This window comes from Paenibacillus taichungensis (genome assembly GCF_047302525.1).
GTDB lineage: Bacteria > Bacillota > Bacilli > Paenibacillales > Paenibacillaceae > Paenibacillus > Paenibacillus taichungensis_B.
Window position 1 is genome coordinate 4,262,604 of record NZ_CP168020.1, and the last position, 57,671, is coordinate 4,320,274.

Annotated in this window: 58 protein-coding genes (2 of these 58 cut by a window edge); 8 read left to right on the forward strand and 50 right to left on the reverse strand. The window is 45.9% G+C overall.

Going from position 1 to position 57,671, the window contains the following annotated elements; translation table 11 throughout:
* On the reverse strand, positions 1-1,009 hold the 5' portion of the coding sequence (gene lpdA, locus ACDJ58_RS19045) for a dihydrolipoyl dehydrogenase (RefSeq protein WP_413372394.1). The gene continues 416 nt to the left of window position 1, outside the view; 1,009 of the gene's 1,425 nt are visible here — the first part of the coding sequence; the start codon lies at positions 1,007-1,009; its stop codon lies beyond the left edge, outside the window.
* 244 nt (positions 1,010-1,253) lie between these two features.
* Here lpdA and ACDJ58_RS19050 point away from each other — a divergent pair, with 244 nt between their 5' ends.
* Both ACDJ58_RS19050 and ACDJ58_RS19055 read left to right on the forward strand, forming a co-directional pair.
* Positions 1,254-1,577 carry a DUF2627 domain-containing protein gene (locus tag ACDJ58_RS19050; RefSeq protein WP_064636780.1) on the forward strand — a complete coding sequence of 108 codons (324 nt, stop codon included), beginning with the start codon at positions 1,254-1,256 and terminating at the stop codon, positions 1,575-1,577.
* Positions 1,578-1,762: 185 nt separating this feature from the next.
* Positions 1,763-2,110, forward strand: a complete 348-nt coding sequence (locus ACDJ58_RS19055; protein ID WP_024630972.1) for a potassium channel family protein — start codon at positions 1,763-1,765, stop codon at positions 2,108-2,110.
* Between the two features lie 8 nt (positions 2,111-2,118).
* On the opposite strand, the gene ACDJ58_RS19060 is transcribed toward ACDJ58_RS19055, so the two are convergent.
* Positions 2,119-2,331 carry a hypothetical protein gene (locus ACDJ58_RS19060; RefSeq protein ID WP_064636776.1) on the reverse strand — a complete coding sequence of 71 codons (213 nt, stop codon included), beginning with the start codon at positions 2,329-2,331 and terminating at the stop codon, positions 2,119-2,121.
* Positions 2,332-2,515: 184 nt separating this feature from the next.
* Here ACDJ58_RS19060 and ACDJ58_RS19065 point away from each other — a divergent pair, with 184 nt between their 5' ends.
* The gene (locus ACDJ58_RS19065) at positions 2,516-3,109 is read left to right on the forward strand and encodes a thymidine kinase (protein WP_413372395.1); all 594 of its coding nucleotides are present in this window, start codon (positions 2,516-2,518) and stop codon (positions 3,107-3,109) included.
* Between the two features lie 317 nt (positions 3,110-3,426).
* Here the strand turns inward: ACDJ58_RS19065 and tnpA are convergent, their stop codons facing one another.
* From tnpA to ACDJ58_RS19095, 6 genes are all read right to left on the reverse strand, one after another.
* Positions 3,427-3,900, reverse strand: a complete 474-nt coding sequence (gene tnpA, locus ACDJ58_RS19070) for an IS200/IS605 family transposase (RefSeq protein WP_413372396.1) — start codon at positions 3,898-3,900, stop codon at positions 3,427-3,429.
* Positions 3,901-4,090: 190 nt separating this feature from the next.
* The gene (locus ACDJ58_RS19075) at positions 4,091-4,567 is read right to left on the reverse strand and encodes a hypothetical protein (protein ID WP_024630975.1); all 477 of its coding nucleotides are present in this window, start codon (positions 4,565-4,567) and stop codon (positions 4,091-4,093) included.
* A gap of 537 nt (positions 4,568-5,104) precedes the next feature.
* Complete coding sequence (locus ACDJ58_RS19080) at positions 5,105-5,749, reverse strand: hypothetical protein (protein ID WP_413372397.1); 645 nt, start codon at positions 5,747-5,749, stop codon at positions 5,105-5,107.
* Positions 5,750-5,977: 228 nt separating this feature from the next.
* Positions 5,978-7,015 carry an NAD(P)/FAD-dependent oxidoreductase gene (locus tag ACDJ58_RS19085; RefSeq protein ID WP_413372398.1) on the reverse strand — a complete coding sequence of 346 codons (1,038 nt, stop codon included), beginning with the start codon at positions 7,013-7,015 and terminating at the stop codon, positions 5,978-5,980.
* A 155-nt stretch (positions 7,016-7,170) separates the two neighbouring features.
* Positions 7,171-9,150, reverse strand: coding sequence for a helix-turn-helix domain-containing protein (locus ACDJ58_RS19090; RefSeq protein ID WP_413372399.1), 1,980 nt, complete (start codon positions 9,148-9,150; stop codon positions 7,171-7,173).
* Between the two features lie 187 nt (positions 9,151-9,337).
* Complete coding sequence (locus tag ACDJ58_RS19095) at positions 9,338-11,296, reverse strand: ABC transporter substrate-binding protein (protein WP_413372400.1); 1,959 nt, start codon at positions 11,294-11,296, stop codon at positions 9,338-9,340.
* A 278-nt stretch (positions 11,297-11,574) separates the two neighbouring features.
* On the opposite strand from ACDJ58_RS19095, the gene ACDJ58_RS19100 reads away from it, so the two are divergent.
* Positions 11,575-12,300: a hypothetical protein gene (locus ACDJ58_RS19100; protein WP_413372401.1), complete on the forward strand. Its 726-nt coding sequence runs from the start codon at positions 11,575-11,577 to the stop codon at positions 12,298-12,300.
* Between the two features lie 700 nt (positions 12,301-13,000).
* Here ACDJ58_RS19100 and spo0A read toward each other — a convergent pair.
* From spo0A to spoIIIAA, 25 genes are all read right to left on the reverse strand, one after another.
* Positions 13,001-13,816 (reverse strand): sporulation transcription factor Spo0A, encoded by an 816-nt coding sequence (gene spo0A, locus ACDJ58_RS19105; RefSeq protein WP_063565711.1) that lies wholly within the window; start codon positions 13,814-13,816, stop codon positions 13,001-13,003.
* Positions 13,817-14,008: 192 nt separating this feature from the next.
* The gene (gene spoIVB, locus ACDJ58_RS19110; protein WP_413372403.1) at positions 14,009-15,340 is read right to left on the reverse strand and encodes a SpoIVB peptidase; all 1,332 of its coding nucleotides are present in this window, start codon (positions 15,338-15,340) and stop codon (positions 14,009-14,011) included.
* Positions 15,341-15,460: 120 nt separating this feature from the next.
* Positions 15,461-17,179 carry a DNA repair protein RecN gene (recN, locus tag ACDJ58_RS19115; protein ID WP_413372404.1) on the reverse strand — a complete coding sequence of 573 codons (1,719 nt, stop codon included), beginning with the start codon at positions 17,177-17,179 and terminating at the stop codon, positions 15,461-15,463.
* A gap of 57 nt (positions 17,180-17,236) precedes the next feature.
* Positions 17,237-17,686, reverse strand: coding sequence for a transcriptional regulator AhrC/ArgR (gene ahrC, locus ACDJ58_RS19120; RefSeq protein WP_063565708.1), 450 nt, complete (start codon positions 17,684-17,686; stop codon positions 17,237-17,239).
* 124 nt (positions 17,687-17,810) lie between these two features.
* Complete coding sequence (locus tag ACDJ58_RS19125) at positions 17,811-18,299, reverse strand: hypothetical protein (RefSeq protein WP_413372405.1); 489 nt, start codon at positions 18,297-18,299, stop codon at positions 17,811-17,813.
* Positions 18,300-18,380: 81 nt separating this feature from the next.
* Entirely contained in the window at positions 18,381-19,226 is an 846-nt protein-coding gene (locus ACDJ58_RS19130; RefSeq protein WP_413372406.1) for a TlyA family RNA methyltransferase, read from the reverse strand.
* A 72-nt stretch (positions 19,227-19,298) separates the two neighbouring features.
* Positions 19,299-21,206, reverse strand: a complete 1,908-nt coding sequence (gene dxs / locus ACDJ58_RS19135; RefSeq protein ID WP_413372407.1) for a 1-deoxy-D-xylulose-5-phosphate synthase — start codon at positions 21,204-21,206, stop codon at positions 19,299-19,301.
* Between the two features lie 281 nt (positions 21,207-21,487).
* On the reverse strand, positions 21,488-22,393 hold the full coding sequence (locus ACDJ58_RS19140) for a polyprenyl synthetase family protein (protein WP_413372408.1): 906 nt from the start codon (positions 22,391-22,393) through the stop codon (positions 21,488-21,490).
* A complete protein-coding gene (gene xseB / locus ACDJ58_RS19145) occupies positions 22,386-22,643 on the reverse strand; it encodes an exodeoxyribonuclease VII small subunit (protein WP_063565703.1) in 258 nt (85 codons plus the stop codon). Before xseB ends, ACDJ58_RS19140 begins: the two co-directional genes overlap by 8 nt.
* The gene (gene xseA, locus ACDJ58_RS19150; protein WP_413372409.1) at positions 22,633-23,997 is read right to left on the reverse strand and encodes an exodeoxyribonuclease VII large subunit; all 1,365 of its coding nucleotides are present in this window, start codon (positions 23,995-23,997) and stop codon (positions 22,633-22,635) included. The genes xseB and xseA overlap by 11 nt, the downstream gene beginning before the upstream one ends.
* Positions 23,998-24,007: 10 nt before the next feature.
* Positions 24,008-24,865: a bifunctional methylenetetrahydrofolate dehydrogenase/methenyltetrahydrofolate cyclohydrolase FolD gene (folD, locus tag ACDJ58_RS19155; protein WP_053784414.1), complete on the reverse strand. Its 858-nt coding sequence runs from the start codon at positions 24,863-24,865 to the stop codon at positions 24,008-24,010.
* Positions 24,866-24,913: 48 nt separating this feature from the next.
* Positions 24,914-25,366 (reverse strand): transcription antitermination factor NusB, encoded by a 453-nt coding sequence (gene nusB, locus ACDJ58_RS19160; RefSeq protein WP_063565701.1) that lies wholly within the window; start codon positions 25,364-25,366, stop codon positions 24,914-24,916.
* 195 nt (positions 25,367-25,561) lie between these two features.
* On the reverse strand, positions 25,562-25,795 hold the full coding sequence (locus ACDJ58_RS19165; RefSeq protein WP_053784412.1) for a DUF2273 domain-containing protein: 234 nt from the start codon (positions 25,793-25,795) through the stop codon (positions 25,562-25,564).
* 14 nt (positions 25,796-25,809) lie between these two features.
* On the reverse strand, positions 25,810-26,349 hold the full coding sequence (gene amaP, locus ACDJ58_RS19170) for an alkaline shock response membrane anchor protein AmaP (protein WP_076291879.1): 540 nt from the start codon (positions 26,347-26,349) through the stop codon (positions 25,810-25,812).
* Positions 26,350-26,495: 146 nt separating this feature from the next.
* Positions 26,496-26,906, reverse strand: a complete 411-nt coding sequence (locus tag ACDJ58_RS19175) for an Asp23/Gls24 family envelope stress response protein (RefSeq protein WP_024630996.1) — start codon at positions 26,904-26,906, stop codon at positions 26,496-26,498.
* Positions 26,907-27,132: 226 nt separating this feature from the next.
* The gene (gene accC, locus ACDJ58_RS19180; RefSeq protein ID WP_064636739.1) at positions 27,133-28,476 is read right to left on the reverse strand and encodes an acetyl-CoA carboxylase biotin carboxylase subunit; all 1,344 of its coding nucleotides are present in this window, start codon (positions 28,474-28,476) and stop codon (positions 27,133-27,135) included.
* Between the two features lie 55 nt (positions 28,477-28,531).
* A complete protein-coding gene (accB, locus tag ACDJ58_RS19185) occupies positions 28,532-28,996 on the reverse strand; it encodes an acetyl-CoA carboxylase biotin carboxyl carrier protein (RefSeq protein WP_024630998.1) in 465 nt (154 codons plus the stop codon).
* A gap of 139 nt (positions 28,997-29,135) precedes the next feature.
* Positions 29,136-29,975, reverse strand: a complete 840-nt coding sequence (locus tag ACDJ58_RS19190; RefSeq protein WP_413372412.1) for a SpoIIIAH-like family protein — start codon at positions 29,973-29,975, stop codon at positions 29,136-29,138.
* A gap of 66 nt (positions 29,976-30,041) precedes the next feature.
* A complete protein-coding gene (gene spoIIIAG, locus ACDJ58_RS19195; RefSeq protein ID WP_109998546.1) occupies positions 30,042-30,680 on the reverse strand; it encodes a stage III sporulation protein AG in 639 nt (212 codons plus the stop codon).
* Positions 30,681-30,695: 15 nt separating this feature from the next.
* Positions 30,696-31,574: a stage III sporulation protein AF gene (gene spoIIIAF, locus ACDJ58_RS19200; RefSeq protein ID WP_413372413.1), complete on the reverse strand. Its 879-nt coding sequence runs from the start codon at positions 31,572-31,574 to the stop codon at positions 30,696-30,698.
* A 30-nt stretch (positions 31,575-31,604) separates the two neighbouring features.
* Positions 31,605-32,795: a stage III sporulation protein AE gene (gene spoIIIAE / locus ACDJ58_RS19205; protein ID WP_405153168.1), complete on the reverse strand. Its 1,191-nt coding sequence runs from the start codon at positions 32,793-32,795 to the stop codon at positions 31,605-31,607.
* Positions 32,796-32,816: 21 nt separating this feature from the next.
* Complete coding sequence (gene spoIIIAD, locus ACDJ58_RS19210; RefSeq protein ID WP_017687586.1) at positions 32,817-33,206, reverse strand: stage III sporulation protein AD; 390 nt, start codon at positions 33,204-33,206, stop codon at positions 32,817-32,819.
* Between the two features lie 32 nt (positions 33,207-33,238).
* Positions 33,239-33,442: a stage III sporulation protein AC gene (spoIIIAC, locus tag ACDJ58_RS19215; protein WP_017687585.1), complete on the reverse strand. Its 204-nt coding sequence runs from the start codon at positions 33,440-33,442 to the stop codon at positions 33,239-33,241.
* Between the two features lie 29 nt (positions 33,443-33,471).
* Complete coding sequence (spoIIIAB, locus tag ACDJ58_RS19220; protein ID WP_413372415.1) at positions 33,472-33,990, reverse strand: stage III sporulation protein SpoIIIAB; 519 nt, start codon at positions 33,988-33,990, stop codon at positions 33,472-33,474.
* The gene (gene spoIIIAA, locus ACDJ58_RS19225; RefSeq protein WP_413372417.1) at positions 33,983-34,987 is read right to left on the reverse strand and encodes a stage III sporulation protein AA; all 1,005 of its coding nucleotides are present in this window, start codon (positions 34,985-34,987) and stop codon (positions 33,983-33,985) included. The genes spoIIIAB and spoIIIAA overlap by 8 nt, the downstream gene beginning before the upstream one ends.
* A 276-nt stretch (positions 34,988-35,263) precedes the next feature.
* On the opposite strand from spoIIIAA, the gene ACDJ58_RS19230 reads away from it, so the two are divergent.
* Positions 35,264-36,013, forward strand: a complete 750-nt coding sequence (locus ACDJ58_RS19230; protein ID WP_413372419.1) for a 2-phosphosulfolactate phosphatase — start codon at positions 35,264-35,266, stop codon at positions 36,011-36,013.
* A 79-nt stretch (positions 36,014-36,092) separates the two neighbouring features.
* On the opposite strand, the gene ACDJ58_RS19235 is transcribed toward ACDJ58_RS19230, so the two are convergent.
* From ACDJ58_RS19235 to ACDJ58_RS19255, 5 genes are all read right to left on the reverse strand, one after another.
* Positions 36,093-37,346: an aspartate kinase gene (locus tag ACDJ58_RS19235; RefSeq protein WP_413372421.1), complete on the reverse strand. Its 1,254-nt coding sequence runs from the start codon at positions 37,344-37,346 to the stop codon at positions 36,093-36,095.
* Positions 37,347-37,538: 192 nt separating this feature from the next.
* Positions 37,539-38,096 (reverse strand): elongation factor P, encoded by a 558-nt coding sequence (efp, locus tag ACDJ58_RS19240; RefSeq protein ID WP_053784402.1) that lies wholly within the window; start codon positions 38,094-38,096, stop codon positions 37,539-37,541.
* Between the two features lie 238 nt (positions 38,097-38,334).
* Positions 38,335-39,408, reverse strand: a complete 1,074-nt coding sequence (locus ACDJ58_RS19245; RefSeq protein WP_413372422.1) for a M24 family metallopeptidase — start codon at positions 39,406-39,408, stop codon at positions 38,335-38,337.
* A 39-nt stretch (positions 39,409-39,447) separates the two neighbouring features.
* Positions 39,448-39,891, reverse strand: coding sequence for a type II 3-dehydroquinate dehydratase (gene aroQ / locus ACDJ58_RS19250; RefSeq protein ID WP_076291868.1), 444 nt, complete (start codon positions 39,889-39,891; stop codon positions 39,448-39,450).
* 77 nt (positions 39,892-39,968) lie between these two features.
* Positions 39,969-40,547 carry a YqhR family membrane protein gene (locus tag ACDJ58_RS19255; protein WP_413372423.1) on the reverse strand — a complete coding sequence of 193 codons (579 nt, stop codon included), beginning with the start codon at positions 40,545-40,547 and terminating at the stop codon, positions 39,969-39,971.
* A gap of 215 nt (positions 40,548-40,762) precedes the next feature.
* Between ACDJ58_RS19255 and ACDJ58_RS19260 the strand changes: the two genes are divergently transcribed.
* Together ACDJ58_RS19260 and ACDJ58_RS19265 are read left to right on the forward strand one after the other, a co-directional pair.
* Positions 40,763-41,755 carry a DUF1385 domain-containing protein gene (locus ACDJ58_RS19260; protein WP_413372424.1) on the forward strand — a complete coding sequence of 331 codons (993 nt, stop codon included), beginning with the start codon at positions 40,763-40,765 and terminating at the stop codon, positions 41,753-41,755.
* 5 nt (positions 41,756-41,760) lie between these two features.
* Positions 41,761-42,093, forward strand: coding sequence for a hypothetical protein (locus ACDJ58_RS19265; RefSeq protein ID WP_413372425.1), 333 nt, complete (start codon positions 41,761-41,763; stop codon positions 42,091-42,093).
* A gap of 68 nt (positions 42,094-42,161) precedes the next feature.
* Here ACDJ58_RS19265 and ACDJ58_RS19270 read toward each other — a convergent pair whose 3' ends face one another.
* From ACDJ58_RS19270 to mntR, 3 genes are all read right to left on the reverse strand, one after another.
* Positions 42,162-43,163, reverse strand: a complete 1,002-nt coding sequence (locus ACDJ58_RS19270) for a patatin-like phospholipase family protein (RefSeq protein WP_413372426.1) — start codon at positions 43,161-43,163, stop codon at positions 42,162-42,164.
* A gap of 84 nt (positions 43,164-43,247) precedes the next feature.
* Entirely contained in the window at positions 43,248-44,846 is a 1,599-nt protein-coding gene (locus tag ACDJ58_RS19275) for a family 10 glycosylhydrolase (RefSeq protein WP_413372428.1), read from the reverse strand.
* A 207-nt stretch (positions 44,847-45,053) separates the two neighbouring features.
* On the reverse strand, positions 45,054-45,482 hold the full coding sequence (gene mntR / locus ACDJ58_RS19280; RefSeq protein ID WP_063565683.1) for a transcriptional regulator MntR: 429 nt from the start codon (positions 45,480-45,482) through the stop codon (positions 45,054-45,056).
* Between the two features lie 231 nt (positions 45,483-45,713).
* Between mntR and splB the strand changes: the two genes are divergently transcribed.
* Positions 45,714-46,784, forward strand: coding sequence for a spore photoproduct lyase (gene splB, locus ACDJ58_RS19285; protein WP_413372429.1), 1,071 nt, complete (start codon positions 45,714-45,716; stop codon positions 46,782-46,784).
* Positions 46,785-46,927: 143 nt separating this feature from the next.
* Here the strand turns inward: splB and ACDJ58_RS19290 are convergent, their stop codons facing one another.
* The 9 genes from ACDJ58_RS19290 to nagZ form a co-directional block, all read right to left on the reverse strand.
* On the reverse strand, positions 46,928-47,641 hold the full coding sequence (locus ACDJ58_RS19290; protein WP_024631017.1) for a cytochrome c biogenesis CcdA family protein: 714 nt from the start codon (positions 47,639-47,641) through the stop codon (positions 46,928-46,930).
* A 48-nt stretch (positions 47,642-47,689) separates the two neighbouring features.
* Positions 47,690-48,493 carry a metal ABC transporter permease gene (locus ACDJ58_RS19295; protein ID WP_024631018.1) on the reverse strand — a complete coding sequence of 268 codons (804 nt, stop codon included), beginning with the start codon at positions 48,491-48,493 and terminating at the stop codon, positions 47,690-47,692.
* Positions 48,494-48,543: 50 nt separating this feature from the next.
* The gene (locus tag ACDJ58_RS19300) at positions 48,544-49,302 is read right to left on the reverse strand and encodes a metal ABC transporter ATP-binding protein (protein WP_053784393.1); all 759 of its coding nucleotides are present in this window, start codon (positions 49,300-49,302) and stop codon (positions 48,544-48,546) included.
* Between the two features lie 55 nt (positions 49,303-49,357).
* Entirely contained in the window at positions 49,358-50,347 is a 990-nt protein-coding gene (locus ACDJ58_RS19305) for a metal ABC transporter solute-binding protein, Zn/Mn family (protein WP_413372431.1), read from the reverse strand.
* 312 nt (positions 50,348-50,659) lie between these two features.
* Positions 50,660-52,729 carry a methionine--tRNA ligase gene (metG, locus tag ACDJ58_RS19310; RefSeq protein ID WP_413372432.1) on the reverse strand — a complete coding sequence of 690 codons (2,070 nt, stop codon included), beginning with the start codon at positions 52,727-52,729 and terminating at the stop codon, positions 50,660-50,662.
* A gap of 391 nt (positions 52,730-53,120) precedes the next feature.
* Positions 53,121-53,372 carry a membrane protein insertion efficiency factor YidD gene (yidD, locus tag ACDJ58_RS19315; protein ID WP_024631022.1) on the reverse strand — a complete coding sequence of 84 codons (252 nt, stop codon included), beginning with the start codon at positions 53,370-53,372 and terminating at the stop codon, positions 53,121-53,123.
* Positions 53,373-53,374: 2 nt separating this feature from the next.
* A complete protein-coding gene (locus tag ACDJ58_RS19320; protein WP_063565677.1) occupies positions 53,375-53,839 on the reverse strand; it encodes a Fur family transcriptional regulator in 465 nt (154 codons plus the stop codon).
* Between the two features lie 374 nt (positions 53,840-54,213).
* Positions 54,214-56,469 carry a stalk domain-containing protein gene (locus ACDJ58_RS19325; RefSeq protein ID WP_413372433.1) on the reverse strand — a complete coding sequence of 752 codons (2,256 nt, stop codon included), beginning with the start codon at positions 56,467-56,469 and terminating at the stop codon, positions 54,214-54,216.
* A gap of 278 nt (positions 56,470-56,747) precedes the next feature.
* A protein-coding gene (gene nagZ, locus ACDJ58_RS19330; RefSeq protein WP_413372434.1) for a beta-N-acetylhexosaminidase crosses the window boundary here: on the reverse strand, positions 56,748-57,671 show its 3' portion. 738 nt of this gene lie beyond the right edge of the window; 924 of the gene's 1,662 nt are visible here — the last part of the coding sequence; its start codon lies beyond the right edge, outside the window — the gene reads right to left on this strand; it ends in the stop codon at positions 56,748-56,750.

A 57,671-nucleotide genomic window follows, 5' to 3' on the forward strand; every position in this document is an offset into this window, starting at 1 on the left:
AAATGCCTTCATGACTCGCTGCATGCGCCAGCTGTAATCCGCCGATGACATCGCCGATTGCATAGATATGTCCCTCACCGGTTTGCAAATGTTGATTCACGGCGATAAATCTGCGTTCAAGTTTGATATCTGTATTTTCAAGTCCGATATTTTCCACATTGGCCTGACGACCAACTGACACCAGCATCTTGTCCGCTTTCAGGGTCTCTTGCTTCTCGTCCCCCAGCTTGACATCAATCTGAATACCGTCTTTCTGTTTGCTATATGTCTCTGTCAGAACGCTGGCGCTTGTCAGGAAGCGAACACCGCGTTTCCCAAGCAATCTCTGCATTTCTTTCGCTACATCTTCATCCTCTGCTGGCAATACATGAGCAGCGGCTTCAACAACTGTAATTTCGACGCCAAAATCATTCAGCATGGAGGCCCATTCGAGGCCAATCACGCCACCACCAACAATGATCAGGGATGCCGGTAATTCGTCCATTCGCAAAGCCTCATCACTGCTCATGATGTACCGGCCGTCTGGCTCAAGACCTGGCAGCACCCGTGGGCGAGATCCGGTAGCAATAATAAGGTTGGTTGGCACAACCGTATCCATCTCGCCATCTTCAAATTCGACAGCCACTGCCCCGCTCTGTGGAGAGAAAATAGAAGGTCCGATCACTCGCCCTTTGGCGTGTACGACCTGAATTTTATTTTTTTTCATTAAATACTGCACACCTTGATGAAGCTGCTCCACAATTGCATCCTTGCGCGCCTGAACCTTCGGAAATACAAGTGTTGCTCCAGCTGTTTCAATCCCATACATTTCGCTCTCTTGTATCTCTGCGTATACTTCCGCACTTCGCAGCAATGCCTTACTCGGAATACAGCCACGATGCAAACAGGTGCCTCCCAGCTTATCCTTCTCGATAATAACAACCTGTTTTCCTAACTGTGCGGCACGGATGGCAGCAACGTACCCTCCTGTTCCTCCTCCAAGAATGGCAACATCACATGTAATTGGCATCTTTAATGTTCTCCTCTATCCATATAATTTCAATACAATTTCAATATATTTGTAAGATGATGATTCGAATGATTCTCTTTTTCATAGACGTTATCTATATTCCATTGTACTCCCCTTGAGCAGTCAACTCAAAATTTGACCCTGAAACGCATGGACAGCTTCTGAAAACCAAGCTATGATGGAATCAGGTATGACCTGTAAGCGCAACCTTTATTTTACGTCAACCTCAGGCAGAAGGAGTTTAATGGTGATGAATACTAGACTGATCTTTGCACGATTTGTGGCGATTATTGTTCTGGTCATTCCCGGGTTAATGGCAATGAAGGGTTTTCTAATGATGAAGGACGCCCTTTTCCTGTATTATGCCGAGCATGGGAACGAGCAGATCTCACCAGGTTTTCAATGGCTCTCCTTTGGTGGAGGACTTGTCCTGTTCGCCGCAGGCATGAGTTTTCTGGGAGGCTGGATTCTGTTCCGTGACCGCAAGCGTAATTATGTAGGACCCCGTTTTCGTTCAAAAAGCGCACCCTCAGCCGACAAAGCAGAGACGCCCGGTACGACTTCCTGAGTCCGGGCTTTTTGTCATTTTTCTGTCTCCGCATAATTTCAACATCCGAACCTTACATCTGCCTATATATACAGTACTCGATCAGGTATAATGCTTATTTATTCAAACACGTATTTTGCATAAATTCAGAGTTAGCATCTTGAATATGCACAATGCCCACTCTTCCATAGACAGGATGGTTCAACATGGTCTCGTTTATCATTACGTTAAAAAGATTGCTTAAAGGCATTTTCCATGCCTTCAAGGACCAGAAGTTCCTGGCTCTGTTTGTATTAACTGCGGCGACACTTCTCTCGGGCACGTTATTCTATACTCGCGTTGAAGGTCTGCACTGGATTGATGCCCTCTACTTCTGCGCAGTAACTCTAACCACGGTGGGGCATCCGGATTTTGTACCATCGACCGGATTCGGCAAGGCATTTACGGTCATCTATATGTTTGCAGGTATCGGCCTCACCTTCGCCATGATTGCCAGAATTACAGCAGGTATTCTATTTCCCCGCAAATTGCAGACAGAAGAGAACCCGGAGTAGTCTCCGGGTTATTCGTATAATGCATCCCGCAGCTTGGTAGACATGCGTGACTCTTTGGAAGAGGACTTCAGAATCGTTCTGCGCAACGTCAGATTACTGGCTTGCAGCCGCTCCGCTTCAGCGAACAAGTCTGCAAACAACGCCTGCGCAGCTTCGTCAAGGACTGACTGTCCTTTCAAACGTTCATATCGCTCTTGTAATTCGGATAATGCTTCACTCATCGTTAACACCTCTTTTCAATCGCTCCTGGCTTATGCACTACACTGCCGTAACCAACAGCTTAACAATCCATATAGTAACACAAAGCTGCTCAGATTAGTTCTGGCTCTTACTAAAGATTTTGTGGTACTCTGTAATGGTCGCTTTTTTTTGTTGAATCCCGTATGTGAGAGGAGTAGCAGAACTGTGCAAACAGGACGAATTACCGTAATTACAGGACCTATGTTTAGTGAAAAATCCGGTGAACTCATTCGCCGTTGTCAGAAATTAATTCAATTTGGCCGTAAAAAGGTCGTTGCCTACAAACCTGCTGAAGATGATCGGTTTGCCCAAGACGAGATTGTTAGCCGTATCGGCTATCGTCTGCCTGCCCATTCCATTCCCCGGCAATTGACCCCGGAATCCGTAGAGATGATCCTGACTCAGACTAAAGATGCTGATATTGTTGCATTTGATGAAGTACAATTTTTCAGCAGTGCCATCATGGAACTGGTCTCCGAGCTTGCCTACTGTGGCAAACATGTCATTGTGGATGGACTAAATATGGATTACCGTGGCAAGGAATTTGGATATGTAGGCGGTTTGCTCGCTATGGCGGATGACATTGAGAAACTGTCAGCATTCTGTGCCGTATGCGGAAGCCCGGATGCGGCTTTCACCCAGCGTATCGTTAATGGAGAGCCTGTGACGCTTGGACCTGTCGTCATGATTGGCGATTCAGAAGCTTATGAGCCGCGCTGTCGCTGCTGCTTCATTCCTCCTCACAAAGTTGAATGCTGAGCTGACTCAGCTTTTCAATGATTAATCTATAGGTTCTGATCGGCGGTATCTGCTGCTACAGTTTTCCTGAGATTTCAAAAAAAGCCCCTGAGGGCTTTTTTTATTATAACTCCTTTTTACCAGCATGCCCTTAATATACCTCTTCTTATCTTCGTCATTAGCTCTTTCTGTGCAAATCATGACCACCCGTCCAACGGGTGGTTTGCTCTTGGGGTATAACCCCCTGTTGCCAAACTGCGCCTAAAGACGCTAGCCTGACAGCAAATCTGTTCAGGCTCAGTGTTATTTGCCGCTTTCACTTACCAGTTAAACTGGTTTTACTTCTTTTTGCTCCTATTACTGCTAAATGGATCTTCGTATTCTTTTATACTCAGCTTATCTACCGCTTGATCATGTGCTTCTTGCTCACGAATATACTTTCTTACCGTTGCTTCGTTTAGACCCACTGTGCTCACATAGTACCCTTCTGCCCAAAACTTTCGATTACCGTATTTATACTTCAACTTAGCATGTTTTTCGAATATCATGAGCGAACTTTTTCCCTTTAGATATCCCATGAACGTTGAGACTGCAATTTTCGGTGGAATCGCTACCAACATGTGGACATGATCGGGCATCATGTGACCTTCTATAATCTCTACACCTTTGTACTTACACAAACGTTTGAAAATTTCGATTAAATCTTTCCTTACTTGATTATAGATTTCTTTCCGTCTATACTTCGGGGTAAACACAATGTGGTATTTACACATCCACTTTGTGTGAGCTAGGCTGTAGCTCTTGTTTGCCATCAATGACCATTCCTTTCTTTTGAGCCTGAACATCTCAATTTTATTGGAATGGTCTTGGCGGTCAAACCCTCGATCCCTCCACCCGCATAGCGGGTGGTTTTTTGTTTCGCGCGTTTCACGCACTCAACTGGCTAAAGCCATAACAAAAAAGCACCGCCTCACAGCGATGCTTCCCATTCGTCATCTCCCGCTAGTCCCGGGAAACAAAATATTTGTTGGTCATGTAGTAAGCGTCGCCACGCGACGTTTCTACCATTCCTTTTTTGGCATCCAAAAATACGATCTCTTTGCACTTGGTGCAGTACCATTTGGTGCGCTTATATGGAGATTCCGTCACATATGCCGTACCACATTTGCAATCAATCTTCATTAACAACTCGGTTGATTTATATGCGCTGGACAAGCGTTCCATGTTATCCTGCTGCTGTGTAGGCATAATTGTCTGCTGATAATCCGATAAATGATTCTGAACTTTGAAATCTGCTACCAATCCTGCATTCAATCCAAAAAACTCCTTGCCGATTTCGGTCACGAAGCGCTTCTCATTTCTGTAGCAATCCAGCCACTCAATAATCTGCTTATTTGACAGTGGAACCGTACCCTTGATACCGCTGTTTAAGGTGTAGGTCATGATGTATAAAGTATCGTCTTGTCTACCTGAGTACATTAGAATCCTCCTTCGAATACATTTGCTAATGTACTACAAAAACGCTCATAAATCAAAGCAATGTTATTTCCTGAGCGTATCTCTTCCTTATTAAATGGGTAACATTCCTCGATGTTCCGCCACTGATTTACAAGAACTGCATACACCTGAAACATTTCCCTGAGAAGACGCATAATGCACGATGGACTTCACTTTTTTACTACAGATGGAACAATATTGCCTCCTTTCCTTCCTGGGAGTGTAATCGGATAGGTTTACTACGTTTGAGTTTGATTTGAACCTGCGCACAAAGTTCAGCCATTTCATCTCTTTCTCTCTCTTCCTTGTTTGCCTTCTAAGGGGTGAATTGCTTATGCTTGGGCAAAAATTGATCCTGCATTGGTTATGTATACGATTCCAAGTTGTGCATGCCTATCTCATAATCTATTCGACGTTTTGAGCCTTTTTCCTGTTTTTAATCTCTACACATACAAAAAAACCGACAGAATCTGTCCCAACCTCTTGTAAAAGAAAGGAACTTCCGTCGGTTAACTTGCCTTATTTATAAAACGTTCCAAGAACCTCCAGCGCGGGTGAGCGCTCAATTCGAAACGGATAGATATATCCCTGATTCAGCTTCACAAACTTGCGACTCCACAGATCAACTCCAGATGTAAATTGGTATGCCTGATATATAAATTTGGAACAATAGTTTCGTTCGATGCTGCGCAGATTCGTCTGTAATCGATAGAATTTCACCTGCTTATAATGATCTTGTACCCACTGTGCTGCCTTCACACCAGCCTGATTCAAACGGGAGCGAAATACAATGAAACGATCTCCCTCATAAAAGCGGGTGATGTACCAATCCAAGGAATCGGCAAACACAGGTCCGTAAGGGTGTACGTGATACACTTTACCGTCGAGTCCAATAATCCCCATATGCCCGGCGTAATAGGTCGATTCCGAACTTGGCGTATATAAAATATCTCCCGGTTCCAGCTTCATCTGGCCTAAAGCGATAATAGGTAAATCCTGATGCAGTCTTCTGGCCGCTGAACGTGCGCGTCGGCCTTCCACCAGTAGACGGTGCATTTTACCAGCAACAGCGAGATAGACTTCCGACCATTTGATACGTTTTTTCTCAGGGCCTTTGAACCACCGATGAATGAATGTGGATATACGTTGAGATTCTTTTTTCATATTCTGCACTCCACTCTAATCTGTTTGACGTTTCTTGATGTTTTTCCTCACTTCTAAGGCTCATTATAGACAGTTGATGATGCATGTTCAATTCCGGTGCCTGTTCTATGTTGTGCAATTCGAGGAGGTTCATACCGAAAATGGAAACTAAAAAAGTAGCTCCGGCATTAGCCAGAACTACTTCGTTTGATTTGAACAATTGGAGTTGAAGTTAATATGAAGAGATTTCTATTCTTCCACAACACCAAGTGCTTTATTTTTCTCCTTAAAACGGCTGTTATGGGAAGACACATAGGCCACTTTCTCCGCCTCAGGGTCCATATACAGTTTTGCACTGTTTACCGCGAGGGCTGCATCCGTAAATGTACCAGCAATCAGATACAGTTTACTTCCGTAATCTACAAAGTCTCCTGCAGCGAAGACGCCTGGAATATTCGTTTGCAACTTCTCTGTTGTGCTGACATGCCATTCACCAAGATCAAGTCCCCAGTCCCGGAGGGGGCCAAAATCACTCTTCATGCCGTGGTTGACGATAATCGCATCCACATCAAGGACTTCACTCTCACCTGTCTCAACATGGGATATCGTCACTTGTTCGATGATCTCCCCACTTTGACTATGCAGAGTATCAACGGCGTATGGTGTACGAATATCCACTGAGGATTCTCTCATCCGCAGTACATTGCGCTCCAATCCGCCAAAGCGGTCACGACGATGCACAACCGTCACTTGCTCTGCCAGTGCTTCAAGCTCATTAGCCCAATCCACGGCGGAGTCACCTCCACCAGAAATCAGTACCCGTTTACCACGGAAAGGTTCCAGCTCCTGTACTGTGTAGTGAAGGTTCGTTACCTCATAACGGTCAGCACCTTCAAGCTCCAGCTTGGCCATTTTATATATACCATACCCGATCGCCAATATGACGGTACGTGTCCAGTGTTGTTCTCCTGTATTCGATGTCAGCAGAATCGTGCCATCAGGCTGACGCTCGAATCCTTCAATTTGCTGTTCAAACACAATCGTTGGCTCAAATGTTCTCGCCTGTTCTTCCAGCTGTTTAATCAAATTTTCACACAGAATCGGGGTGACGCCGCCAACGTCCCAGATCATTTTCTCTGGATAAAAGAGCATGCGACCACCCAATTTATCCCGCGCCTCAATCAACTTGGTCTTCATATCACGCATCCCGCTGTAAAATGCAGAATACATGCCGGCAGGTCCCCCGCCGATAATTGTTACATCATATAATTCCAAATGCTGATCCATTTAGTTACCTCCATCAGTTCGATCCAAAGCGCTCGACTATTTGATATCGATTCTCATTATCACTCTTTCCCTAGTCTAATGGGAAACTTATCAAATTACAATGGCTAAAATTCAAACATTTCTTATACAAAACTACATCGTTATTTATTTGTTGATTACTTAACTTTGGGAGCTGCCAGTAGATGCTCGACAACGAAATCGATTTGCTTGTTGATGGAATAGATATCCGAGTAATAGAAGAAATCAAAATCAATCTCGATTAGACGGCCTTCTTTGATAGCGGGTATGCTATTCCAGATTGGATTATCGTTAAGGTTATCTGCCCCTTCATATACCGAACGAAACACGTAGTCTCCCATATACTCAGGAAGAACTTCCATGGACAAGGTCGAACCTGCCGCGTCGGAAACGACGTCAATTTTTTTCTGGACCGCTTCAGGTGCTTTCATTTCCAAGTACTCGTATATAGCCTGAGATCCTCTGCCGTATTGCTTACTTTCTACAATGACCATCTCTTTCAGCCCACCCTCGACGATGGAGGCCGTTTTGTCCAGTATGCCTGCATCAGCAAGTGTTTTCTTGCTCTCTTCGACTTTGCTGTTAAGATTGTCGATTAAAACGTCTGCTTCCTGTTCTTTGCCGAAAATGCTAGCTATACTATGAAGTCTTTCTTCCGTTGTCAATTTCTCATATGGGACATAAACAGTTGGTGCAATATCTTTTAATAGCGTGTAGGTCTCTTCTGAAGGAACAATGATCAAATCCGGGTCAAGATCAATAACAGCCTCAGGATTTGGTTCAAACCAGGTGCCCAGTGAATTTACACCTTCAAGCTCATTCTTATATGCAGCCCCATCAAATACGTCAGACGTCGCAATAGGCTTAATTCCAAGCGCTACAACATCTCCTTGAAGATAAAGTACAACAACCCGTTTAGGATTTGCCGGGACAACAACATCACCTTTAACCGTGGAGACCGTGCGTGTTCCATTTTCGTTGTTCGTTTGACTACCTGAATCTGATGATGAAGATGCGGCTGTGCTCGTAGATGAGTTCGTATTCGTGCCTTCCCCCGTAGCTGTTGTTGTTGCAGAGCCAGCGGAGCATGCCGATAAAAGCATTGTGATGCTTAAAAGTGCAACCAAAATCATGCTGGAGCTTGTTTTTCTTCTTTTCATTGATGTAGACCCTCCGTCTATATATTGATAATGATTCTCATAATCAATATATCCTCGCATCCATCTCCAGCCAATGGACGATTCGGAGAATTGTAATGGACGATCCTCTGCAAGGGTCTGGTCTCTTATTTTCCGCTGATAGAGTGTGGGGGACAGGCCCACATGTTTTTTGAAAATACGGCTGAAATAATACACATCCGTGTATCCCACTTCTGCCGCGATTTCGCGCAGGGTTGCATCGGATCGCACAAGCAGATTCCGGGCCTTGGTCAGTCTCGTTTGAATGAGATAATCAATCGGACTGTGTCCTGTCTTTCGTTTAAATTGCATGGATAAATGACGGGAGCTGTAGTTGAATTGTTCAGCCAGAAAATCCAGAGTCACCTGTTCCCTATAATGTTCCTGTATGTAGCGAAGTGTTTGCTCAATAGGGTCTGGAAGCACTGTTCTGATCTCCTGCTCTGCCAATTGAAACAACAGCTCATGAATAAATTGGTAGAACAAACTTTTTACTTGCAGCAAGTCCAGTCTGCTCGCCTGATCCCACGCTTTCTCCAGTTCACCAAAATAGCGCAATAAAGCAAGAGGATCACTCGGCGTAAACCCATATTGCAAAGAGAACGGAGCAACCTGAGGAGGTTGTGACAACCGCCATGTTTTACGATGAGTTGGGAACGCAAGGAATGCCCTGTAGAACAGCAAATAATATTCAAACTTTTCGCTCACCCGAATATCCAGTGATGATCCTTTACCACCATGCAGAATACAGAATCGCTGTGCTTCATGTGTTTTTCCATCCAATTTAAATTGAGCTGCACCCCGAATGCTGTATATAAAAGCGTTTGCCGGAAGCAAATAGGATTCCTGTATCTCTCCTGCCTCCATGACGATCCGACGTATATCCAGAATTTTAATAGCCGCGTGATTCCAGCATTGCATCTGTTCGTTTAATTGCATCGATTACTCTCCAATCCCAGTCTCACCAGGAACATAGACCTTGTACAGGTCATTATTCTGCAAACCATCCTCTAACCGAAACGTTATAGTGGTTCACTATTATTCCTTCATTATAAATGATAATAATTTTCATTATCAACTGTATTTTGACCAGGATTCAATTTCACCAACTAATGATCTGAAAGATTTACTTTTGATCTGCTGTCTTCGTGAACCAAGCTGCCAATTCCTCGGTCTGATCCAACGTTGCAATGGGGTCAAAATACCATGAACGATCCGGACTCCAAATAAACACATGGTCATTCTTGACGGCATCAAGCGAACTCCATACCGGCTTGGACTTCAATTCCTCTACAGTCAGGTTGTCTGCCGTAAGAATAATGTAATCACCGGCAAATTCGGGTATGGATTCGGACGAGACTTCAACAAGCTGATCTTTCATTAGTATCTCTTTTTTGTCTGCTGGAGGATTCAATCCGAGAGCACTATACACAGCCTGACCTCCACGCCCAAAATTATCACCAAAGGCTAAAGGTGCTTTATCGTAAAATTGCATAACTGATACTTCTGCATCTGCATCGATTGCTTCACTTACACGCTTCTTGGCGTCCGCAATTCGTCCGTCGTAATCGGCCAACCATGACTCAGCCTCTTTTTCTTTGTTCAACGCTTTACCGAAATAAGCGATCTCTTCATGGGTGTTTTTCAACTCTCCATAAGGAACAACAAGAGTAGGAGCAATTTTACTAAAAGAATCAAACAAATCAGGGTCACCTGTGACAATCAGATCTGGTTGAAGTTCCAACACCTTTTCAAGAGAAATGGTTTCGTATTCACCAATATTCTCTACGCCCTCAAGTGATTTGATAAAATAGGGATTTTTCAGGTTCATTTCTGGTGTCCCTACTGGCTTGATTCCCAAAGCAATCAGGCTTCCCAAATATAAATCAACCACAATTCGCTTGGGTTCAGCCGGGACCGTGATATCTCCCTTGACCGTCGAGATGATCCGAGGCTTCGAATTGTTTGATTGGGTATCGGCCGTTACTGTGCTGGTGGCACTCGAAGTCCCTTTGCTTCCCGCTGTTTCTCCCCCAGCATTACTAGTTGCCCCTGGCGAGCAGGCACTCAGCAGTAAAGTGAGACTTAATAAAATACTAAGCAGCATTCCCGTTCTTGTCTGTCTATTCATGTACAATGACCCTCCGTGTTTATATTGATAATGATTATCACCATCGTTATAAACATACCTTCCGGCTCTGCCACTCGAAATGTCATTTCGCGCCAGGGCCGATGTCAGATCAGGCCATTTTAGAGGTCCAGATGTTTTCTCCTTGAACTGAAGCGGAGAAACGCCTGTATGTTTTTTAAACATACGTCCCAGATAATATCCGTCCGGATAACCAATGCCTGCTGCAATCTCATCCAATGTAGCGTCGGTATGCAGCAGCATCTCCTTGGCCTTGAACAAACGAAACTGAATCAGATAGTCGATTGGACTATAACCCGTTGCGTGTTTGAACTTGCGGGATAAACTTCTGGGACTGCTGCCGACCTTCTCTGCCAAAACATGCAACGTTAGGGGCTCAGCATAAGAGGATTCCACAATTTCGATGACTTCGCTGACTTGATTCGTAAAGGAATAGCGAGTTGCAGCATGAGGAATCTGTGCTGATACTTGCTCTACGAAAGGATAAAACAGGCTTTTTGCCTGAAAATGATGTATGGGGTTCTTTTGATTCCATAAAGCGTGTATCTGTTTTACTTGCTCATACAGCACAACTGGTGACTTGGGGGCAAAACCATAGGTTAGCTGAAATGGATTCATATGCTCCATCATGTTAGCCAAATCGGTTCTTCCTCCACTTGGCAAGCTTGATTTGTACATAAGGTAAAACAGGTTCAATCCGGATTGTCCAGCTTGAATATGCAGCACATTCCCCTTTCCACCATGGAGAACATAAAAACGACTCACTTCATGCTTCTGGTCGTGTATGGTTACATAGGCTTTACCCTGGATGGTGAACACAAACGTGCTCGCAGGAAATTTATATGTTAGCTCCTCACATGGACCTAACTCCATATAACGTATATCCGCAATACTCACAGCAGCATAGTTCCAGAGTATGTAATAATTATTCCACATTTCACTAACCCAACTCCGTCTAAATAGATTGACTAAACAGTCCTCACTCATTGATAACCATTATCAATTATTATCAGCAAGTAAGCAACACACAAGTGAAAGTGAACTTATTAGCCAACGTATCTTCATTTGCTTCTCATAACATCCGATATATGTAAGTATATCCACGATATAACGAAGAAGGGGAAAAGACCATGAATTCAATTTCACCTGCCTCCAAAAGCAGCTTCGCCCCCGGGAGCCAAGTCTCCAGCAGAGATAAGGAAATTCAGGGACTTATGAAACAAAAAATCAGGCTTAATGAAGAACTGCAATCTGTCAAATCTAATGATCAGTTGGACTCCAAAATTAAGGCAGAACGAGTTAAATCTATAACGAGTTTCATCCAACAGGTCGATAATCAAATCGCTCAAATCAAAAGTGAGGAGATTCAAGAAAAAAATAAATTGAAACAGTCTGAGCAACCCAAGCAACAACAGCCTCAACCCTCTGAGCTCACTGACGAAAATCAGGCTCCGGCAATGGGTCATCTAATCAAACATAGCCAGACTTATGATCAGTTAGGCAAACTGGTTGGTTTGCGTGATCGCATGCACGGGTCCATTCAAACACTAGAAGGAGAAACCCGCTTCGACCGGATCGTTCTTGATAATGACGCAGGAAATGACATGGGCAAGTCGATGATGCTGGAGAACGCAGAACAAACTGTTTTTCAAATGAAACGTGAGATGGTCCAAGAGATTGATTCTCAAATTCGTAAGGTTGATCAGTCTATCGGGGAAAAATTAAAAGAGATTAACCAACTGGTACCAACAGAAGCTTCCCATCCGACTCCACCATCTCATGCTGATGAAGATCAGGAAGTGAATAAAGAAAATAAGGCTGAAAACAAATCGAAGATTTCCAATGTTATGCAGAATGATAAAGACCCAGGAAAAATTCAAGGAATTCAAGCAAATGCTTCCTCTGCTCCATCCAGCACTTCTCTTGACATCCGGGTTTGACCAGATGACAGAGGTGATGTAATTTCAGATCATATTAAAAAATGGATGTTGATTCAACATATATTTTTTTATAGTAGGCATATATGTCTGAGCATAATCTAAAAAAGTTCCCGACAGCTTTCGAAGCACATAACGATCATTCTGCAACAAATAATGAGCACTGGCTGGGCTCTTGAACAAAAATACGAACTCATTCTCGGAAACAAATTGGCACACTTATTCCACTGCTAAGAATGAAGCGCTGCAGATCATTTGTAGAAAAGAAGAAATCTAAGCTGTCACTATGATAAGAACCGTTTTTAGTAAAAGTGACATTCGCTGACCAGCCATCAAAATCAAAAGTTAGTACTTCTTCACTCTAACTTAACCATTGTTCATCTGAATATTTTTTTAAATTATCAATATGAATTATTTCTTGACCAAATTTTCTGCTTCAAGATACTTAGAAAAGATTAGTTGTGAAATTTCAGTTTTATTCAGTAGATTCTATCTCCTTTGCACTTCTTTTAAGCATAAAAATTTATTTCATTATAACAGGAGTAGAGGTTGTAAACGCCTCCTACATGTATAAAAAACCGTTACAAAAAGGCTATTTAAGCCCGTTTGTAACGGTTTTTTAGGTTGCATTATTTATGTTAAATCATAAAGTTCAATCTGCTCATACATAAGTAAGAATTGTTCTATATCACTTCTGATCCTTTCAGGACACCTTATTCTCAATTCTCAGCTTGTCAGCAACCATCGCGATGAATTCCGAGTTCGTCGGTTTCGACTTGCTAATGTTGATGGTATAACCAAACAGGTGGCTGATGCTGTCGATGTTACCACGTGTCCAAGCCACTTCGATAGCATGACGAATGGCTCGTTCGACTCGAGACGGCGTTGTTTTGAACTTTTCGGCAATCGCTGGGTACAAGGTTTTCGTGATAGCACCCAAAATTTCGATATTGTTATACACCATCGTGATGGCTTCGCGTAAATACTGATATCCTTTAATATGCGCAGGAACGCCGATTTCATGTATGATGGACGTAATGCTTGCATCCAAATTTTTGTGTTTACCCATCGGCACCACGTTGGACTTGTTCATAAACATCGATGAACCTCCGCCACCACCTGTGGAGATCGTGGTTTGCGTGCCAACCAGTTGACGTACACGATTCGCGAGCACTTCCATGTCAAACGGTTTCAGGATGTAATAAGAAGCCCCGAGTTGCACGGCACGCTGCGTGATATTCTCTTGTCCGAAAGCCGTAAGCATAATGACTTTGGGCTGTGGAGACAGATTCAGGTTGCGCAGGCGCTCCAGTACACCCAGTCCATCCAGGTGAGGCATAATAATATCCAGAATGAGTACATCCGGTACATCGCGAGTCTGCTCCAGCAACTGCAGCACTTCTTCTCCATTGTAAGCAATTCCGGTTACTTCCATATCTTCCTGTTCGGATATATATTCGGCAAGCAAATTCGTAAATTCACGATTATCATCGGCCAGCAATACCTCAATTTTTTGCAAAACGGTATCCTCCTTTAATTTAAACATCGTTTCGTACATTTCCTTACAGGTTAAATTTTCGACACAGGGGAGGAAATTCCTTCTGTCGAAAATTATTTTTCTTTATTTTTTTTTCGCGTTGCTATATAATAAATAATTTATTTCATTATCCGATATTATATGTTTCCATTCGACAAAAAAACCTTAAGGAGGTTAACCCGCCTTAAGGTTTTTTGCATTATCCTTTTTCATCATGACTCCTGCATCCTGTAACATCCATTCAATGAAGCAGCCATAACCTGATTTCGGATCATTGACGAACACATGGGTCACGGCACCAATCAGTTTTCCATTTTGCACAATGGGGCTGCCACTCATGCCTTGTACAATGCCTCCGGTCTTATCCAGAAGCTTCGGATCTGTGATACGAAGCACCAGACCTTTGGTTGCTGGTTCGGATTGATCTGCTACGTGAACAATATCAATCGAGAAACGTTCCACTTGCTGGCCCTCAACGACTGTGAGAATTTCTGCAGGACCTTCTTTTACTTCATGGGAGAACGCAACGGGAATGCCTTTTGAATACAAACTATGTTCAGGATTACCGGACATTTTACCAAAGATACCAAAAGCCGTATTACGTTCAATATTGCCCAAAATTTTGCTTTCTTTCAGAAAATGAGCTCGTTTTTCACCCGGATCACCGGATTCACTCTTGGAGATCGATGTTACATTGGACTGAACGATCTGACCACTGCCTACGACGATGGAGGTCTGCGTGTTCATATCCGTAATGACATGGCCCAGTGCGCCATATACGCCCTGGTCCGGAGCGTAGAAGGTTAATGTCCCTACACCTGCAGCGGAGTCACGAATGTACAATCCAAGCCTCCAGGCTTTATCTTCCGCATCATAAGCCGGTGTCAAACGCGTCTTAACTGTTTCTTTGCCTCGTTTTAATACAACATCTATTCCTTTTTTGCTCTTGCCTGCATGCTCAACAGCTTCAGCTACACCCGTTACACCATCAAGGCGTTTACCGTCCATATGGGTAATCAGATCCCCAAGCTTGATGCCTGCTGATTCTCCAGGGGATACACGTTCATCTTGTCCAGAACGAACCAGATGGTGCCCTACAACCAGAATGCCTGCAGATTTTACTTTGACGCCAATGGTTTGACCCCCGGGTACTACACGCAAATCCGGAATCACGTTTACGTTAACCGTTTTTACCGGAATTTTGCCCCACAACTTCAACGTTAATTTGGCATGTCCCGTTTGTTGGGGATGAAGATGCAAAGGTTGTTGCTTCGTTACTTGGACCGCAGTTTCCTTTCCATCAAAACCAACGATGTCAGGACGATCCACAACAGCGCTTGAAGCAGCCGGTACAGCGAGATGAACGTCAGCCTGCCTGCCTGCAAATACCTGGAGTTCATCAGGCAATGAAGCATAACTTTGCACAGGCTGAATGGCCTGGCTGATCACACATAGAAAGAAGGCAAATAAAAGACCTAGCAATTTCTTCCTGAGGGGGGAATTCAATGGCTGTCACACTCCCTTTGCTTCTTTCGCTTGACGAAAGGTGGTCGCCAATTGCGTACCTATAAGATAACCTCGCCCCCAGGCTTTTATTACTGTCAATCATTACGCCAGCCGCTCGTTTCACCCTTTTTTGGCTTCCGCCAAATTCAGCATTTCCTGTGCATGATGCAGTGTTTTTTCTGTAATTTCCACACCGCCCAGCATACGTGCCAATTCCTTCACTCTGCCTTCGTCTGACAGCGATTCCACTTGTGTCATCGTGCGCCCGTCATAAACATGCTTTTCGATGAGATACTGATGATCAGCCATACAAGCAACCTGTGGTAAGTGAGTAATAGAGAAAACTTGGCAAGTGGAGGACAGACGATATAATTTCTCCGCAATGGATTGTGCTGCTCTTCCGCTTACCCCCGTATCCACCTCGTCAAAAATCAACACCGGAATCCGGTCATGACGTGCGAATATACTCTTCATCGCGAGCATCATTCGGGACAACTCACCACCGGAAGCAATTTTGCCGAGCGGACGTAAAGGCTCACCTGGGTTCGGAGAAATCAGGAATTCCGCATTATCTGCACCCTGACGCGTAAGACGAATGCGACGCCCATTCCATTCAATCCCTTTTGAATCTTCAAAAGGAGTAATCTGAACTCTTAACGTCGTTCTCTCCATCTGGAGATCCTTCAGCTCACTTTCCACCTGTGCTGCAAGTTCCTCTGCACATTGTTTACGAACGCGGCTGAGTTCCTCGGCAGACTCCATGACTAATTTGAGCAATTTGTCACGTTCATTACGCAATTTCTCCAGACGTTCATCCTTGTTCTCCAACTGGTCGGTTTCATGGCTAATTTGTTCATAATAATTCAAAATAAGTTCCACACTGTCGCCGTATTTCCGTCTGAGGCCAGAAATAAGATTCAGTCGCTGTTCCACTTCTTCCAATCTCGCCGGGTTAAATTCGATCTTCTCCCGATAATCACGCAACTGAAACGTCGCGTCTTCCAGCTGATAAAATGCAGACTGCAGCTGTTCAACAATAGGCTGCAGCCCTTTGCTGTCATATCCCGATATATCTTCAATTCGTGACAGCGCGATACTTACAGCTTCTAACCCACGTTGACCGCTAAGCAAATCATATGCACCAGCAACACTGTCCATCATTTTCTCGCTATGGGATAGTTTGACCCGTTCTTCTCCGAGTAATTCATCTTCGCCCTGCGTTAGAGAAGCAGCTGCAATCTCTTCAAGTTGAAAGCGATACATGTCCAGCAATTGATACGCACGTTGACTTGACTCCTGAAGTGCACGCAGTTCTTTTTCCGCCGTAATAAAGTTACTGTAGCGTTCCTGATATTCCGTTTTGACTGGACCGATGATTGCTGCCCCGTATGTATCCAGAAGCCCCAGATGACTTTCTGCGCGCAACAAACTTTGATGTTCATGCTGGCCGTGAATATTAATTAATTTTTCTCCGACTTCACGGAGCATCGTCAAATTGACCAATTGGCCGTTAATACGAGATGTACTTTTACCTTGGGTATTCAGTTCACGGCGAATCACCAGATGCTCCTCCGGCTCACAATGGATGCCAAGCTTCTCCAGCGTTTCCCATACCGGATGGCTTGGCTCCATTTCAAACAGAGCCTCCATCTCGGCCTTCTCACATCCATAGCGGATCAGATCGGCCGAGCTTCGTCCACCAGCAATCAGACCCAAGGCATCAATAATGATCGATTTACCCGCTCCTGTTTCACCAGACAAGACATGGAATCCCGGGTGGAAAACAACATCAACTTCTTCTACAACAGCCAGATTACGAATCGATAATGTAACTAACATCTGCAAAAACACCTCCGGATGACTCACTCAGAAATTATGTTTTTGAACCATTATATTCTAGGAAATATAACCCATAATCCGCTCGATTACGGTCACGCTGTTACTTTCCGTCCGGCAGATGATGAGTATGGTATCATCTCCACAGATGGTGCCCATCACTTCCGTCCACTCAATATTATCGAGTAAGGCAGCAATGGAGTTAGCAGTGCCAGGCAAACACTTCATCACGACCAGATTGTTTGTATGATCGATGTGTAAGAAGTTGTCCACGAGGGCACGTTTCAGTTTCTGAATCGGATTATATCGTTGGTCTGTAGGTAAAGAATACTTATATCGTCCATCGTCCATGGGGATCTTGATTAAAAGAAGCTCCTTAATATCCCGTGATACAGTGGCCTGAGTCACCTGAAATCCGGATTTACGCAAAGCTTCAACCAGATCATCCTGGGTTTCAATTTCGTTTTGACTTATGATTTCACGTATCTTAATGTGTCGTTGTCCTTTCATACATGCCTCCAGTTAAAAGTTCAATGTATTGCAATAAAACGGCAAATTCTAATTTCCATAACGTTTGCCATCCTGCAATTCGTTCATTCGTTATATAAACAACTTTCACGTTTCATAAATACCCTTAGTCCAGATCATCTCCATCGTACACGTCTTCCTGATAGTCCATGAGCCTGATTACCTTGATATCCGATTCCTCCATATCCACATACAGCAATCCTTCACAACCGGGATATAACAATAAATAATACAGGAAGCGATCTCGCAGGGATGGCCCAGTAAGTTCAAGAGGTTGCCTGCGACGGGACGTTTTCACCAGATACCTCTCATCATCACGCTCTGCTACATAATCAATGAACAGCCTGCTGTAATAAACGGATTCATCCGCTTCAAAGGCTAAAGGAATTTTCATTTTACCTCCGATGACTTCATATCCTTCAGCTTCAAGCAGATCCACTGCCGGTGAATCCTGAATTTCTAAATTCAGTTGTATACCCGACAAGCTTACTGGAATCGGACGATTAACCCAATTCCGAAAGCCAAAGAACAGCCATAAAATCAAGCAGACAGCAAGTACACCAATAACAATTGTGTCATATTGCCCATCCATCATCGCTCACCTCGAAGACATATTCGAGATTCGACAACCGATTTCCTTTTAGAATGTCACCTTTCCAGCGAAAAGAAACCCATCCTATGATGAGTTTCCTGTAAAAGTATGGGCAGCTTCCATTGCAACTTGATCTGCAAGTGCATCAAGTGAAGCCTGAACGTTCTCATGTTGTGTTGCTTCTGGTTCTTCCAGACGCCAGTGAGCGAGAAATTCGATATTTCCTTCTCCGCCTGTAATCGGCGAGAATGTTAAACCTTTTAGCTTTAATCCAAGCTCATTGGCGAAACGAAGCATTGTCTGTAAAACGTCCTTGTGAACCTTAGTATCACGAACGACGCCAGACTTGCCGACTTTCTCACGGCCTGCTTCAAACTGAGGTTTAATTAACGCTACAATGTCTGCCGGTTGCTTCAGAAGTGCCAGCAACGGCGGCAAAATAATTCTCAGCGAAATAAAGGATACATCGATACTGGCAAAATTCGGCACAGGTCCATGTAGATCTTCCGGAGTCACATAACGGAAATTGGTTCTTTCCATTACAGTAACCCGTTCATCATTACGAAGGGACCAATCCAGCTGGTTATAACCTACATCGATGGCATATACATGAGATGCACCATGTTGTAGGGCACAATCGGTAAAACCGCCAGTGGATGAACCGATATCGAGCATCACAAGTCCATTCATATCGAGATCGAAGTGACGGATCGCTTTTTCAAGCTTTAATCCGCCTCTACCAACATAGGGATGTACTGAACCCTTTACTTTTAGTTCGGCTTCCCGTGGAATCTTCATGCCCGCTTTTTCAATCCGCTCATTGTTGGCATATACCAGTCCAGCCATGATTGCAGCTTTTGCCTTCTCACGACTTTCGTAATATCCCTGCTCAACCAGCAGAACATCAATTCGTTCTTTCGGGAGTGACATGTCTTTCTCCTATCATGTAGTAATCCTAATTAATTAATTAATAATGTGTTCCAGTTTCTCTGATTGTTCCAGTTATGAAGGGAACCGAGTTCTGGACATACCATATGAAGATTGGGCTGCCATACTGCGCAGCTCCGAGCTCACATTCTCAACCGTGAGTCCTACTTCAGCTCTTTGTTCCTCAATACTGCCATGTTCAATGAATCGATCCGGAATGCCCATCAGTTGCACATGAACATCATGCAGCCCTTGTTCTGCGTAAAACTCCAGAACTGCACTGCCCATACTGCCTGCTTGTGATGCTTCTTCAAGCACAATTAACTTCGTGCCTCGAACTGCGAGATCGCGCAGCATCTGCTCATCAAGCGGTTTAAGGAAACGGGCGTTAATTACGCCAACCGTAATACCTTCTCTTTTAACAGTCTCTGCAGCTTCTTCAGCAAGCTGTACCATCGATCCTGAAGCGATGATAGCATAACCTTCAGATGGACGAAGTTGTTCCCATGCACCGATTGGAATCGGAATGAGTTCCTCGTCAAGAGGCACGCCTACAACATTGTTTCGTGGATAACGATAAGCAATAGGGCCTTCATTATATTCAAGCGCTGTCTTCATCATATGGCGCAGTTCATTCTCATCCTTAGGCATCATCAAAACGATATTCGGAATATGACGCATAAACGCCACATCGTACACACCTTGATGCGTTTCACCATCTGGACCAACAAATCCGGCACGGTCAATGGCGAACATGACATTGGCGTTATGACGACAAATATCATGTACAATCTGATCATACGCACGTTGCATAAATGTCGAATAGACGGCAAATACCGGCTTCAACCCTTCCATTGCCAGTGCTGCACACATGGTTGCTGCATGCTGTTCGGCAATACCCACGTCAATCATGCGATCAGGGAATTCCTTACTGAAAGGAATGAGACCTGAACCAGTTGGCATGGCTGGTGTTACCGCTACAATTCGTTTATCCTGCTTGGCAAGATCAATCAACGTTTTACCAAACACTTCCGTATACATCGGTTTGCCTACAGCTTTAAGCACTTGACCTGATTCGATCTTGTACGGAGAAATTCCGTGCCATTTGTGTGAATCGGCCTCAGCTGGCTGATAGCCTTTACCTTTGGTTGTCAGTACATGAACCATTACAGGACCATCCACGTTATCCGCCTGTTTGAACGTTTCAATCAATTTAGGAATGTCGTGTCCATCAATGGGTCCCAAATAAGTGAAACCCAGCTCTTCGAACAGAACTCCTGGAACCATCATGTATTTGACACTATCTTTAATCCAGCTCGCCGATTTGGCCAAGCGATCCCCTATGGCAGGAATTTTTTTGAGCATTCCTTCCACGTCATCCTTGGCTTTCAAATAATGGCGATCCGAACGTATTTTGCTCAAATATTTATGCATAGCCCCGACATTCGGAGCAATGGACATTTCATTATCATTAAGGATAACCATCAGCTTTTTCTGTTCATGACCGATGTGATTGAGAGCTTCAAAGGCCATACCACCTGTAAGCGCTCCATCCCCGATCATCGCGATAACCTGATTGTCTTCACCCTTGAGATCACGGGCAAGCGCCATGCCCATCGCAGCAGATAACGATGTACTGCTATGACCGGCCTCCCATACATCATGTTCACTCTCGTTACGTTTAACAAATCCACACAAGCCATTATGCTGACGAAGTGTATCGAAGCGATCCATCCGCCCCGTAAGAACCTTGTGCACATAAGCCTGATGCCCTACATCGAAAATCATTTTGTCCACCGGACTGTTATAGCAATAATGCAGGGCTACCGTGAGCTCAACCACTCCTAAGTTGGGTGCGAGATGGCCCCCTGTAACGGACAGCTTCTCAATCAGAAACTGCCGGATCTCTGCCGACAAAAGAACGAGATCATCCTGAGACATCGACTTTAGATCACTGGGTTGTTTAATTTGTGGAAGCAGCACGAGAATCTCCCCGCTTTCCTAGATTGTTTGATTTGGTGTAATCCATATATACATAGTTTATTAAATGACATTAAAACATTATAACATAAAAGAACAAGAATCATAATTTACGGCACTATACTCCAGATAACGAGCATTTTCGCCAGCAAGGTTCGTATGATCTTCCTCAATATGTATTCCCAAACCCACTTGGAACAGACTCTCTTCATAAAGCCCAGAAAAAGCACATTAAATTGATTACACAATTTTGAGTGATTTGAAACAGCGAAGCGCACCCGGAACTAATGATCTCGACTCATCAGATAATCTGCGATCTCCATCAGTCTGGAAGGGTCAGGTAACTCAGCTCTGCCGAGTGCATCTTTCGCAGATTGCGTAAGGGACTTCACCTCTTGAAGAGATGCATCCATACCAATAAAATAAGGGTATGTGACCTTTTGCTGATTCACATCACTTTGCGTCTTCTTGCCCATTTTCTGCTCGTCACCCGTCAAATCCAGAATATCATCCTGAATCTGGAAAGCCAGCCCCAGGTCTCTACCAAATACGCGCAGCGCCTCCAACTGTCCTTCTGTCGCACCACCAATACGAGCGCCGGCAATGAGGGAAAACACAATTAAATCTCCGGTCTTGTGCAGATGAATGTATTGCAATTGGGCAAGATCTGTCATGCCCTGCTCGCCTTCCATATCAGCTACTTGTCCGCCAACCATGCCTCTTGCTCCAGCCAGTTCGGACAACTCCTCCACAATGGACAACACTGCATCTGCAGACACACCGCTGCGACGACCTGACTGGACAATACTATAAAAAGCATGCGTTAACAGTGCATCGCCAGCCAATATTGCTGTCGCTTCACCAAATACTTTGTGGTTCGTTAATTTTCCCCTGCGATAGTCGTCATTATCCATGGCGGGTAGGTCATCGTGGATCAACGAATACGTATGAACCATCTCCACGGCGCAGGCTACCGGCAATGCAGCTGTACGCTGTGCACCGAAGGCTTCCGCCGCAGCAACGACCAGAAGTGGACGAAGGCGTTTGCCCCCGGCCATAAGTGAATACTGCATCGCGTCAGCCAGTGACTGAGGCACATCCCAGTGAACAGGAAGAGTCTGCTTCAACTCTCCCGTCACTTCAGCTGTGACTTCCTCAAGATATGTTTCAAACGAAGGACGATCACTCATTGACTTCACCGCTTTCGTCGACGGCAGCGCCGAACGGTTTTTTGCGAAGTTCCCCATCCTCTTCTACGATCATCTCGATCTTACGTTCCACTTGCTCCAGCTTCAAACCACAAAGTTGGGAAAGCTTCATTCCGCGCTGAAACAAATCGATAGCCTGTTCCAGTGGAACATCACCATGTTCAAGCTGACCTACGATGTCTTCCAATGCCGCCATTGCCTCTTCAAAATTCAATTCCGGTTCATTCGCCATGGGTATTATCGTCCTCCTTCATTCCCCAAACCTGACAGTCTAGCTGTCCGTCTGTTAATTTAATCTTTATCGAATCTCCAGGCTGTACATCCTTCATCGATTTGATCAATCGTTGTTCCTGTTCGTCATAGACAAGGCTGTATCCGCGTGACATGACTTTGAGCGGGCTAAGCGCATCCAGATGTCGCACAGTTGATTTCCACTGCTGCTGCTTCGCTCTCGTAATAGATCGGATTGCAACCTCCAGTTGACGCCGGGCTGATGCATTCTCCCGTCTTGCTGCATTCACCTGTTCACGAGGATTGAATCGTTGCAGCGCTGCACGCAAACGCTCCTGTTTCTCGGTTGTCCATTTCATACGTGTATCTACAGTTCGCAGAAGACGCTGTTGCAGCATATCCAGTCGCTCCGTATGCTGCATTAAGGTTCGTCTGGGATGCACAAGCACAGGTGAGCGTTGCAATCTGGCCAGTCGCTCCCGATTATGAACAGCACGCTGACGTAAACTGTGCTGCAGTTGACGCTGGCGCTGAGCGATCTGATCAAGCAGCTCAGCTCGATTGGGTACTGCCAGTTCGGCAGCAGCCGTAGGCGTTGCCGCACGCAGATCAGCAGCAAAATCGGCAATCGTAAAATCCGTTTCATGCCCAACCGCTGAAATCACAGGAATGGCCGAACCCACAATCGCTCTTGCCACGATCTCCTCATTGAAAGCCCATAACTCCTCCAGTGATCCGCCGCCTCGTCCGACAATCAGCACATCGGCTTCGCCCATTCGGTTCAGGTTGTTGATGGCCTTCACAATGGAAGGAGCCGCACCTTTTCCTTGAACGAGTACAGGATACAGAATCACTTGGGCAGAAGGATATCTGCGTTGCAATGTAATCATGATATCCCTTACCGCTGCACCTGTAGGTGAAGTGACCACACCAATCGTCTGTGGAAAACGGGGAATCTGCCTTTTCCGTGATGTAGAGAACAGTCCCTCGTCCTCCAGCTTTTTTTTCAGCTGCTCATAGGCCAAATACAGACTTCCAATACCGTCCGGTTGCATGTGTGTAGCGTAGAATTGATATTGTCCATCCCGCTCATACACCGAGACATTACCACGAGCAATAACCCTTGCACCCTCCTTCGGTACAAAGGGCAATCGTTGATTATGGGAAGCAAACATAATGGACTTAATTCGGCTGTCCTTGTCCTTCAATGTAAAATACATATGACCGCTGGAGTGATGTGTAAAATTGGAGATCTCTCCGCGCAGCCATACATCCGACAGTACCTGATCCGATTCCAGTTTCATCCGAATGTATCGGTTCAGGTCTTTGATGGAGTAAATTTTTTGATCTGCCACAGACAGTTACCTAGGCCAATCCGTGAGCGCGTTTGGCCGCGATCAGTGTATTTTGCATTAACATAGTGATTGTCATTGGGCCAACGCCTCCAGGAACCGGAGTAATTGGGCCAGATACCGTCTTCACGCTCTCGAAATCTACATCTCCTGCCAGTTTTCCGTTATCCAGACGGTTCATCCCCACATCGATTACAACGGCACCAGGTTTGACGAAATCGGCATCCACAAAGTTTGCACGTCCGATTGCAACCACAAGAATGTCTGCCTGACGCGTGATCTCTTTCATGTTCGCTGTACGGGAATGACACATCGTTACCGTTGCGTTCTCACGTTGTAGCAGCAAGGATACCGGTTTACCGACAATATTGCTACGTCCGATAACTACGGCATGTTTGCCTGACATTTCAAGACCGGTACGCTTGATCAGCTCGATCACGCCCGCAGGGGTGCATGGCAACAGACTATCGTCACCAATGACGAGATTACCCACGTTAACCGGATGGAATCCATCCACGTCTTTGTCCACAGCGATCGCATCGATAACCGCTTTCTCTTCGATATGCTTCGGTAATGGGAGCTGAACCAAAATGCCGTTAATGGATTCCTGTTTGTTCAGCTTGTCCACCAGCGCGAGCAGATCCTCTTGGGAGGTGCTTGCATCCAGACGATGAACTTCGGAATAGAAACCGAGGTCGTGACATGCTTTTTCTTTATTACGCACATATACTTGGGATGCCGGATCTTCCCCGACGAGCACAACAGCCAGACCAGGTACTACCCCCTGTTCGCTAAGCTGTTTTACTTCTGTCGTCATGCTTGCGCGGATCTCTTGGGATACTTCTTTACCGTTAATAATAGATGCTGTCATTGTACTCTCTCTCCCTTATGTGAACATATAATTAAGTGACTCACAAAATTAAGACAGTTTTGCTTTGATGGTGCTGACTTCCTGAATCATGCGCCCAAGTACGCCGTTAACGAACTTACCGGATTCATCTGTACCAAAATACTTGGACAATTCAATCGCTTCATTGACAGATACTTTTGCCGGAATATCATCACGGAACACCATTTCATACGTTGAAAGCCGTAGGATCTGGCGGTCTACACGCGACAGACGGCTAATCTGCCAACCTTTCAAATAATCGACGAGTAATCCGTCAATCGCTTCTTTATTGTTCCATGCGCCCTGTACCATTTCGGTCACGTAGGTACGCATTACATCTGCATCATGAATAACCACTTCGGTTTCATTGTCTTCAGCGGCTTCATTGATCAACATATTCACGGCTTCAGCTGCGCCCACTTCATTCATTTCCATCTGATACAGACTTTGTACTGCAATTTCCCTTGCCAAACGTCTTTTCATGTCCTGCCTCCTGCAGCGCTCCCTGTGGAGCGTCATCATGCTTATTTTAAAATATAAAATCTTTGATGGAATCAGAGATCTTATTATATTGTTATCCCTTTTCACAAAAAAACCTGCAATCGTTTCCTCCAAAAAACGGGCAACCTAAACTACAGCTCTATTTTCGGAAGAAACATATTGCAGGGTTCAGGTGGCTCACTTAAAGGGACGCCAGCGATCGCCGAGCCATTGCCCCCATTCCCTCCAGGGAATGAACGAGCCCAGCTTCGAGTCGCTTCGTCTACCTAACGTATAACCGATGAACACCAAGAGTGCAAAGAACAACATATCCCAAAAACCGATCCATACATAAAGAAATCCAAAAAAGATGCCGCCGACAATTCCGGTAATTCGGCCTCTGTGACTATCCCAAATCTCTCTCCACAGCATCAGTGAAACTCACCTCATTCCACTCGACTCTTGTAGTTAGGCGACTGGGTAACGTTGGCAATATACACGGTGACAAAAGAAACCGGGATACCCGTAATCTCCTGTACATGATCATGTATTGCCTTCTGTAGATCGGCTGTCAGCGTCGGGATTGGCGTCTCGCCATCCACTACTGCACGGATCATAATCTCCAGTCCGGATTCAACCACACGAATACGAGCTTTGACATCACGTACTCCCCGGAAACGGGAAGTTGCTTTGAGACAGAGATTTTCAATCGTTTCCATCGAAATCTGCACATCACCATACTCGGTACGCTGATCTACAGACGGCAATGAAGCACGATCACGCCGAACCGAGATGTAGAAAAATCGCAAACTCAGGATAAACAAAATTGCTGCTGCAACAACCGCCGCAATAATGACGTTTTGCTCCTGCTGGTAATTCAATTCGTAAGGCAGCACACCACTAATAAGAAGTATGACTGCTGCCGATATTGCTCCAACGCTTATGCTGTATATAAACAACAGAAGCCGATCCAGTATTTTAGCCACGAACTGCACAGCCTCCCTTGCTCACTAACATTGCTTAACCTGCCCATTGGCAAAAAGTGATCCTCAGGTGCAAGCTTCCGCTTTTATGAAGACCTGTCCAAGACGGGATAACCCCCGGCAGTGATGCCGGGGGAATCTGTCTTCTTTTATTTTACGCGCTGACTGTTCAGATCGATTTCTTCAACTTTCTCGGTGCTCTTGAACTGAACGTCATGAATGTGCACATTAACTTCATTCACATTCAATCCTGTCATGTTCTCGATGGAGCGCTTCACGTTCTGTTGAATTTCGGTAGCCACCTGTGGCAGACGGTAACCATATTCAATAATAACGGAAACATCCACTGCAGCTTCACGCTGACCTACTTCAACCTTAACGCCTTTGGAAAGGTTTTTGCGACCAAGCAATTCAGCAAATCCACCAGCGAATCCGCCGCTCATGCCTGCAACACCTTTCACTTCAACTGTAGCCAGTCCAGCGATCACTTCAATAACTTCAGGTGCGATCTGGATTTCACCGATATCCGTTCGTTCAAATTCTGTCGGCAGTGTACTCATAACTGTTCAACACACCTTTCGCGAAATAAGTTTGCGGCCATCCGTCAGGGCACTGGTATTCAGGCCAATCTGACCTTCAGAACCCTTCCGGTCCGGCTTTACCGGAACTCCTGCAACCTTCATCCGCGTATGTGCGGCGGCTTATCCTCTGCAGGAGACATGCGCTCTTATTATTACATACTATATCATTTGGGCTACATTATGACAAACAAGCCCAATATACCTTTTAAATCTCATTTTCCTCAAGAAATTTGATATCAAAGTCACCCCGAACGAACGTTGGATGCTCCAGCAATTTCTGATGAAAAGGAATTGTTGTGGAGATGCCTTCAATCGCAAACTCAGCCAATGCACGCTTCATCTTCGCGATGGCCTCTTCCCGGTTTGCTCCCCATACGATCAATTTAGCGATCATGGAGTCGTAATAAGGAGAGATCGTGTAGCCCGGATAAGCTGCACTATCTACACGTACACCCGGTCCTCCTGGTGCAAGGTAGAAACCAATTTTACCTGGTGACGGCATAAAGTTACGGTCCGGATCTTCTGCGTTGATACGGCACTCAATGGACCAGCCATTGATCACAACATCTTCCTGACGGAAAGAAAGCGGATTGCCTTCAGCTACCGAGATCATTTCGCGGATCAGATCCACTCCTGTAACCATTTCCGTTACAGGGTGCTCCACCTGAATACGTGTATTCATTTCCATGAAATAGAATTCACCGTTAGGGCTGAGCAAGAACTCAAGTGTACCTGCTCCCGAGTAATTCACGGCAAGCGCTGCCCGTACTGCGGCATCTCCCATCAATGTACGCACATCTTCAGAGATGATTGGACAAGGCGCTTCTTCCACCAGCTTTTGACGTCGACGCTGAACGGAACAATCACGCTCGCCCAGATGCACTGCATTTCCATGTTTGTCTGCAATGATCTGAATCTCCACGTGCTTCATGCCTGTCAGGAATTTCTCCAGATATACTCCGGCATTGCCAAAAGCTTTCTGTGCTTCCTGCTGGGCAGCTGTAATTTGCTTGATCAGCGTCTCTTCATCTTCAGCAATACGAATCCCTTTACCTCCACCACCAGCAGTAGCTTTGATAATGACAGGATATCCAATATCTCTAGCAATCATAATGGCTTCATTCATATTTTCAACCAAACCGTCGGAGCCCGGAATTACAGGTACACCTGCATCCTTCATCGTTTGCTTGGCAACAGCCTTGTCACCCATTTTGGTAATGGCTTCCGGAGATGGGCCGATGAACGTAATATTGCAGGAACCACAGATTTCTGCAAAATCAGCGTTCTCTGCCAGAAATCCGTAGCCTGGGTGGATCGCATCACATTCCGTCAGTGTAGCTACACTCATCAGATTGGTGAAGTTAAGATAACTGTCTTTCGAAAGCGTAGGCCCGATACAATACGCTTCATCTGCAAGACGAACATGCAGAGAGTCTTTATCCGCTTCCGAATAGACTGCTACCGTCGAAATGCCAATTTCACGACAGGCACGAATAATACGTACCGCAATTTCGCCACGGTTCGCAATCAGTATTTTTTGAAATTTCATTTCGTTATTGTCCTCCTTCGAAGCTCATGCAGTTGCCGTTATGCGGTTATAACCGTTATTCCGGTTTCACCAGGAACAGGGGTTGTCCATACTCAACCAGCTGTCCGTTCTCAACCAGCACTTCAACGATTTCTCCCTTGATGTCAGCATCAAGCTCGTTCATCAGCTTCATCGCCTCAATGATACATACCGTTGTTTTCTCAACAACTTTATCACCAGCGCTTACAAAAGGACCTACTTCCGGCGAGGAAGCTCTGTAAAAAGTACCCACCATCGGAGATACAATTTTATGTAAATGACTTGTAGTATCGACTTGCGGAGCAGCCTCAGCTACAACTGCAGCCGGTTGCACCTGTGGTGCAGCAATCATTTGCGGTTGAATAGCAGCTGCCTGAACATACTCGGTTTTACCCGGTTTGCGAATCGACAACCGTGATCCTTCGTTTTCAATTTCCAACTCTTGAACGGAACTTTCATCTACCAGTTTGATCAGCTCTTTGATCTCACTCAATTTAAACATTTCCATTATTCACTCCTTCGGCATCATGCCAGTCTCACTAGGACGGTCATATGGCTTTATGTATTATATCATAATCGTTAAAAATGGAAAGAGCCCGAGATCTAATCCAGCTCTCGGGGCTACTTTTCCATATTTTAGATTACTGTTCTGTCACGTATTGCACGCTGATTTTATTTTGCGATACAGCCAATTCTTTCATAACCAGATCCACAATGGAAACCGCCTGTTTTACATCCAGTTTATCACTGAGAACAACGACTTTATACTTGTCGGCATCCTCTTGAACGATGGCATTAGCAAACTGCTGCGACAAAGTTTCTTCAATGCCATTGATTTTGGCTTCTTTTTCTTCCAGCGTACGAAGCTGCTCTGTTGCTTTGGCATTTTCTTCTGGCGTTTTGCTCAGATCGCCCGCAACGGTCATGAGTTCTTCATACTTGCGATTGTTGCTCTCTTCACGCTGCCACTGGTAGTTCTGGAACTGGCTGCTCGCGGACGCCGCCGTATTCTGCTCTTCCATTTCCTTGAGAACGTCCTCATCGGTTTTCGTTGCACTGCCTTCTGTTTCGGCATTTGTCTCAGGAGTGGTTGCTGCGCCTTTGTCTGTCCCTTTCTCGCTGCCTTTACCCGCTTCACCTTGTTTCTCTCCCGATTCCGCAGCCGGTGATTTCTCGGTGTCTCCAGCTTCTTTACCGTCTACAACTGCAGGATTATCAACAGAATCAGTTGCCGCTTGCTCTCCTTCAGTCCCTGTAACTTCACCGCCATTGACCACTTCATTCACAACCAGACCTTCTGTCGGATCAAGGATTCCAGCCGTTTCCTTCGCATCTCCCTGCTTCATACCATCCACCTGCGTGCTCTCAGCTACAGGCGTATTAACCGGACCGGAATCTTCAGTGAACAGGTAATAGGCGGACAAAATGACCATCAGACTCAGCATGGATACGAGCCATACCGTTTGACGTTTGTTATTCATTAGAACTTCCTCCTCGAATTGGCTTCATTCTTATGACAATCAAATCTTGTGATTCATGGTTCCGGACTAATCCTGCTTGCGCGGAACAACCGAAATTCGGTAGGCCGCAACATTCAGCCCTTTTTCCACAGCATCTGTAATCAGGTCCTTCACAACCTTGTTCTCTGCACCTCTGGCAACGACAAGCACGCCCCGGATCTGCGGTTTGAGCTTTTTCGTGACAATCGGTGTCTGATCCCCTGATATTTCATACGTAATAATCTCACCATCCCGGGTATATTGCGTCATATGTCGCTTACCCCCGTTTGCATCCGTTTCTTCGGTGAGCTGCTGCGAATCCTTCACATTACGCTGTACAACAAGCTCCTCTGTAGAATCCACGGTAACCATCACATCAACAGTTCCAACACCTACGATATTTTCCAGCACACCCTTGATCTTGTCCTCAAATGCGATTTCTATCGCCTGAAATGGATTCTGATCCGTCGGATCCGTCTGTATGGATGCCATCGATGTAGCTGGATCAGGAGGCTCACGACCGATATTTTCGGAATCAATCTTTTTGACATTGACGAAGGAGTTGAACAACATGATTCCGACTCCGATCAAACCAAGGATAATCAGCCAGCGAAAGGTTTGACTGCGCCGTTGCCCACCTTCTCCTCCGCCGAGCCAGCTTTCCATCTTTTTGAGCCATTGCCTCATCGGATACCCTCCTTCTTAAAGCGCCGAAGCGCTTTTCTTTTCTTTCACCTGTACTTTGTTTGCATCAATATCCCACTTCTCTGTCAATAGCGTAATAATTTGTACTGCACGTTCAGATCGGGAGGACGTCTGTCCTTGCTGAGAGTTTGTCTCTGCCTGCTCACCCGACACAGGTATGGAGTCAACTTCCTGTCCATTTTTCGGTTCGCCAGAGTTACCCTTACCCACGCTACTTTCACGATTACTGCCGCTGTTCACCTCAATCTGTACATCCGGGACATCAATCTGATCAATCTGGATTGGCTCCTGTACTGGAGGAGATTCAGTGGCTTCGGATTCAAGGTCAGAGTCGAATATCGGTTTTGTAGTTGCCGTTGCTTCCTGTTGAGCTGTATTGGAGTTGACTTTCCCGGCTGCTGTCTCACCTGCCATCTCCACCAAAACATACTGGATCACCGGAAGTTCCACCGAAGAGGCCAAATCCGTCTCCGGCTTGCTTGTATCCATGACGAGCTTTACCTCAACAGACTGCACTCGCTCCCCGGTTGTTTCTTCAATTTGACCTTTCATTACGTTAGCCAGTTCTTTGGCTGTCCATTGCAGCGATTGTTCCTGTTCATTGGATTGTAGCCGCTTGCCCTGAGCCAAAATCTGTTCAAGTGTTGCATTTCCATCAGATGGCGAATCCATGGCGGTCATCGCTCGCTTAAGCTCGCCAACCGGATCACTTTTCAAGAGCTTCGTTATGGGCGATAACAGGGTCAGCAGGATAAGAAGGCTCAGCACAAGCTTGACATAGCGTTCCATGGATCGATTGGGCAACAGCATATCCACGAAAGTCGCCAGCAGAACGATCATGATTAATTCCCGGAGCCAGCTGCTCAGCCACCCCATCCTTCCAGCCCCTTTCTCTCGAGCATCCCCTCATCTCATCATGACGGTCAGATTGCCTGCGGTTAGCAGGATCGTGATTGCCAGAAAAAACATCAGTCCAACGGCAGCCAGTGCCGCAAATACGTAAATCATGCTTTTGCCTATCGCCTGCAGACATCCCACAATCGGCGTATCCCCTAGCGGTTGCATGATCGCGCCAGTTATGTTGTAGATCAGGGCTAGCGTCAGAATTTTAAGTGCGGGAAAAGCGCATAAAAACAAGATGATGATGACACCCGTTAGTCCGATTGCATTTTTCACCAGCAGTGACGCTGTGATAACCGTGTCGGTTGCATCCGCAAACGTTCTGCCGACAATGGGGACAAAGTTGCCTGCGATGTACTTCGCCGCTTTCAGACTGACACCATCTGCCACAGAGCCCGATGCCCCCTGCACCGAAATTACGCCCAGGAACATCGTAAGCAGTATACCGAGCAGAGCAACACTAATGTTCCGTAAGAGATCTGCCAGCTGTGTAAGCTTGTACTTGTCGGATAAGGAACTGACGAGATGTAATACGGCTGAGAAAAAGAGTAGCGGAAACACCAGCATGTGGATCAATGTACCGACCAGATGAATCATGAAAATGATGAGCGGATGGGTCACAGAAACGGTTATGACATTTCCCATTGAAGCCAGTAGTGTAAACAACAGGGGCACCATGGCCATCATAAAGTTGATCATGCTGGCTATGGCATCCTTGGCGTATCCAATCGCCACACTAAAGCTGTTTATGGCGATGATGATAATGACCATGTAACAGATGGAGTAAGCGATTTTGCTAATATTGTTTTTCTCAAAAGCGGTCTGCAACGTCTCCAGAATCATGCTCAGCACACTCAGCATCACAATCGTGACCAGAAGTTTGCCGTTATATAAAATTTCATGCAGCATGAAGGTTCCAATCGCTATAAACACCGACTTCAGGCTGAACCCTTCATTGCCGGGGATTAACATATCCATAAAGGAAGGCGTTTTTCCTTCCGGGAAAAAACCGCCGTATTGTTGCATGAGTTGGTCCCAATATTTTTCTACCTGATCCTTGGGAAGTTGGTCAGCCTGCTGCTGCATCCACTCTCCTGAGGGAGAACCAGCGGCGACCTGTCCCATGATCGCAAACAGAAAACACAGCGTCAGCACGAAGGTAAGGCGCCACTGCGGCTTGTGATGCATCATTTTCATATGAAGTCCGCACGCCTCCCTCTACACCGGCATCAGCTTCATGACGGTTTCGATAATAATGCTGATGATTGGTATCGCGAGTACAAGGATCAGCACCTTGCCAGCAAGTTCAATTTTGGAAGCAATGCTCTCCTGGCCTGCATCCCTTACAATCTGTGCTCCGAATTCAGCAATGTACGCTATGCCTATAATTTTCAGTACGGTTTTCAGATAAATGCTCTCCATGCCTGAATTTTCGGCAAGCCGTTTCAACACTTCGATCACCGCGCCAATCTTGCCAATCAGCAGCATGAAGATCACGATGCCGGTGGCAGCAGCAATCAGAAAAGCGAACATGGGCTTCTGTTCTTTGATAACTAGAATGAGAACCGTTGCGATGAGCGCCAGACCTACAACTTGGATAATTTCCACAGGTCACCACCATCCCGGCTTCATGACCGTTTTCATTGAAAAAGAAATATCGATTTGATCTCTTGCAGCAGGCTGTCCAGCATTCGGACCACCATGAACAATACAACGACAAATCCGATCACGGTCACCCAGTGAGCCATATCTTCCTTTCCCATTTGTTTCAGCACCGTATGAATCATTGCAATGATGATTCCGATGCCCGCAATTTGAAAGATTGCGTTCACTTCTAAATTCATGACCTTGGCACCTCACTATCCCGGCTATTTCAGAAGATCAGAATGACGATTAACGCTCCGACAAGCATCCCGAGACTGCGGCACATTCGTTCATATTTCATTTGATCGGCTTGGGCACGGGATTCCTCATGCATAAGTTGCTGAATGGCTAACGAGATGTGCTTGGTCTGATCCTGACGATCGCTGGTGCCAAGGCTGAAGCTCAATTGCAGCATGACTTCCCGCTCGTCCGCCTTCATGGCTGATCTTCCCCACGCCTCTTCTATACCAGACTGAAGACTCTCACGAGCAGTATGTCCATGAGGTGGTTCCATTTGCCTGGCTGCGTGGAGGAACAGCGTCCGAACAGGCTCTTTTGTCTGGGCTCCCATTTTCTCCATGGCATCAGGTAACGGAGTCAGCCCGTAGTTAATCTCTGTCATCAACCGCTGGAGAGCGGCGATTAATTCTCGCAGTTGTCTTGGCCTCAAGGCATACTGCCTTGCCTTGTAGAATCCGGCGAGGGTACTGGCCAGCAGAATGATGACTGCACCGAGCATGTTAACCAAATGCCTCACCTCCCACTTCTGTCTGCTGGAGACCACGCATTTTGCCATCGGCCAATCGAAAGGTCATGCCCCGGCTCGTCCGTTGCAGCTGTACATAGCGTTGGAACATCTGCTCGACGATCAGGGTTCTCAGCGCAGGTCTGGAAGAAAGCTCAGCCAAATCACGACCATGCGCAGTAGCGATGACAGATACGCCTGCGTGAAGTGCTTCCATCACCGCCTCCGCATCTTCCGGTCGGCCTATCTCGTCCACGATCAGGACATCGGGAGACATGGAGCGAAGCATCATCATCATGCCCTCAGCCTTTGGACAACCGTCCATGACATCGGTGCGAGGTCCTACGTCAAATCCAGGTACGCCCTTGTAACTTCCAGCGATTTCGGACCGCTCATCAACGATGCCAACCTTTAGACGTGGACGTATGCCCTGAACAAGTTCATTGACACCCGTAAGTTTGCTTCCACTACTAATCTGTCTTGCCAGATCCCTCAGTAATGTGGTCTTGCCTTGCTGCGGAGGTGAAAGAATTAAGGTGTGCATGACCTGTCCACTTTTCATGTCCAGCAGATAAGGCAGAATCCGATCAGCGACTCCGTGAATCTCTCTGGCTACCCTGACATTAAATCCATTAATGTCGCGCAAGTATTCGACGCGGCCTCCACTTAACACCGTCCGGCCAGCCAGTCCGATTCGATGCCCGCCAGGAATAGTGATGAACCCTTTACGCAGTTCCTCTTCCAATGTATAAAGCGAATGATTGCTGATCAGATCCAGCAGCCTGTGTGTTACCTCTTTTAAGGGAATATAGGCTTCATCAGGCTTCGAAGTCGGACTGCCCTGGGGTGTGAGGAAGTGATAGGTGTCTCCTGCATTGATTTCCAGCGGTCTTCCTTCACGGATACGTACTTCCTCCACTTTATCTAATAAAGCGGGCGGCATTCTTCCCAGAATGGTTCGAATCGGTTCCGGAAAGATATCCTTCCAGTTCACCATCATGAATAGGCCCCTCCAACCTTGAATTCGGTTTTGTTGCGTTCCTGGTGCTTGTTCATATCTCAAGTTTATGTGTGTACATTGATTTTATGACGCTGAAATCTATCATTTTCTTCAAAATAGGGATGAGAGTTAAAAATCATAGATCAGTCAACTGTTCCAGTTCTAGGCACCCGTCTAGATCCAAGTGCATATAGTGCTTGCAGACAGGTGATATTCATTCCGGGATAAAAAAAGACAGAAACAACTATCCTCAAATATAGAAAGGAGTTGTAGGGAGTGCGAGTCGATGTGGTAGGCAATGTGAATGAAGTTCGAAGAATGGATATTGCAGGACGATGTGTGGTTGTAATCGATGTGTTGCGAACAACCAGTACGATTGTTACGGCACTGGCATACGATGCAGCAGACGTCATTGCTGTAGAAACTGTTCCTCAAGCGAAACAATTGAACGTGAAGGATGCCATTCGTGGCGGGGAGCGTTTTGATAAAAAAATTACAGGATTCGAGGTGGGCAATTCCCCCTATGAATATATGACTCCGAATGTTGCGGGGAAAACCATTATTCTGACTACAACAGATGGAACACGCGCCCTGATCAAGGCATCCAAGGCTAGACATGTGTTTGCAGGCTCATTCCTCAATGTGAAAGCTGTGGCGGCTGTTCTGTGCGAGCTGCGCCGGGATATCTTATTGTTATGCGCCGGGGATCAGGATGAGTTCGCGCTGGAAGATGGTTTATGTGCAGGCAGCATTATCGAGGAGCTGTACCGACAATCCCCTTTCCCAATCATGCTGAACGATCTGGGCCTGGCGCTCCATCAGGCTGCCACTCATGCCGAGGACAAATTACCCGATCTGGTTAGAGTATCCGCTGGTGGCCGAAGGCTGGAGAGGTTAGGGAGGATGCATGACGTAACGTATTGTACCCAATTGAACTTGCTGGACTGCGTTCCGGAGATGGGTGAAGGGAACCGGATGCAACCATTCAGAGGAACGCGTAAGGAACCGCTGTTTAAATTGCTGTGAACAATCTAAAAAGGTGTACTGCGATCCCGAATGGGAATACACAGTACACCTTTGGTGTGTCTTTACACTATATCGTTTTTTATCTGCGAACTTGCGGTCCGCCAATGACTGCCTGCTCAGCAGTATCCAGATCATACGCTGTATGCAGAGCCTTGATTACATCATGAAGCTTCTCTCCATCAATTACACAAGATACCTTGATTTCGGAAGTGCTGACCATCTTAATGCTAACGCCTTCGCCCGAGATGACTTTGAACATCTTCGCAGCAACACCCGGATGGCTAACCATGCCTGCACCAACGATCGAGACTTTAACAAGGTTTTCTTCGGAAGTAACTTCACGGTAAGGCAGGCGGCTATGAAGGGCTTCAATGACACGCAGTGCGTTCTCCCGATCAGTCAGCGCAACAGAGAACGAGAAATCTGCTTTACCGTCCATCACACCGCTCTGAACGATAATGTCAACATCCAGCTGTTCTGATGCAAGGGCACCAAATACTTCAGCGAGAACCCCCGGTTCGTCTGGTACACCCAGAATACTGATACGAGCCACATTTTTGTCATAGGCAATTCCACTAACTACCACGCCTTGTTCCATTGTTGCTTCCTCCTTCACAACCGTTCCTTCATTATGGTTAAAGCTGGATCTTACAATCAAAGGCACACCGGAATGCTTCGCGTATTCAACTGCACGCGGATGCAATACCGCTGCTCCCAGGTTAGCCAGTTCCAGCATCTCATCGTACGAAATTCCCTTAAGCTTGCGTGCAACCTTCACGATTCGCGGGTCGGTGGAATAGATCCCGTCTACATCCGTGTAAATCTCGCAAGCGTCCGCCTTGATAGCCGCTGCCAGGGCTACTGCCGTTGTATCAGATCCGCCGCGGCCAAGTGTCGTAATCTCGCCTTCTTCAGTCATTCCCTGGAAGCCAGCAACGATTACGATGTTGCCTTCTGCCAACGCCTGATTCACCCGTTCCGGATGAATATCGTTAATCCGCGCTTTGCCGTGTACCGGCTCTGTCCGGAATCCCGCTTGCCAGCCTGTAAATGAAATGGCTTTGCGTCCCAGCGCCTGTATCGCCATGGATAACAATGAAATCGAGATCTGTTCTCCCGTAGTCAAAAGCATATCCATCTCACGTGCAGGCAGTTCACTGTTCAGCTGTTTCGCCTGATCAATCAAATCATCCGTGGTATCTCCCATGGCCGAAACCACGACTACACACTGATGTCCTTCATCCGCTTTTTCTACAACACGTCCGGCTACACGCTTCATGCGCTCTGTATCTCCGACCGAGCTGCCCCCAAATTTCATGACGTACAATGACAACGCAAATCCACTCCCTACCTTGTGCAGTATGCATAATTGATGTCCACCGTCATTATTCTCTCCGAAAAATGACTTTAACCCAGTATATTACGAAAGCGCCTGATAGGCTAATCTTTTTTCGAAAAAAACCCTTTGCCATAGAAATGGCAAAGGGTTGAATTAACGCTTTATTTAGCTTACACCATGTGAACGTTACGCACGGGAAGAGTATTTACCTTCACGAGTATCGATCAGCAGAACATCGCCTTCGTTGATGAATAATGGCACTTGTACATTTAAACCTGTTTCAACTTTAGCGTTTTTAGTAGCGCCTTGTGCTGTGTTACCTTTTACGCTTGGCTCTGTCTCGATAACTTTCAACTCAACGCTTGTAGGCAAGTCAATTCCGAGGATTTCACCTTGGTAGCTAACGATTTTTACGTTCATGTTTTCTTTGAGGAAGTTCAATTCCCACTCCAGTTGGTCGCTTGTCAGTGTGAACTGATCATATGTTTCGTTGTCCATAAATGTGTGCTCTGTACCACTAGCATACAGGTAGGACACGCCACGGTTTTCGATGATGGCACGGCCAATGGTTTCACCTGCACGGAATGTTTTCTCAACTGTGTTACCGTTGCGCAGGTTTTTCAGTTTGGAACGTACGAAGGCAGCGCCTTTACCTGGTTTAACATGTTGGAAATCAATTACAGTGAAAATGTCGTTGTCCACTTGTACGGTTAAGCCTGTTTTAAAATCGTTTACTGAAATCACAAAAAATCCCTCCTGATATGGTTGAAAAGTAGGTGATATAAGACGATGCCTTAATTTAAAGGTGGGTTCATTCTGAATTGATGACCATGTGCGACGTGACCGTTACCGGTTCGGATCGTTCCTCCGCTTCTTCAGAATCGATTCCGCTCCCTTCACTACTTTTGCAATGGTCCAGAACAATCAGCAATAACCTGTACCTATAAATTAAAAATCGCCTTATATCACCGTTGGCTGTAATTTAGCCGATTACGGTGAACTTCTTGTCCGATTTCGTTAAAATGTGAATACCCGTCTCGGTAATCACAACGTCATCCTCGATACGCACGCCGCCAAGACCGTCAATGTAGATACCCGGTTCAACGGTTACCACCATGCCCGGTTTCAATACATCGTCGCTAAGCTTGGACAAACGAGGAGCCTCATGGACTTCCATACCCAGACCGTGACCCGTGCTGTGTCCGAATTGCTCTCCGTATCCGTGCCCTGCAATGATATCACGTGCCAATGCATCTGCTTCCCGTCCGGTCATGCCCGGTTTCAGGTTCGCCAGCGTATGTAACTGGGCTTCCAGTACGATATCGTAAATTTTACGCAGTTCAGGTACAGGTGTGCCTGTTGCGATGGTACGTGTCAGATCTGAACAGTATCCATCCAAAAGCGCACCAAAGTCAAATGTAATTAACTCATTTTGTCCGATGACTTTGCCACTTGCTACACCGTGAGGCATAGCAGAACGTTCACCCGATGCCACAATGGTGTCGAACGAAGAGGAAGTTGCTCCATGTTTGCGCATGAAGAACTCCATCTCCAAATCCACTTCACGTTCAGTCATACCCGCTTTTGCGAATTGCAAAACGTGACTGAATGTTGCATCTGCCAGATCCGCAGCTCTTTGCATTACAGCGATCTCATCTTCGTCCTTGAACATGCGAAGTTGCTCCACTATACCGGATACAGCTTTCAATTCAATAGACTGAAGTGCTTCAGCATAAGCAGTATGCGTGCCATAAGTGACATGATCCTGCTCAAAGCCAACCTGTTTGATATTCGCCGATGCAAGCAATTCGCGTACGGATTCCAACGGTTTTGGTCCATGTTCCACAACGGTAAATCCTTTGGCTTGTTGCGGCGCCTGTGTCATGTAACGGAAATCGGTAAGCAAATAAGCTTCCTGTTCCGTAATCAGCACATATCCTGCAGAACCTGTAAAGCCCGTCATATAACGACGGTTAATCGGATTTGTAATCAGCATAGCCGTGAGTTCATGTTCATGCATGGCCTCACGCAACTTATTTACTCGTTTGTTTTCCATCGGTAACCCTTCTTTCTCTCACATTCCCGGGTCCCCGGCTCAGGTTTGTTTGTCCAGATGACGCACGAGAGCCAGCAGCCCCAGTTCGTAGCTTACTTCGCCAAATCCGGCAATCTGCCCGATTGTTTCTGCAGCAATTACTGAATGATGTCTGAACGCTTCGCGTGCATGAATGTTGGATAGATGTACTTCTACTGTAGGAACTTTTACGGCATTGATGGCATCACGCACAGCATAGCTGTAATGGGTAAGCGCTCCGGCATTCAGCATGATTCCGTCTGCATCGCCCATCGCTGCATGAATTCGATCAATGATGTCCCCTTCGTGATTGGATTGATAAAAAGCGATGGAGACGCCCAGCTCCTCCGCCTGTCTGCGAATTTTGTCCTCAATATCCTTCAGACTAAGCGTTCCATAGATGCCGGGTTCACGTACTCCGAGCATGTTCAGGTTCGGGCCATTGATTACAACAATCCGTTTCATAGCTGCTCCACCCTTTCTGCAAATAACCATCTGCTATTTTAACACAGCTATTGCCGGATTGAGAAGCTTTTTTGCGGCTATGCTCCCGCTTGCTCTGGCTCACGTTTCCGTTCATCCGTGAACTCCATGGCTACGGTGTAGCCAATAAACAGTCCCCACAGCAAAAAGAAACAAACTTCTGTAATGATTGAATCCCATGTTAAGCGGTTTAAGGGCTTCACCATATCCAGTTTGGGACCTACCAGGACAAAGATAATGAGCCACCAAAAAATCCCGTAACCCATGCCTGGAAGCGGGCCTTCCCATTTTTTCAAAGTGAACGTGTAAATCAGGGAGGCGAGGACCGAAAAGACTATAAAAAACAACCAGCCAGTCAAATGCCCTGCTGCACTATAGATGAAATTATGTTTAAAAAACGGTTCAGCTAAAAATCCCAATGGCACAATCGTAAAATGAAGCAGATAGAACAGCCAATGCAAACCTCCCCAGATAAAACCTGCGAAAAAACCTAGCTCCACTGCAAAAGGGAACGGCTTGGTGAAATAATGTGCCTGGCCTTGTCGCTGGGTAGGACGTCTACCCCGCTCCTTTTGCTCTCCTTTGTCAGCACGCTGATTTTCCTTATGGGATGTGCGTTCACTCGTGTGCTCTGTCATCGATATTCTCCTTCACGTTCAGTTTGCAAAACTGCGAATAAATCTCCATTTTCGTCCTAACTCTACCGGGTAGTATGTACAAATCAGGACAAAGTTAACAACATCGCCCTTGGATCGACTCGTAAACTAGAAATTGCTCTCAAAATTCGATACAATAGGGTTATTAAACTGCCTTCGACCATGAAGGCCTAGAACAGAATAGGAAGGTGAATAATTTGCCTCAACAATCCAAGCCTGTCAGCTACGGGGGGCAAGCTGTCATTGAGGGCGTAATGTTCGGCGGTAAACATGTCAACGTTACAGCTGTGCGAAGAAAAGACGGCGAAATTACGTATCTGGAAGTTCCCAAGCAAGACAAGTCCTGGGTCATGAAATTGCGGCGGATTCCACTACTGCGCGGGATTGTCAGCATTATAGATTCGAGCGTCAAAGGAAGCAAACATCTCAATTATTCTGCTGACGCATATGCTGATGATGAACTGGAACCCGAAGAAAAAACAAAGCAAAAAGAAAAAGAAGGCTCAGGTTGGAGCCTTAGCATGATTATCGGCGTCACCGCAGTAGCTATCCTTTCGTTCCTCTTTGGTAAAATTGTGCTTACATTGTTGCCGGTTGTTATTGAGAATTTTCTATTCAAAAATGCATTCGACAATCAGTTTTTGCATAATTTACTGGAAGGCGGAATTAAGCTGATTCTGTTGCTTGCCTATCTGTGGCTGATTTCCCAGACACCGATGATTAAACGGCTGTTCCAATACCACGGTGCAGAACATAAAGTCATTAGTGCTCATGAAGCCGGAGAAGAACTTACACCAGAGAATGTGCAGAAGTATAGCCGTCTGCATTACCGTTGCGGAAGCAGTTTTATTATGCTGACTGTCATTATCGGCATATTTTTGTACTCGCTCTTCACATACGATAACCTCTGGGAACGTATGGGACAGCGGTTACTGTTGTTGCCAGTAGTACTCGGTATTTCATTCGAATTGTTGAAGATGACCAACTCGGTACGTGACATCCCTGTACTTCGTTATCTCGGATACCCAGGGTTGTGGCTGCAATTGCTGACAACCAAAGAGCCAACGAATGAACAGGTAGAAGTATCCATTGCTTCGTTTAACCGTATGCGTGAATTGGATGCCAAACTCGCAAACGTTTCGGCCACGTCGGAAGTTCCTGTTGCAACACTTGATCCTGTGAAAGGGTGAATGATATGAAGAAGCAGGCAATCCTATTTTGGACGTTCATCGCACTCGCTGCTATTGGAATCTTGACTAGGCTGGGAAGTGGAGGTTTATCCCAAATTATCATCCCCCTCGTCGTGTTCGGAGTTGTGTTCCTGCTCTATAAATATCCGCCCCGCCGTTGGGCACGCAAGACATCATCACCGAAGATTAAACCATCGGCTAAAACCATGGCTAAAGTTAATGCACAGTCTGGTGCCCGAAAAAGTAGCGGTTCTTCCAAAAAACGCAAAGATTATCCTTTCCAAGTGATTCAGGGACAAAAGGGTAAAAGTGATGAAGACGTACCTAAGTATCACTAAAGCGCTGATATCGGCGAAACACACAGAAAAGCAATTCTCCAAACATTCGGAGAATTGCTTTTTCATTTTTATACAGGAGTCAGAGGTGGTGTTTCCGCTTGTTTCTTTCTCAGTTCTCGTCTCTGTTTGTCCAGCTGCTCACCATATATCTTGGTATTCCATCCACTGAAAAATTCAGTACCGGCGGTTACCCCAGATTGATATAAAGCTGTACTGTCCTGTACGGAAAGGTGAAATTCTGTAGGTTTAATTCCAAGGGTAGGAATTTTCACAGTACGGAATCGATTAACCTGTTCGATATATCGCTCATCATGAGCAGTAAGCATCGTTTCAACCAATGCCTGAAGCATACTTAGAGGCCCTCTGATTCTAGCTGGCTCTCCTTCGGTTTTTCCAACCATTTTAAAACCGACTACAGGGATGAGATCTCCTCCACGTTCTGTACGCTCTCCATCAAACAACCAGAGCGGAAAATTGCTCAGCAATGCTCCATCGACGATGTAAACAAACTGGTCCGCAAAACGTAATCCTTTGGACAGGATCGGGGATTTGCGAATGGCAACCGGGTCGAAGAAATAGGGGATACTGCAACTCATACGTACGGCCTTGGCTACTTCCAGTTTCGAAGGATCAATTCCGAATCGTTTGATATCGTCTGGAAGCACCAAAATGGTGCCATTGGAAATGTCGGATGCAATGATTAGCAACTTACCTGGAGGCAGATCAGCAAACGTCCGCACCCCTTTTTTTTTCAGCATATCCCGAATCCAGCATTCCAGCGCTTCCCCGGAATATAGTCCTTTCTTCAAAAATAGCCTTGCTGCGGGTCCAATCCACTTGGTATCAAATATGGGAGAACGTCGCAGCAACGAAGCAAATGGCGTATTCTCGATAATGCCTTTCATCTCTTCCGCCGAATAGCCCGCGGCCAGCAAAGCAGCTACGATGGAACCCGATGACGTGCCTGCCACGCGATTGAACTCAACACCGTGATCCTCTGCACCCTTTACGGCGCCAGCAAGCGAAATTCCCTTTACGCCGCCACCTTCAAATACTCCATTAATCAACACAATAAAACCCCCGTTCTCCAGGCAGTCCATGCTACTACTGCCACTGTATGAGAACAGGGGTTGGTCATATTACGTTAAAATGTTTTACAGTCCATAATAGGCTTTTAATTTGGCAATCAAGCCAAGCGGGTTTTTCGTCAGGTATTGTGAGCTGAAGAAAATATCCCCTTTCACCGTATCATATTTCTCATTATATATAAGCTGATCAATGATCTCCTGGGATGTCTGCCACCCAATTTCCGGTGTGCCAAGCTTATAAGGCGAGTGACCAATGTACAATTTCACATCAGTATTAGCCACTTCATTGGCCCACCAGTCAACCACCTTGTCATATCGTGCTGCGCTTAGTGTCATGCTCCAGTACACTTGGGGTGCAACATAGTCAATCCACTCCTGCTTGATCCACGTCCGCACATCCGCATTCATGCTGTCATAAGCGGTTACTCCGGCTTTTGTATCAGAACCTGTCATATCAACCGATTTGTTACGCCATACACCAAATGGGCTAATGCCATATTGAACGCCAGCTTTTACCTTGTGGATGCTCTCTCCGAGCTGCTTGACGAATTGATTGATGTTGTCCCGGCGCCATTCTGCACGGTCACTCGTATTCAACGTATTGTATGCTTTGAAAGCCGCATCATCATTAAACGTTACATTGGAAGGATAGAAGTAATCATCCAAATGTACCCCATCAACATCATACTGATTAACCACTTCCATGATGGAATCAATAATATGCTGTCTCGCTTCCGGAATGCCTGGATTAATATACAGTTTGCCTGATGCATTAACAATCCAGTCCGGATGAAGCTTGGATACATGATTGGCTGCAAGCCCGGTTGTAGTTGCCGAATTGGTAGCCCGGAACGGGTTGAACCAGGCATGGAACTCAAGGCCACGTTTGTGAGCTTCCTCGATCATAAATGCAAGTGGATCATACCCGGGATCTTTCCCCTGTGTACCTGTCAGCACACTATTCCACGGTACAAGACCTGATGGATAGATTGCATCACCGCTGGCTCGCACTTGAACAAATACGGCGTTGATACCCATATCCTTCAACGTATCAAGCTGCTGAATGAACTCCAACTTTTGTTTTTCTACATTTCCTTTGGCACTAGATGAAGGCCAGTCTCCGTTTACGGTCGAAATCCAGGCTCCTCGCATCTCATCCGTATTTGGCGTAGTTCCCGTTCCTCCAGGTTCTGCTGGTGTCACTGGAGTAGGATTAGGGGCATTACCAGTGGTCAGATTAATCGTCTGCTCAGACTGGTTCCAGGTGACCTGGATACCCAAGTTCTCACTGACGAATCGAATCGGTACCATGACACGGCCTTGCTTCAGTTCTACCGATGCATCAAGATCAACCACGGCACTATCCACAGTTGCCTGCTGACGTCCACTTGTCATCGTAATGACTGAATCGGACTTCTTGATTGTAACTGTGCGGGTAGCCTGTGACCAAAGCACAGATGCACCCAGTCCTTCGCTAATGACACGTAGAGGGACCATCGTTACATTTACTTTGGGCAAAATGTAAGGTGAAACATCCGACTCCAAAAGCTGACCATCCAAATAAATAACAATTTCCTTTTGACTAGCTGCCTGCGCCGTCAGTCCTGATGTTTGTAAACCCAGAACAAAAATGAGCAGCAGGATGAACCCTTTACGAAGCTTCATCAGTGCAATCCTCCAAAATAATTATAAATTCGCGGCAAATTCTGCTAGTTTAATAGACGCTCCTAATGATTGTTAAGTTGCGAATAATCGCCAAATTTTGGTCAAAAAAAGAAAAAGGACGCTCCCTACCGTTTTAGCGGCAGGTGCATCCTCTGATTTTGAATGGATATTCATTGTAATTTTTCAGGTGAGTCTGGCTTTGAAAACTTAAGATTCTGTATTGCTCATGACATCTTGAATACTTTTAAGATCACGCAATCGATTCTCATCCTGGCGGAAATATTCAACCAAAGATTCGATGCAGGTAATGGAATCCCAGCTCAAATGGTGTTCAATCCCTTCAACATCCTGGTAAATATTTTCTTCCTGAACACCAATCGTCGTCAAAAATTGTTCAAGCAGATGATGGCGCTCCATCAATCGTTTGCCCATCTTTTTGCCTTTTGGCGTAAGCACCAGCCCGCGGTACTTTTCATAGATCAGGTACTCGTCTTTGTCCAGCTTTTGGATCATCTTCGTCACCGATGAAGGATGTACTTCCAAACCTTCAGCTATATCAGACACACGAGCATAGCCCTTTTCATCAATTAATTTGTATATACGCTCCAAATAATCTTCCATACTGGGCGTTGGCATCTGCTTCCCTCTCTTCTCTCTGACCGGCAATATTCTTGCCTGATCCCTATCTTATAATGATACATGTTATCAATACGCATTGGCAAGTCCTGCACAATTCATTCACTATTTACTCTCCATAAAACACTTCTCCGGGCTCAAATACCATTTCCATTACGCAAGTATTGGCAATGGTGACTTATCCCGAAACGAGGCAAACTAAGCATGGTTCCGTATGAAAGGAGTGATTACGTGAGTACAAGTGTCGCACATCCACCCGTTCGCAAAGCAAAAGGCACTAAACCTTTTATTCCCGATTTGGTGTATTTTGAACCCGGTGCGTTGGAATATGAGAAAGGTAAACAGATTATGGAATGGGTTACCTCTAGGGATATTCCATATCAGATGACGACATCCCATAATCGAATCACCAATCTCCCTGGTGAAACAGAACAGGAAAAATACCGAATGGCCAAGCGTACCCTTGTCGTCGGCGTGCGTAAAACACTCAAGTTTGACCAATCGAAGCCTTCGGCCGAATATGCCATTCCTATCTCCACGGGCTGTATGGGCCACTGTCATTATTGTTATCTTCAAACGACACTTGGGGCCAAGCCTTATGTCCGTGTATATGTAAACACCGAAGAAATCATTCAGGCCGCCAAGGGATACATTGAGGAACGTGCACCTGAACTTACCCGTTTTGAAGCAGCCTGTACATCTGATCCCGTAGGTCTGGAGCATATTACAGGAAATCTCGGTGACCTAATTCGTTTTATGGCGGATGAGGAGCACGGACGACTTCGCTTTGTTACCAAATACCATCATGTAGATCCTTTATTAAACATCAAGCATAACGGACACACTCGTATCCGTTTCAGCGTGAATTCCGATTATGTGATCAAAAATTTTGAGCCAGCCACCTCACGGTTTGAAGAGCGTATTGAAGCCGCAGGCAAAATAGCTCATGCCGGATATCCGCTCGGATTCATTATTGCCCCAATTATGTGGTACGACGGATGGGAAGAAGGATATAGCGAGCTTTTACACAAGCTTGCCGATACACTTCCTGAAGAAGCAACCAAGAATCTAACCTTTGAGATGATCCAGCACCGTTTTACCAAAACGGCAAAAGCCACCATTGAGAAGCGCTACCCCAAAACCAAGCTGGAGATGGATATCGAAAAGCGGAAAATGAAATGGGGCCGCTGGGGCCAGTACAAATATGTGTATAAGGATGATCAGCAGGATGCCCTGCGCGAGTTTATTACTGAGCGCATTTTTGAGCATTTCCCACTAGCCAACATTGATTACTTCACTTAAGCGTAGGGATGACACCTTATATTAAAGAGCCATTGATTAAAAAAGCAGGTTACATGAGCCCAGAATCATTCTGGTTTCCATGTAGCCTGCTTTGTTCTTATTTAAAATAACCCTTGAGTAAAACAAAAAGCTTCGTTGCTGTGCTATATAATCATCCAGTCTGGTGTAATTTGCTGCAGCCAGATCGTAATTTTCGTCATTTGATCTGTGAATAACAGCACTCCGAGGAACAACATTAATGCGCCCCCAGCTTTCATCATGATATTGGAATAACGTAAAATCCATCGTGTAGAACCGATAAAAAAGGCCAGAATGAAAAACGGTAACGCAAATCCGGCCGTGTAGCCCGTAATCAAAGCCAACCAGGTTGTTGGTTCGCTCGCAGCCATCGCGATGATGGCTGTCAAAATCGGTCCAATACAAGGCGACCAACCTGCCGAGAAACCAATACCAAAAATAAATGAGCCCAAGTAACCCGCTGGTTTCCATTTCATATCCATCTTGCGCTCTTTCATCAGAAACTGAGGTTTGAACAAACCAAGCAAGAATAAACCCATTAACATAATCAAGATCGCGGATAATTGACGAATGAGATCACGGTTATCATTGAAAAATTGGCCAAACAATCCGGCTCCCAGCCCGAGCGAATAAAACACAGCCGAGAAGCCCAAAATAAACGCCAGCGTATGAGTCAATGTCTTGAAGCGAACTTCACGCTGATTGCGTTCATCCTTCAACCGTTGTACCGTCATCCCCGTAATGTAGGAAAGATACGAAGGATACAGCGGAAGACAGCATGGTGATATAAACGAAGCTAATCCTGCTACAAAGGCCAGCCAAACATTAACATCAGGCATGAAGCGGATGTCTCCCTTCCCTGGGGGCTCACTTGCTCACGTTCAGACTTAGGCTCGGAACCCTTTTTTTCCAATCATCGTAAGAATCAGCATCATGATAAGCAAAAGTACAATTGTTGCTCCTGGTGCAAGGTTCCATATCCCGGCCACAACCAGTCCAATGACCACGGCAATTTCGCCAATCACCACGGACAATATAATCGCCGATTTGAAACTTCGTGCCATCAGCAAGCTTACAGCTACCGGAATGGTAAGCAATGCCGATACCAGCAATGCGCCCACGATTTTGATCGCCGTACTAATGACAAGGGCTGTCATCACCGTAATCAGCATGTTAAGCAATTTCACAGGCAACCCTGTAACCGCTGCGGCATCCTCTTCAAAGCTGAGCAGGAAAAACTCCTTATGTAACAGCGCTACAACGATGACCACGATCAACGTGACCACACCAACCAGCTTCAAATCCGTAGAGTCCAGTGTATAAATACTGCCGAACAGGTAACTCATAACATCTGTATTATATCCTTTGCCCAGCGTAAAGAACAACGAAGCCAGCGCTACTCCACCGGACATGATGATCGCGATCGATAACTCGGCGTAACTCTTGTACGCCTTACGTAATTTCTCTATCGCAAATGATGCGAGCACGGCGAAAATAAGCCCCACCGCAATCGGATAAACTTCAATCAGGAATCCGAGTGCAACCCCGGCAATAGTCACATGAGACAGGGTATCCCCGATCATGGATAAACGGCGCAGCACCAGAAACAATCCGATCAACGGTGCGGTGATGCCGATTAGTAATCCCCCCGCCAGCGCCCGCTGAAAAAAATCACTCATTAAAATTTCCAAAACACACACGACTCCTTCGGCCTTGCTCTAATCTGGTTGCGCACTCGCGTCTAACGTACCTGGGTGGTGGTATGCTGCAAATTAGTCTCGGCACAATCTTCCACCTCATGGGAATGACGGACATGGAAATGAATTTTTCCGTTTGTCACCGCTGCTTTGGAACCGAGATAACTCTCCATCCGGTCCATATCATGTGATACCATCAGGAATGTCATCCGGTGGTGTTCATGCATATGGGTAATCAGTTCGAAAAAACTGGCCTGGGATTCAGCGTCGATACCCACCGTCGGTTCATCCAGAATCAACAGATCAGGGTGATTAATAAGCGCCCGTGCCAAAAACACACGCTGTTGCTGTCCGCCGGACAGTTGTCCGATCCGTTTGTTCGCCAGATCCTCAATCCGCATCACTTGTAGGGCATCTGTGCACTGCTGCTGACATTTACGAGACATTCGGCGGAACATATTCTTGTTATTGTACAAGCCGGACATCACGACTTCCCGTACCGTCGCAGGGAACAATGGGTTAAACGCATTTTTTTGCGGAACATAACCAATCCGTTCCCAATCCTTGAATCGGCGGATCGATTGTCCGAATAGCTTGATATCTCCCTCGGCTGGAGGCAAGAGTCCAACCAACATCCGCAGCAATGTCGTTTTGCCCGCCCCGTTTGAACCGATAATTCCGACAAAATCCCTTTCCTGGACCATAAAATCGAGATTTTCAATTACTCGCTGGTCACCGTAGGAAAATGATAGTTTCTCGATCTCTATGATTGGATCATGACACAATGGCATGATTTGCTGCATGGCAAAGCCGCCCTTCATTATATATAAGGATTGCAAACGAATCCTTCAGTCTATCTTATTTTAATGCGATCAGCAGATTTTGCAAATTTTTCTCCATCAGGGTGAAATAATCATCCCCGTTGGTAGCCTGTTCTTTGGTTAAACCTTCTACCGGATTCAGGACCATAGTCTCTACACCCGCCTCATTGGCAAGGGTTTTCGCCAGTTTGTCAGATACCAGCTCTTCGAAGAAGATGTATTTAATCCCTTCATCCTTCACCAACTTGGCCAACTTCACAATATCTTGACCTGTAGGCTCCGCATCTGGAGAAAGTCCCATAATAGCATGCTGGGTCAACCCATAATCACGTGCAAGGTACCCAAAGGCTTGGTGTGATACGACAATTTCCTTGTTGGGTACGTTGGACAATTCATCTGTAAAGTGCTGATCCAGTGTTTCCAGCTTGGTCCGCAGCTCTTCGTAACGTTGTTCATATCCTTCTTTATGTGCAGGGTCTACTTCAACCAGACTGTTTTTGATATTCTCAGCCATTACCATTGCCGATTTTGGACTTACCCACGTATGAGGGTCCACATGATGGTCTGCGATGTCCTCTACGTTAGCTTCATCTGCATGTTCGTCGCTATGTTCATCCACCTGTTCTTCACCATGACCGTGTCCATCATCACCTTCAGCAGTCAATAGAGTAACCCCTTCGCTTACTGCAACCGACTTCACCTTGGTATCACTATTCAGTGACTTCAGGAAGTTGGGGACCCATCCTTCCAGACCTGCACCATTGTATAGAAACAACTGCGCTTTGGATGTATTCACAATATCTTGGCTCTTCGGCGTCCAGTCATGTGGTTCAACACCTGTTGGCAGCAAATTAATGACATTCGCATCTTCCCCGCCAATTGTCGAAGTAAAAGCATAGACAGGATAGAAGCTCGTAATCACATTCACTTTGCCTTCCACCAGCTTGGCACTCTCCGAATTATTCTGACCGCATGCCGACAATATGAGCAAACTAAGAACAAGCAGACCGCTTAGCAACAATTTCATATGCCTTCTTCTACTTGTCGCTAGAGTCCGGTTTACCTGGTCTAGATTTCTTCCATTATAAAGTTTCACTAGTATTCACTCCGCATCTCTTAATCGTAAACATTACTGAAAGAATTATAGGTAACCTGCTCGAACTTGTCAAGCCACTCTGTCCTATTCATTCTTTCCTTGAGCACGGAGTTCATAACAATATATGCTTGTTTTCTTCGCATCAGATCAGATTTCATCCCAAAATAAAAGTGACCCGATTCTCATCGAGCCACCTTCTATTACAACTATATAAATCAAATCCTTGGTTGCACGTTCAAAGTCTTATTTCACTTGTGCACCATTAGGCATATTATCCGGTACCGTTGCCAGTGTAAGCTGGTCGCCATGGGATGCTGCCAGGATCATTCCCTGGGACAGTTCACCGCGCAATTTCACAGGCTTGAGGTTAGTCACACAGATGACTTTGCGTCCAACCATATCTTCAGGTGAATAAAACTTCGCGATTCCCGATACAACTTGACGTTGTTCATAGCCCAGATCCAGCTGCAACTTCAGCAATTTATCGGCTTTCTTGACCGGTTCACAGGCAATAACTTGAGCGACACGCAGTTCCACTTTGGCGAAATCGTCAATACCGATCTCTTCTTTGCCTTCTGGTGCTGTGACGGGTTGAGCGGCTTCAGAAGAGCCTCCAGCATCAGCTTGAGCTGCCTCAGGCTGCGCTTCAGCTTTTTTGCCCCCAGTCATCGCTTCAGCAATATAAGCAATCTCCTGTTCAGAGTCCAGACGTGGGAAGATCGGATCACCCTTCTGCAAAGCATTGCCAGCCGGAATAACACCCCATTGCTTCGCTGAATCCCAAGCAGTCAGTTCACCTTCCTGAATGCCGAGTTGTTCCCAGATTTTGCGCGGAGCACGTGTTAGGAACGGTTGCAAGAGGATGGAAGCAATCCGCAAGCTTTCAATCAGATGCGACATTACCGATGCCAGTTCATTGCGTTTCGCTTCATCACGAGCCAGAGCCCAAGGCTGAGTCTCGTCAATGTATTTGTTACTGCGGCTAACAAACTGACTGATCGCTGTCAACGCAACGGAAAATTGCAGATTTTCCATCGCCTGCTCCACTTTCTCCACAGCAGCAAGACCCGCTTCTTCAAGAGATGCATCAAATTCGGTCACACCGGAAGTGAACTCAGGCGCTCTGCCTTCGAAATATTTGTCCACCATGGCTACCGTACGGTTCAACAGGTTTCCAAGGTCATTTGCCAGATCGGAGTTCACACGTTCTACAAAGCTTTCTGGAGTAAAGGTACCATCTGAACCAAATGGAACTTCACGCAGCAGGTAGTAACGCAGTGCATCCAGACCATAACGGTCAATCAGGGTTACCGGGTCAACGACATTGCCCTTTGATTTTGACATTTTGCCGTCTTTCATCAACAGCCAACCGTGAGCAAACACTTTCTTCGGTAAAGGCAGGTCCAATGCCATCAGCATAATCGGCCAGTAAATCGTATGGAAACGAACAATTTCTTTCCCTACCAGATGCACGTCTGCTGGCCAGAACTTGTTATAAAGAGATGCATCGGACGAACCGTAGCCCAGAGCTGTAATATAGTTGGATAATGCATCGATCCATACGTATACGACGTGTTTCGGATCGCCTTTAACTTTGACGCCCCATTCGAAAGTTGTCCGTGATACGGCCAAATCTTCCAGACCTGGCTTGATAAAGTTGTTGATCATTTCATTCTTGCGGGACTCCGGCTGAATAAAACCCGGATTCTCTTCATAATATTTCAGCAAACGATCGGCATACTTGCTCATCCGGAAGAAGTAGGATTCTTCTTTTACCAGTTCCACCGGATGCCCGCTATCCGGACTTTTGGCCGAGATAATCTCGCCTTTGTCATTCTTCTCCACATCAACCAGTTGGGTTTCTGTGTAATACGTCTCATCCGGGATACTGTACCAGCCTTCGTACTCACCCTTGTAGATATCCCCTTGTTTCAGCAAACGGTCAAAGATATCCTGAACCACTGTTTTGTGGCGCTCCTCCGTCGTACGAATGAAGTCGTCATTGGAAATATCCAGCTTGTTCCACAGTTCCTTGATGCCAACAACGATGTCGTCTATAAAGGCTTGCGGTGACTGCCCTCTCTCTTGTGCCTTGCGCTCAATCTTCTGCCCATGTTCATCGGTTCCTGTCAGATAGTGAGCAGCATAACCACGCAGACGTTTGTAACGAACCATGGCGTCACCCGCCACAGTCGTATACGCGTGCCCGATATGCAGTTTGTCACTCGGATAATAAATCGGTGTTGTCAGATAAAATGTTTTTTGATCAGCCATAAATGACTTCTCCTCCTTCATATAGTCGTGCTTTTTCATTTCATTTGCCTAAAAAAGAACACAAAAAACTCCCGTCCCTATATGGGACGAGAGTTGCTCTCACGTGTTACCACCCAAATTCCCCGTGCTTTTCACAAACCACAGGCTCTGCCGGTCCTTCGACCGCCCATTAACGCTGGATCACGCCTCAGCCTTACGACAGCCGTTCTAATCAACGTCTGCACGCTCGAAAGAGGTTCCTCCGGGACCATATTCCATCCTCCTCCCAGACCGGTTCTCAGCTCATCCGGCTCTCTGCACTGGGGGTGTGTCTGTACTTATCCCTTCACTGGAAATCATTATACGAAAAATATACTGAAATACTGCCTCCTTTGTCAAGTGGACAGCAATCTTAAATCAACTCAAACCAGCAAAAACGACCATTGGATCGTTAATCGGATACCATGACAGACTTTTCAGCCTTCGGTGGCACCAGATCCACTCCGCCTGGATGAAACGGATGGCATTTCGCAATACGTTTTGCCGCAAGCAGCGATCCTTTGAACGCACCGTGCACCTCAATCGCCTCCATCGCATACGCCGAGCATGTAGGATAGAAACGACATGTTGGCGGCTTCAATGGAGAGATGTAGCTGCGATACACCCGAATGGGAGCCTGAACCAGTCTGCGAGATAACTTCATCGTCAGTGCTTCCCGTGAGTGTGCTGATGTCCGGATGACACTTTGGCTGGCACATGTTCGGCACAGTCCTTACAGTACCCGAAAACTTCAAATTTATGATCGACGACCTGGAATTGCTCAGGCGCATCTGCAAGCTGCATTGGGCAAAAAACGATTGGATATGTCTTCTGGCATTTCAGACAAATCATATGATGGTGATGGTGATCCTCGCTGCAATGTGCTCTGAACTTCACCCCATCTTCAAAGATGACCTGCTCCAGCACACCCAATTCTTGCATGACACGCAAATTCCGGTACACCGTGTCAAAACTCAGTCCGCTGTAAGTCTTACCCATATATTCATAGACGTCCTTGGGTGTCAAATACCCAGGGGATTCGGCAAATAACCGGGCCAGTGTCTTCCGCTGATCCGTAATGCGGAGCCCCTGCGAGGACATGGTAGTAATAATCTGTTCTGTCGACAGCATGATCTAAAGCACCTCCTGTCATTCGAGCATTCTGCATAAATTCCAAAGAGCGACTTCAATTCAGCAATACTTAGATCGAAATGGTTTTATTCGTCTAGGTATTGTACCCCTTAGCCTGTGGATCAAATTATGCAAAATGCTGATACTTATGCTTGATTTATATACTACTAATAATGCCTCAAATGAAGTTCATAGTCAACGAACGAACCTCAGCCCACTGCTGCTACAGTCACAATTAAAAAGGACTCCATGAACATGGAGTCCTTTCCTGACGGTTTAGATGATCAATCCTTCGGGCGACTTTTGGGGTGACAGGATATATAGCATATAATCTTTCACTCCAAACCGTCCGTTCCTGGTGACATGAGAAGCGATTACTTCTCTGCCGGGAGCGGTGTAAACAGCAGGTTAACCGGCAAATTGCTTCCCGGTGCTGCGGAGAAAAGAATCGTTACACTTTGACCATATGAACCTGTACGATAGAGTACACTTTGTTCGTTTGGTGCGCTTACGGATTTGCCGTTTGAAATCTGTACAACTTCTCCATTAACGAGCGCTACACCCGAGTATTTACCACCACGAGGATTGAACGAGATCAATGTGCGAGGAGCCACATTGTTCAGTGTAATTTTGTACAGTACGCCGAAGTTACCCGCGTTAGAAGCATCTGTGTACGCCATTGGATCTGTTCCGACTAGATTCGGGTCGCTTGCATTATCCCCGAGCGGCAAACGAGCAGGCTTCGAACCTACTTCTTGGTCGTACGTAATGATACGGGTTGCATTCGGGTATGTTCCCCGGTTATGCACACCATCACGATCCAGAACAGGCAGTGTGGACCATACCGTCATCGGATCTTTATTCTCATCAATCATAATGATATTGTAATCTAGTTCATAGTCGCTGAATACATCCGAGTACAAGGAGATGACTTGACCCTGTTTCATAGGAAGAACACTCAATTCGGTCAGAATTAGCTTGCTCTCACCAGGTTGGATGTACACTTTCTTCTGTCCTGTACCGTTCTGTATGGACTGGAACCAACGATCAATGGACAATTTACCTGCCGCAGTTGCTATTGGTGACGGACCTGCAAAGCCCATATTTTGCTGCTCAATGGATGCTGTATACGCATTGTTGTTTGTCGCAACAACATACATTTTCACGCTTTTACCTGTGTTGTTCACATGGTGAATCATGAAACGTGTTTGTCCAAAGGAAGATTCCTTATAAACAATACCTTCTGTATTAACCGTTTCAGGGCTGTTACTACGAATCAGCAAACTTGGCTCGTCGTAATAAGTGAAAGGTATTTTCTCCATCGATGGTACTCCGCTACCATCGAAGCTGAACTTCTCACCTACCGGTGTAAACAACTGATTAAAATCAGACATGGTGTACAGCGTTTCACCTGTGATGTTAACCGTCTTGGTATAGCTGTTACTAGCACCATGTTTGTCCGTAACGGTAATTGTTACACTCTTAGGTCCCGGAACAAAGAAAGCCAGAGCATTGTTTTCCCATTCAGTTTTCACAATGGCATTTTCATCATCGGTGCTTTGATCAATGTATGTGATCTTTTCACCCATTTTGTACTCTTCCTTGTCTGTCGTAAACATCGCTACAGGAGGAAGATTTAGTTTTTGTACCTGAATCGTTACAGCGTAAGGGTCACTCCATTGTCCGCTCGAATCCTGGACAGCATACGTTACCGTATATGTACCTGGTTGGCCAAACGAATCCTGACGGCCAGTCCAGCGCTCGTCTACGATGTCCAGTCCCTTGGGAGAGCTCGATTTAGTGTTGTATGTCACCGTGTCTCCTGCAAAAATCTCTTTTTGCACCGTGAAGCTGGCTACCGGTTTGGAATTCAGGTTAAGTACAACAGTCTTGGCAGACTGATTAACTTTATAAGTAATGTTGAGTGCCTGAGTAATCGACGTCAGTGGCACCATGAACGTATTTTTTTGTTGATAGGCAGGGCCCTTCATCGTTCTGGACTCACCGTTAACAGTGTAAATGCTACTATTCGTTTTGAAGCGAAGCTCATCTTCGCCACTAATAATAATGGTTTCTTTGGTTGTATTGTCATATTTCACTTCATAACCAACCCGATCAACCAGTGCGCGGATCGCTACATAAGATACGCCATTTTTAACAGCCATCGGCTGTCCGGCAAGATATGTTTTGCCGTCTTGCACCATTTTGTTGCTGTTCATGTAAAGTGTCAGATCTCCGCCTTTACTTCCGGCTACAGATTGACCGCTTGTAGATGGTTGCTCAACCTCAACTGGAACCGTTGGAACTGTTGTTTCCTCTCCCGCATCCTCTTCATCAGCAGGGTCTGTAACAGGGTCAACCGGAGTAACATCTGTACCCGTAGGTTCATTCGTCACCGGGTTTGTTCCTTCGACTGCATTATTATCAGGCTGTTTTGTATCTGACCCGGACTTTACATCCGATTCCGCGATCATTTGTTCTTTCTTCACAACCTCCACGGATTTAACATTGGCTGTATTTGTTGTTGTTGTATCACTTTGATCGGCTGCTAGTGCATTCGCTGGAATCGCTGCAAACGCTTGGAATACAGCTAAAGCGGTAAGTATGGATAATTTCTTCTTCAAATTCATTCTTTGTCTTTGGCTCCTTCTGCTCCCATTTTATAAATATCCCCCTCAAAAAGTCATACTATTAGACGCTTGCTACCGGGAAAAGTTGCTAAAAATATTTGATAAGAATTGTAAACATTTAATAGAGCGAAAATACTATGAAAATAGTTATCTATTACACGTTCGACTTGGAGTGCAATCTGTATTAAAACCCGCCACAAATTGCAATAAAAAAATCCCTCCAGGACATGGTTGAATAAGCACCATGCCACAGAGAGATTTAGAGATTTCGAATTTGGCTAACGCAAACTGATGGGTAAGCTTCCTGTCGGCTGCAATTCACCTGTTAAGACGAGGGACAATGCACGAACCACTGCAGGAGTGTTCTCGTACGTACATATATAACTTCCCGGCGTCGGAATCTCCAATAGATCATATGGATTACGCAGAGCGACTACAATCAGGGAATACTTCTTACTAAGTTTTTGAACCAAATGATGTTGCCCTTTCGGAAGATGGCCTGCGGAAGTGTAAGTACATACGATGATTTGATCTTCCTCCGACACATTCTTCAGTATCTCGTCCGCTTCATCATAAGACGGCTGTGTCGTTATTTTGCGCTCCCGAACTCCGCCTCTCAACTGCGATAACGCCACGCCAAGTGAATCTGTGTGAGACCATGGTTCATCCACTTCTGTCCGTTGCACAACTTCAGGCCAAATGACATACACATTCTTCTCAGGGTCTAAGGGAAGCAATCCATCATTATGAACCACAGTAATGCTATTGGAGGCGATCTCATCCAACCTGGATTCGATGGAGGTCAGCGACCTTGATGACTCATCCTTCTCTTTTGTTGGGAAAGTGCTCCCATCCTCATCAGATCCATCAGGTACAGCATCATCCTCTTCCATGGAAACAAACGTATGCTCCCACTGACCACAACGCGCTGTCTTCCATGAAATAATACGTTCCAATGCCTGGTTAATGGTAGCTTCTTCAACTCGCCCAGTGCGAACGGCTTCCACAACGGCTTCCACAGCAGAGACTTGATCTTGCAATGTGTGACTGACCAGAATTAGATCAGCACCTGCCTCCACGGCACGAATGGCTGCTTCGGCCACACCATATGGCTTGGATATCGCATGCATTTCCAGACAGTCTGTAATAATAATGCCGTCAAAGCCCATTTCTTCGCGTAACAGGCCCGTCAATACTTTACG

What these genes read in the sequence shown, in the direction of transcription:
- ACDJ58_RS19050 (WP_064636780.1), top strand. Translation starts at nt 1,254, where the DNA reads ATGGTGATGAATACTAGACTGATCTTTGCACGATTTGTGGCGATTATT.
- ACDJ58_RS19055 (WP_024630972.1), top strand. Translation starts at nt 1,763, where the DNA reads ATGGTCTCGTTTATCATTACGTTAAAAAGATTGCTTAAAGGCATTTTC.
- ACDJ58_RS19060 (WP_064636776.1), bottom strand. Translation starts at nt 2,331, where the DNA reads ATGAGTGAAGCATTATCCGAATTACAAGAGCGATATGAACGTTTGAAA.
- tnpA (WP_413372396.1), bottom strand. Translation starts at nt 3,900, where the DNA reads ATGGCAAACAAGAGCTACAGCCTAGCTCACACAAAGTGGATGTGTAAA.
- ACDJ58_RS19075 (WP_024630975.1), bottom strand. Translation starts at nt 4,567, where the DNA reads ATGTACTCAGGTAGACAAGACGATACTTTATACATCATGACCTACACC.
- ACDJ58_RS19080 (WP_413372397.1), bottom strand. Translation starts at nt 5,749, where the DNA reads ATGAAAAAAGAATCTCAACGTATATCCACATTCATTCATCGGTGGTTC.
- ACDJ58_RS19085 (WP_413372398.1), bottom strand. Translation starts at nt 7,015, where the DNA reads ATGGATCAGCATTTGGAATTATATGATGTAACAATTATCGGCGGGGGA.
- ACDJ58_RS19090 (WP_413372399.1), bottom strand. Translation starts at nt 9,150, where the DNA reads ATGCAATTAAACGAACAGATGCAATGCTGGAATCACGCGGCTATTAAA.
- ACDJ58_RS19095 (WP_413372400.1), bottom strand. Translation starts at nt 11,296, where the DNA reads ATGTGGAATAATTATTACATACTCTGGAACTATGCTGCTGTGAGTATT.
- ACDJ58_RS19100 (WP_413372401.1), top strand. Translation starts at nt 11,575, where the DNA reads ATGAAACAAAAAATCAGGCTTAATGAAGAACTGCAATCTGTCAAATCT.
- recN (WP_413372404.1), bottom strand. Translation starts at nt 17,179, where the DNA reads ATGTTAGTTACATTATCGATTCGTAATCTGGCTGTTGTAGAAGAAGTT.
- ahrC (WP_063565708.1), bottom strand. Translation starts at nt 17,686, where the DNA reads ATGAAAGGACAACGACACATTAAGATACGTGAAATCATAAGTCAAAAC.
- ACDJ58_RS19125 (WP_413372405.1), bottom strand. Translation starts at nt 18,299, where the DNA reads ATGATGGATGGGCAATATGACACAATTGTTATTGGTGTACTTGCTGTC.
- ACDJ58_RS19130 (WP_413372406.1), bottom strand. Translation starts at nt 19,226, where the DNA reads ATGTCACTCCCGAAAGAACGAATTGATGTTCTGCTGGTTGAGCAGGGA.
- ACDJ58_RS19140 (WP_413372408.1), bottom strand. Translation starts at nt 22,393, where the DNA reads ATGAGTGATCGTCCTTCGTTTGAAACATATCTTGAGGAAGTCACAGCT.
- xseB (WP_063565703.1), bottom strand. Translation starts at nt 22,643, where the DNA reads ATGGCGAATGAACCGGAATTGAATTTTGAAGAGGCAATGGCGGCATTG.
- folD (WP_053784414.1), bottom strand. Translation starts at nt 24,865, where the DNA reads ATGACAGCATCTATTATTAACGGTAAAGAAGTATCCCAAGAGATCCGC.
- nusB (WP_063565701.1), bottom strand. Translation starts at nt 25,366, where the DNA reads ATGAAAAGACGTTTGGCAAGGGAAATTGCAGTACAAAGTCTGTATCAG.
- ACDJ58_RS19165 (WP_053784412.1), bottom strand. Translation starts at nt 25,795, where the DNA reads ATGCTGTGGAGAGAGATTTGGGATAGTCACAGAGGCCGAATTACCGGA.
- ACDJ58_RS19175 (WP_024630996.1), bottom strand. Translation starts at nt 26,906, where the DNA reads ATGAGTACACTGCCGACAGAATTTGAACGAACGGATATCGGTGAAATC.
- accC (WP_064636739.1), bottom strand. Translation starts at nt 28,476, where the DNA reads ATGAAATTTCAAAAAATACTGATTGCGAACCGTGGCGAAATTGCGGTA.
- accB (WP_024630998.1), bottom strand. Translation starts at nt 28,996, where the DNA reads ATGTTTAAATTGAGTGAGATCAAAGAGCTGATCAAACTGGTAGATGAA.
- ACDJ58_RS19190 (WP_413372412.1), bottom strand. Translation starts at nt 29,975, where the DNA reads ATGAATAACAAACGTCAAACGGTATGGCTCGTATCCATGCTGAGTCTG.
- spoIIIAG (WP_109998546.1), bottom strand. Translation starts at nt 30,680, where the DNA reads ATGAGGCAATGGCTCAAAAAGATGGAAAGCTGGCTCGGCGGAGGAGAA.
- spoIIIAF (WP_413372413.1), bottom strand. Translation starts at nt 31,574, where the DNA reads ATGGGGTGGCTGAGCAGCTGGCTCCGGGAATTAATCATGATCGTTCTG.
- spoIIIAE (WP_405153168.1), bottom strand. Translation starts at nt 32,795, where the DNA reads ATGAAAATGATGCATCACAAGCCGCAGTGGCGCCTTACCTTCGTGCTG.
- spoIIIAC (WP_017687585.1), bottom strand. Translation starts at nt 33,442, where the DNA reads ATGAATTTAGAAGTGAACGCAATCTTTCAAATTGCGGGCATCGGAATC.
- spoIIIAA (WP_413372417.1), bottom strand. Translation starts at nt 34,987, where the DNA reads ATGATGGTGAACTGGAAGGATATCTTTCCGGAACCGATTCGAACCATT.
- ACDJ58_RS19245 (WP_413372422.1), bottom strand. Translation starts at nt 39,408, where the DNA reads ATGGAAAACAAACGAGTAAATAAGTTGCGTGAGGCCATGCATGAACAT.
- aroQ (WP_076291868.1), bottom strand. Translation starts at nt 39,891, where the DNA reads ATGAAACGGATTGTTGTAATCAATGGCCCGAACCTGAACATGCTCGGA.
- ACDJ58_RS19255 (WP_413372423.1), bottom strand. Translation starts at nt 40,547, where the DNA reads ATGACAGAGCACACGAGTGAACGCACATCCCATAAGGAAAATCAGCGT.
- ACDJ58_RS19265 (WP_413372425.1), top strand. Translation starts at nt 41,761, where the DNA reads ATGAAGAAGCAGGCAATCCTATTTTGGACGTTCATCGCACTCGCTGCT.
- ACDJ58_RS19275 (WP_413372428.1), bottom strand. Translation starts at nt 44,846, where the DNA reads ATGAAGCTTCGTAAAGGGTTCATCCTGCTGCTCATTTTTGTTCTGGGT.
- mntR (WP_063565683.1), bottom strand. Translation starts at nt 45,482, where the DNA reads ATGCCAACGCCCAGTATGGAAGATTATTTGGAGCGTATATACAAATTA.
- ACDJ58_RS19290 (WP_024631017.1), bottom strand. Translation starts at nt 47,641, where the DNA reads ATGCCTGATGTTAATGTTTGGCTGGCCTTTGTAGCAGGATTAGCTTCG.
- ACDJ58_RS19300 (WP_053784393.1), bottom strand. Translation starts at nt 49,302, where the DNA reads ATGCAGCAAATCATGCCATTGTGTCATGATCCAATCATAGAGATCGAG.
- ACDJ58_RS19305 (WP_413372431.1), bottom strand. Translation starts at nt 50,347, where the DNA reads ATGAAATTGTTGCTAAGCGGTCTGCTTGTTCTTAGTTTGCTCATATTG.
- metG (WP_413372432.1), bottom strand. Translation starts at nt 52,729, where the DNA reads ATGAAAAAGCACGACTATATGAAGGAGGAGAAGTCATTTATGGCTGAT.
- yidD (WP_024631022.1), bottom strand. Translation starts at nt 53,372, where the DNA reads ATGAAGTTATCTCGCAGACTGGTTCAGGCTCCCATTCGGGTGTATCGC.
- ACDJ58_RS19320 (WP_063565677.1), bottom strand. Translation starts at nt 53,839, where the DNA reads ATGCTGTCGACAGAACAGATTATTACTACCATGTCCTCGCAGGGGCTC.
- ACDJ58_RS19325 (WP_413372433.1), bottom strand. Translation starts at nt 56,469, where the DNA reads ATGAATTTGAAGAAGAAATTATCCATACTTACCGCTTTAGCTGTATTC.